This window comes from Brevibacillus brevis (assembly GCF_022026395.1).
Taxonomy (GTDB): domain Bacteria; phylum Bacillota; class Bacilli; order Brevibacillales; family Brevibacillaceae; genus Brevibacillus.
In genome coordinates, this window is record NZ_CP041767.1 from 3,239,541 (window position 1) to 3,297,211 (window position 57,671).

62 protein-coding genes and 3 riboswitches (2 of these 65 cut by a window edge) are annotated in these 57,671 nt (G+C 47.3%); of the genes, 17 read left to right on the plus strand and 45 right to left on the minus strand.

Features of this window, described 5'->3' with window-relative positions:
• The 9 genes from tenA to FO446_RS15490 all read right to left on the minus strand — a co-directional run.
• Positions 1–341 carry the 5' portion of a thiaminase II gene (gene tenA / locus FO446_RS15450; RefSeq protein ID WP_173607737.1) on the minus strand. 340 nt of this gene lie to the left of the window's left edge, so the window shows 341 of its 681 coding nt (coding positions 1–341); the start codon lies at positions 339–341; the stop codon falls past the left edge of the window.
• Between the two features lie 8 nt (positions 342–349).
• On the minus strand, positions 350–1,645 hold the full coding sequence (locus FO446_RS15455; RefSeq protein ID WP_173607738.1) for an acetylornithine deacetylase: 1,296 nt from the start codon (positions 1,643–1,645) through the stop codon (positions 350–352).
• On the minus strand, positions 1,638–2,411 hold the full coding sequence (locus FO446_RS15460; protein ID WP_173607739.1) for a thiazole synthase: 774 nt from the start codon (positions 2,409–2,411) through the stop codon (positions 1,638–1,640). Before FO446_RS15460 ends, FO446_RS15455 begins: the two co-directional genes overlap by 8 nt.
• Positions 2,412–2,416: 5 nt before the next feature.
• On the minus strand, positions 2,417–2,620 hold the full coding sequence (gene thiS / locus FO446_RS15465; protein ID WP_173607740.1) for a sulfur carrier protein ThiS: 204 nt from the start codon (positions 2,618–2,620) through the stop codon (positions 2,417–2,419).
• A gap of 199 nt (positions 2,621–2,819) precedes the next feature.
• Positions 2,820–2,930: riboswitch (TPP riboswitch) on the minus strand.
• Between the two features lie 41 nt (positions 2,931–2,971).
• On the minus strand, positions 2,972–3,355 hold the full coding sequence (locus tag FO446_RS15470) for a kinase-associated lipoprotein KapB (protein WP_173607741.1): 384 nt from the start codon (positions 3,353–3,355) through the stop codon (positions 2,972–2,974).
• Positions 3,356–3,388: 33 nt separating this feature from the next.
• Positions 3,389–4,600, minus strand: a complete 1,212-nt coding sequence (locus FO446_RS15475; RefSeq protein ID WP_237898447.1) for an alanyl-tRNA editing protein — start codon at positions 4,598–4,600, stop codon at positions 3,389–3,391.
• Between the two features lie 82 nt (positions 4,601–4,682).
• Positions 4,683–4,910, minus strand: coding sequence for a hypothetical protein (locus FO446_RS15480; RefSeq protein WP_232772963.1), 228 nt, complete (start codon positions 4,908–4,910; stop codon positions 4,683–4,685).
• A gap of 96 nt (positions 4,911–5,006) precedes the next feature.
• The gene (locus tag FO446_RS15485) at positions 5,007–6,290 is read right to left on the minus strand and encodes a glycoside hydrolase family 18 protein (protein WP_221868522.1); all 1,284 of its coding nucleotides are present in this window, start codon (positions 6,288–6,290) and stop codon (positions 5,007–5,009) included.
• Positions 6,291–6,354: 64 nt separating this feature from the next.
• Positions 6,355–6,663, minus strand: a complete 309-nt coding sequence (locus FO446_RS15490) for a thioredoxin family protein (protein ID WP_173607745.1) — start codon at positions 6,661–6,663, stop codon at positions 6,355–6,357.
• A gap of 416 nt (positions 6,664–7,079) precedes the next feature.
• Here FO446_RS15490 and FO446_RS15495 point away from each other — a divergent pair, with 416 nt between their 5' ends.
• The gene (locus tag FO446_RS15495; RefSeq protein ID WP_173607746.1) at positions 7,080–7,709 is read left to right on the plus strand and encodes a LysE family translocator; all 630 of its coding nucleotides are present in this window, start codon (positions 7,080–7,082) and stop codon (positions 7,707–7,709) included.
• A gap of 94 nt (positions 7,710–7,803) precedes the next feature.
• On the opposite strand, the gene FO446_RS15500 is transcribed toward FO446_RS15495, so the two are convergent.
• Positions 7,804–8,694, minus strand: a complete 891-nt coding sequence (locus tag FO446_RS15500; RefSeq protein WP_237898448.1) for an NAD(P)-dependent oxidoreductase — start codon at positions 8,692–8,694, stop codon at positions 7,804–7,806.
• Between the two features lie 26 nt (positions 8,695–8,720).
• The gene (locus FO446_RS15505; protein WP_173607748.1) at positions 8,721–10,172 is read right to left on the minus strand and encodes an aldehyde dehydrogenase family protein; all 1,452 of its coding nucleotides are present in this window, start codon (positions 10,170–10,172) and stop codon (positions 8,721–8,723) included.
• A gap of 306 nt (positions 10,173–10,478) precedes the next feature.
• Here FO446_RS15505 and FO446_RS15510 point away from each other — a divergent pair, with 306 nt between their 5' ends.
• Positions 10,479–12,419, plus strand: a complete 1,941-nt coding sequence (locus FO446_RS15510) for a helix-turn-helix domain-containing protein (RefSeq protein ID WP_237898450.1) — start codon at positions 10,479–10,481, stop codon at positions 12,417–12,419.
• Between the two features lie 167 nt (positions 12,420–12,586).
• Here FO446_RS15510 and FO446_RS15515 read toward each other — a convergent pair whose 3' ends face one another.
• The gene (locus tag FO446_RS15515; RefSeq protein WP_232772966.1) at positions 12,587–13,360 is read right to left on the minus strand and encodes an alpha/beta hydrolase; all 774 of its coding nucleotides are present in this window, start codon (positions 13,358–13,360) and stop codon (positions 12,587–12,589) included.
• A gap of 236 nt (positions 13,361–13,596) precedes the next feature.
• Complete coding sequence (locus tag FO446_RS15520) at positions 13,597–14,595, minus strand: phosphotransferase enzyme family protein (protein WP_221868526.1); 999 nt, start codon at positions 14,593–14,595, stop codon at positions 13,597–13,599.
• A 133-nt stretch (positions 14,596–14,728) separates the two neighbouring features.
• Between FO446_RS15520 and FO446_RS15525 the strand changes: the two genes are divergently transcribed.
• Entirely contained in the window at positions 14,729–15,466 is a 738-nt protein-coding gene (locus tag FO446_RS15525) for a MerR family transcriptional regulator (RefSeq protein WP_173607752.1), read from the plus strand.
• An 82-nt stretch (positions 15,467–15,548) separates the two neighbouring features.
• Here FO446_RS15525 and FO446_RS15530 read toward each other — a convergent pair whose 3' ends face one another.
• Positions 15,549–16,562 (minus strand): serine hydrolase domain-containing protein, encoded by a 1,014-nt coding sequence (locus tag FO446_RS15530; RefSeq protein WP_237898452.1) that lies wholly within the window; start codon positions 16,560–16,562, stop codon positions 15,549–15,551.
• A 12-nt stretch (positions 16,563–16,574) separates the two neighbouring features.
• Entirely contained in the window at positions 16,575–17,408 is an 834-nt protein-coding gene (locus tag FO446_RS15535; protein ID WP_237898454.1) for a MerR family transcriptional regulator, read from the minus strand.
• A gap of 283 nt (positions 17,409–17,691) precedes the next feature.
• Between FO446_RS15535 and FO446_RS15540 the strand changes: the two genes are divergently transcribed.
• The 3 genes from FO446_RS15540 to FO446_RS15550 all read left to right on the plus strand — a co-directional run bounded on the left by FO446_RS15540 (position 17,692) and on the right by FO446_RS15550 (position 20,458).
• Entirely contained in the window at positions 17,692–18,246 is a 555-nt protein-coding gene (locus FO446_RS15540) for a GNAT family N-acetyltransferase (RefSeq protein ID WP_237898456.1), read from the plus strand.
• 229 nt (positions 18,247–18,475) lie between these two features.
• Positions 18,476–19,987 (plus strand): MFS transporter, encoded by a 1,512-nt coding sequence (locus FO446_RS15545; protein WP_237898458.1) that lies wholly within the window; start codon positions 18,476–18,478, stop codon positions 19,985–19,987.
• A 105-nt stretch (positions 19,988–20,092) separates the two neighbouring features.
• Positions 20,093–20,458 (plus strand): winged helix-turn-helix transcriptional regulator, encoded by a 366-nt coding sequence (locus FO446_RS15550; RefSeq protein WP_173607757.1) that lies wholly within the window; start codon positions 20,093–20,095, stop codon positions 20,456–20,458.
• A 66-nt stretch (positions 20,459–20,524) separates the two neighbouring features.
• On the opposite strand, the gene FO446_RS15555 is transcribed toward FO446_RS15550, so the two are convergent.
• The 18 genes from FO446_RS15555 to nrdI all read right to left on the minus strand — a co-directional run bounded on the left by FO446_RS15555 (position 20,525) and on the right by nrdI (position 42,951).
• A complete protein-coding gene (locus FO446_RS15555; RefSeq protein ID WP_173607758.1) occupies positions 20,525–21,088 on the minus strand; it encodes an NAD(P)H-dependent oxidoreductase in 564 nt (187 codons plus the stop codon).
• A gap of 178 nt (positions 21,089–21,266) precedes the next feature.
• Positions 21,267–21,743: a GNAT family N-acetyltransferase gene (locus tag FO446_RS15560; RefSeq protein WP_229088075.1), complete on the minus strand. Its 477-nt coding sequence runs from the start codon at positions 21,741–21,743 to the stop codon at positions 21,267–21,269.
• 24 nt (positions 21,744–21,767) lie between these two features.
• Positions 21,768–23,276: a fatty acid--CoA ligase family protein gene (locus FO446_RS15565; protein WP_173608360.1), complete on the minus strand. Its 1,509-nt coding sequence runs from the start codon at positions 23,274–23,276 to the stop codon at positions 21,768–21,770.
• Between the two features lie 63 nt (positions 23,277–23,339).
• Positions 23,340–24,599 (minus strand): MFS transporter, encoded by a 1,260-nt coding sequence (locus tag FO446_RS15570; RefSeq protein WP_237898460.1) that lies wholly within the window; start codon positions 24,597–24,599, stop codon positions 23,340–23,342.
• Between the two features lie 46 nt (positions 24,600–24,645).
• A complete protein-coding gene (locus FO446_RS15575) occupies positions 24,646–25,947 on the minus strand; it encodes a CapA family protein (protein WP_237898462.1) in 1,302 nt (433 codons plus the stop codon).
• Between the two features lie 40 nt (positions 25,948–25,987).
• The gene (locus FO446_RS15580; RefSeq protein WP_173607762.1) at positions 25,988–26,875 is read right to left on the minus strand and encodes a MurR/RpiR family transcriptional regulator; all 888 of its coding nucleotides are present in this window, start codon (positions 26,873–26,875) and stop codon (positions 25,988–25,990) included.
• 159 nt (positions 26,876–27,034) lie between these two features.
• Positions 27,035–27,400, minus strand: a complete 366-nt coding sequence (locus FO446_RS15585; protein ID WP_173607763.1) for an SH3 domain-containing protein — start codon at positions 27,398–27,400, stop codon at positions 27,035–27,037.
• Positions 27,401–27,565: 165 nt separating this feature from the next.
• Complete coding sequence (locus FO446_RS15590; protein WP_237898464.1) at positions 27,566–29,074, minus strand: YcdB/YcdC domain-containing protein; 1,509 nt, start codon at positions 29,072–29,074, stop codon at positions 27,566–27,568.
• 79 nt (positions 29,075–29,153) lie between these two features.
• Positions 29,154–31,037 carry a sigma-54-dependent Fis family transcriptional regulator gene (locus FO446_RS15595; protein ID WP_232773073.1) on the minus strand — a complete coding sequence of 628 codons (1,884 nt, stop codon included), beginning with the start codon at positions 31,035–31,037 and terminating at the stop codon, positions 29,154–29,156.
• Positions 31,038–31,226: 189 nt separating this feature from the next.
• Positions 31,227–32,606 carry a dihydrolipoyl dehydrogenase gene (gene lpdA / locus FO446_RS15600; RefSeq protein WP_173607764.1) on the minus strand — a complete coding sequence of 460 codons (1,380 nt, stop codon included), beginning with the start codon at positions 32,604–32,606 and terminating at the stop codon, positions 31,227–31,229.
• 13 nt (positions 32,607–32,619) lie between these two features.
• Entirely contained in the window at positions 32,620–33,864 is a 1,245-nt protein-coding gene (locus tag FO446_RS15605; protein WP_237898466.1) for a dihydrolipoamide acetyltransferase family protein, read from the minus strand.
• Between the two features lie 43 nt (positions 33,865–33,907).
• A complete protein-coding gene (locus FO446_RS15610) occupies positions 33,908–34,942 on the minus strand; it encodes an alpha-ketoacid dehydrogenase subunit beta (RefSeq protein ID WP_237898467.1) in 1,035 nt (344 codons plus the stop codon).
• Between the two features lie 28 nt (positions 34,943–34,970).
• The gene (locus tag FO446_RS15615) at positions 34,971–35,969 is read right to left on the minus strand and encodes a thiamine pyrophosphate-dependent dehydrogenase E1 component subunit alpha (RefSeq protein ID WP_237898468.1); all 999 of its coding nucleotides are present in this window, start codon (positions 35,967–35,969) and stop codon (positions 34,971–34,973) included.
• A 323-nt stretch (positions 35,970–36,292) separates the two neighbouring features.
• Entirely contained in the window at positions 36,293–36,787 is a 495-nt protein-coding gene (locus FO446_RS15620; protein ID WP_237898469.1) for an acyl-CoA thioesterase, read from the minus strand.
• A 14-nt stretch (positions 36,788–36,801) separates the two neighbouring features.
• Positions 36,802–39,084, minus strand: a complete 2,283-nt coding sequence (gene metE / locus FO446_RS15625; protein WP_237898473.1) for a 5-methyltetrahydropteroyltriglutamate--homocysteine S-methyltransferase — start codon at positions 39,082–39,084, stop codon at positions 36,802–36,804.
• Between the two features lie 144 nt (positions 39,085–39,228).
• A riboswitch (cobalamin riboswitch) is annotated at positions 39,229–39,428 on the minus strand.
• 86 nt (positions 39,429–39,514) lie between these two features.
• The gene (gene nrdF / locus FO446_RS15630) at positions 39,515–40,465 is read right to left on the minus strand and encodes a class 1b ribonucleoside-diphosphate reductase subunit beta (protein ID WP_087350004.1); all 951 of its coding nucleotides are present in this window, start codon (positions 40,463–40,465) and stop codon (positions 39,515–39,517) included.
• A gap of 55 nt (positions 40,466–40,520) precedes the next feature.
• Positions 40,521–42,605, minus strand: a complete 2,085-nt coding sequence (gene nrdE, locus FO446_RS15635) for a class 1b ribonucleoside-diphosphate reductase subunit alpha (RefSeq protein WP_173607770.1) — start codon at positions 42,603–42,605, stop codon at positions 40,521–40,523.
• Complete coding sequence (gene nrdI / locus FO446_RS15640; RefSeq protein ID WP_173607771.1) at positions 42,592–42,951, minus strand: class Ib ribonucleoside-diphosphate reductase assembly flavoprotein NrdI; 360 nt, start codon at positions 42,949–42,951, stop codon at positions 42,592–42,594. Before nrdI ends, nrdE begins: the two co-directional genes overlap by 14 nt.
• 160 nt (positions 42,952–43,111) lie before the next feature.
• A riboswitch (cobalamin riboswitch) is annotated at positions 43,112–43,312 on the minus strand.
• Between the two features lie 170 nt (positions 43,313–43,482).
• Between nrdI and FO446_RS15645 the strand changes: the two genes are divergently transcribed.
• A complete protein-coding gene (locus FO446_RS15645) occupies positions 43,483–44,304 on the plus strand; it encodes an alpha/beta hydrolase (RefSeq protein WP_237898475.1) in 822 nt (273 codons plus the stop codon).
• A 31-nt stretch (positions 44,305–44,335) separates the two neighbouring features.
• Here FO446_RS15645 and FO446_RS15650 read toward each other — a convergent pair whose 3' ends face one another.
• The 4 genes from FO446_RS15650 to tlp all read right to left on the minus strand — a co-directional run bounded on the left by FO446_RS15650 (position 44,336) and on the right by tlp (position 46,715).
• Positions 44,336–44,848 (minus strand): ACT domain-containing protein, encoded by a 513-nt coding sequence (locus FO446_RS15650; RefSeq protein WP_173607773.1) that lies wholly within the window; start codon positions 44,846–44,848, stop codon positions 44,336–44,338.
• 39 nt (positions 44,849–44,887) lie between these two features.
• Positions 44,888–45,217 (minus strand): hypothetical protein, encoded by a 330-nt coding sequence (locus FO446_RS15655; protein WP_173607774.1) that lies wholly within the window; start codon positions 45,215–45,217, stop codon positions 44,888–44,890.
• 27 nt (positions 45,218–45,244) lie between these two features.
• A complete protein-coding gene (mnmA, locus tag FO446_RS15660; protein WP_173607775.1) occupies positions 45,245–46,357 on the minus strand; it encodes a tRNA 2-thiouridine(34) synthase MnmA in 1,113 nt (370 codons plus the stop codon).
• A gap of 139 nt (positions 46,358–46,496) precedes the next feature.
• On the minus strand, positions 46,497–46,715 hold the full coding sequence (gene tlp / locus FO446_RS15665; protein ID WP_173607776.1) for a small acid-soluble spore protein Tlp: 219 nt from the start codon (positions 46,713–46,715) through the stop codon (positions 46,497–46,499).
• 124 nt (positions 46,716–46,839) lie between these two features.
• On the opposite strand from tlp, the gene FO446_RS15670 reads away from it, so the two are divergent.
• Entirely contained in the window at positions 46,840–47,055 is a 216-nt protein-coding gene (locus tag FO446_RS15670) for a hypothetical protein (RefSeq protein ID WP_056487845.1), read from the plus strand.
• Positions 47,056–47,059: 4 nt separating this feature from the next.
• On the opposite strand, the gene FO446_RS15675 is transcribed toward FO446_RS15670, so the two are convergent.
• Positions 47,060–47,410 carry a DUF952 domain-containing protein gene (locus FO446_RS15675; RefSeq protein WP_173607777.1) on the minus strand — a complete coding sequence of 117 codons (351 nt, stop codon included), beginning with the start codon at positions 47,408–47,410 and terminating at the stop codon, positions 47,060–47,062.
• A 19-nt stretch (positions 47,411–47,429) separates the two neighbouring features.
• The gene (locus FO446_RS15680; RefSeq protein WP_221868543.1) at positions 47,430–47,675 is read right to left on the minus strand and encodes a hypothetical protein; all 246 of its coding nucleotides are present in this window, start codon (positions 47,673–47,675) and stop codon (positions 47,430–47,432) included.
• 171 nt (positions 47,676–47,846) lie between these two features.
• Here FO446_RS15680 and FO446_RS15685 point away from each other — a divergent pair, with 171 nt between their 5' ends.
• Both FO446_RS15685 and FO446_RS15690 read left to right on the plus strand, forming a co-directional pair.
• On the plus strand, positions 47,847–48,854 hold the full coding sequence (locus tag FO446_RS15685) for a glycerophosphodiester phosphodiesterase family protein (RefSeq protein WP_237898477.1): 1,008 nt from the start codon (positions 47,847–47,849) through the stop codon (positions 48,852–48,854).
• A 72-nt stretch (positions 48,855–48,926) separates the two neighbouring features.
• Entirely contained in the window at positions 48,927–49,112 is a 186-nt protein-coding gene (locus FO446_RS15690) for a hypothetical protein (RefSeq protein WP_083994995.1), read from the plus strand.
• 60 nt (positions 49,113–49,172) lie between these two features.
• Here the strand turns inward: FO446_RS15690 and FO446_RS15695 are convergent, their stop codons facing one another.
• Positions 49,173–49,730 (minus strand): GNAT family N-acetyltransferase, encoded by a 558-nt coding sequence (locus FO446_RS15695; RefSeq protein WP_237901069.1) that lies wholly within the window; start codon positions 49,728–49,730, stop codon positions 49,173–49,175.
• A gap of 178 nt (positions 49,731–49,908) precedes the next feature.
• On the opposite strand from FO446_RS15695, the gene FO446_RS15700 reads away from it, so the two are divergent.
• Positions 49,909–50,142, plus strand: a complete 234-nt coding sequence (locus FO446_RS15700) for a hypothetical protein (protein ID WP_173607780.1) — start codon at positions 49,909–49,911, stop codon at positions 50,140–50,142.
• A gap of 215 nt (positions 50,143–50,357) precedes the next feature.
• Here the strand turns inward: FO446_RS15700 and FO446_RS15705 are convergent, their stop codons facing one another.
• Entirely contained in the window at positions 50,358–50,609 is a 252-nt protein-coding gene (locus tag FO446_RS15705) for a YolD-like family protein (RefSeq protein ID WP_173607781.1), read from the minus strand.
• Between the two features lie 207 nt (positions 50,610–50,816).
• The gene (locus FO446_RS15710) at positions 50,817–51,791 is read right to left on the minus strand and encodes a bile acid:sodium symporter family protein (protein ID WP_237898479.1); all 975 of its coding nucleotides are present in this window, start codon (positions 51,789–51,791) and stop codon (positions 50,817–50,819) included.
• Between the two features lie 178 nt (positions 51,792–51,969).
• On the opposite strand from FO446_RS15710, the gene FO446_RS15715 reads away from it, so the two are divergent.
• The gene (locus FO446_RS15715; RefSeq protein WP_047067384.1) at positions 51,970–52,206 is read left to right on the plus strand and encodes a hypothetical protein; all 237 of its coding nucleotides are present in this window, start codon (positions 51,970–51,972) and stop codon (positions 52,204–52,206) included.
• Between the two features lie 136 nt (positions 52,207–52,342).
• Here the strand turns inward: FO446_RS15715 and FO446_RS15720 are convergent, their stop codons facing one another.
• Positions 52,343–52,816: a YhcN/YlaJ family sporulation lipoprotein gene (locus FO446_RS15720; RefSeq protein ID WP_237898481.1), complete on the minus strand. Its 474-nt coding sequence runs from the start codon at positions 52,814–52,816 to the stop codon at positions 52,343–52,345.
• Positions 52,817–53,432: 616 nt separating this feature from the next.
• On the opposite strand from FO446_RS15720, the gene FO446_RS15725 reads away from it, so the two are divergent.
• The 5 genes from FO446_RS15725 to FO446_RS15745 all read left to right on the plus strand — a co-directional run bounded on the left by FO446_RS15725 (position 53,433) and on the right by FO446_RS15745 (position 56,664).
• The gene (locus tag FO446_RS15725) at positions 53,433–54,107 is read left to right on the plus strand and encodes an O-methyltransferase (protein ID WP_237898483.1); all 675 of its coding nucleotides are present in this window, start codon (positions 53,433–53,435) and stop codon (positions 54,105–54,107) included.
• A gap of 172 nt (positions 54,108–54,279) precedes the next feature.
• On the plus strand, positions 54,280–54,771 hold the full coding sequence (locus FO446_RS15730; protein WP_237898484.1) for a GNAT family N-acetyltransferase: 492 nt from the start codon (positions 54,280–54,282) through the stop codon (positions 54,769–54,771).
• Positions 54,772–54,933: 162 nt separating this feature from the next.
• Positions 54,934–55,245 carry a GNAT family N-acetyltransferase gene (locus FO446_RS15735; protein ID WP_229088077.1) on the plus strand — a complete coding sequence of 104 codons (312 nt, stop codon included), beginning with the start codon at positions 54,934–54,936 and terminating at the stop codon, positions 55,243–55,245.
• A 198-nt stretch (positions 55,246–55,443) separates the two neighbouring features.
• Entirely contained in the window at positions 55,444–55,788 is a 345-nt protein-coding gene (locus tag FO446_RS15740) for a YkgJ family cysteine cluster protein (RefSeq protein ID WP_232772984.1), read from the plus strand.
• 177 nt (positions 55,789–55,965) lie between these two features.
• On the plus strand, positions 55,966–56,664 hold the full coding sequence (locus tag FO446_RS15745) for a DUF4386 domain-containing protein (protein ID WP_221868546.1): 699 nt from the start codon (positions 55,966–55,968) through the stop codon (positions 56,662–56,664).
• Positions 56,665–56,767: 103 nt separating this feature from the next.
• Here FO446_RS15745 and FO446_RS15750 read toward each other — a convergent pair whose 3' ends face one another.
• Both FO446_RS15750 and FO446_RS15755 read right to left on the minus strand, forming a co-directional pair.
• Entirely contained in the window at positions 56,768–57,025 is a 258-nt protein-coding gene (locus FO446_RS15750) for an HPr family phosphocarrier protein (RefSeq protein WP_173607789.1), read from the minus strand.
• A 33-nt stretch (positions 57,026–57,058) separates the two neighbouring features.
• On the minus strand, positions 57,059–57,671 hold the 3' portion of the coding sequence (locus tag FO446_RS15755; protein ID WP_173607790.1) for a KDGP aldolase. Its footprint extends 110 nt past the window's final position; only the last 613 of its 723 coding nucleotides appear in the window; its start codon lies beyond the right edge, outside the window — the gene reads right to left on this strand; it ends in the stop codon at positions 57,059–57,061.

The window sequence follows — 57,671 nt, forward strand, 5'->3', positions numbered from 1 at the left end:
GTGTACCCGAGCATCACAAAGGAAGGCTCTGTCGCTTCCAGCTCCGCGCGAGAGATGCCAAAGCGCTCGGCATACTGACGATGCAGCTCCATCTCTGTGTTCAGCGTCGATTCTTGCAAAGCAGCAAAGCGAGAGCTTGTTTCCAGATCGTACGCCTTCACACTGGCAATCGCGAACATTTTCGCGTAATCAATCAGATAGATGTAGTCTTGTTTCATGTAATATTTGAAGGCACCAATAGGCAGGCTGCCATCTCCAAGTCCGGTGACGAAAGGATGTTGATGAACACGCTCCCAGATTGGGGCTACACTTTTTCTCAAACGATCAGTAAAGGTTGTCATGCGGATACTCACTCCTTCGCTTCCTTTGGGGTATTGCACCAGGTGGCGATGAAACGGGTCATGATCTGGGCAAAATGAACGAGCTGGTCAGGATCAATGGATTCATCTACGGCATGTGCATGTGCGAGCTCACCCGGTCCGAATAGGACAGCCGGAATGCCTGCATGCGCAAACCAGCCTGCATCCGTCACCGTAGGCGACATGTTAACAATAGGCGTTTGATGCATGAGACTCTCATATGCGGATTGCAGTGTAGCCAACCCCGGATGCTTCGTATCCAACTCCAGTGATGGGAAGATTTCACCGCGCTCCTCAATCATCGAACGTCCACCCCAACGGAAGGTTGGAGGATTGTCTCTCAGCCAAAGATCAGCGGCTGCTGCACGCCCGACGTGATCCTCGATCTCTCGAATAATCTCTTCATAGGATTCGTTCGGATAAAAATGAACAGTAATCCAGAGAGCGCAACGGTCTGCGATGAACGCAGCGTGACGACCTCCCTCGATGACTGCGGGATTGATCGTATTGCTGCCTGCCGGGAAGCCGGGATAGGACTTCATGACTGCCCAGTCCCGCTCCAGCTCCTGTAGTGCGGTAATCACCTTCGTCATTTTTTCAATGGCAGAAGCTCCCCTGACGCGGCCGCCTGCATGAATCGTCTGTGCACGCATTCCGTCATGCAGCGTCGTCGGACTCTCAATCGTGATCCAGCCTGTAATGACCCCGCCCTGCCCTTGCATTTGGAGATTGCTCGTGTCCACTACAACGGCGTAGTCAGCCTGATAGCCACGCTCGATGGCGGCCAATGTCCCCGCTTCACCCGCTTCTTCACCGATGACGGATTGAAAGAGCAAATCGCCTTGGAGCTCGATTCCGTGTTCGCGAAGCATTTGGATCGCAAACAAGCTCGCTGCGAGTCCACCTTTCATATCCGCAACTCCACGACCGTACAGGCGTCCATCCTTGCCATATGTCAAAGCAAAAGGTGGATACGTCCACCCGATGTCATCTCCGACTTCAGCCACATCGATATGCCCGTTGATAATCAAGCTGTTTGCGTGAGTTGAGGCACTCCCTGATAACCGCCCGACGATATTGTCGTCTCCCGGATATACCGTCCAGCGATCCACTTCGAATCCCATCGCTTGCAGTCTGTTGGCGATTACTCCTTGTGCGACATCGCTGTTTCGTGCGGGAGGACTCACAGTCGGATGAGAAACGAGCTCTGCCAATAAGGCGAACAGCTCTTCTTTGCGGCTGGCAATCGATTCTACCGCTTCTGTCAGTCGATGCACGTTACTCAATCATCCCTTCGGTCGGGCTGCTCGCGGATGCGTAACGCTTTTTCGCGATACGGCCTGCCAGGAAGCCTTTGCGACCTGCTTCGACCCCTAGCTTCATCGCTTCTGCCATCAGGACAGGATTGTCAGCGAGAGCGACTGCTGTATTCAACAAGACACCGTCAGCCCCCAGCTCCATCGCTTTTGCGCAGTCTGCTGGCGAGCCAATCCCTGCATCTACGATAATCGGTACTTTCGCATCTTCGATGATAAAGCGGATATTGTTTTCGTTGACAATCCCTTGCCCGGAACCAATTGGAGACGCACCTGGCATAACCGCATGTACGCCAACCTCTTGCAGACGTCTGGCCAGAATCGGGTCATCATTGGTGTAGGTCAGCACGATAAAGCCTTCTTCCACCAAGATTTTCGAAGCCTCGAGCGTGCCAATCGGGTCAGGGAGAAGTGTTTTCGGGTCTCCAATGACTTCGACCTTGATCATGTCACACAGTCCAGATGCTTTAGCCAAACGGGCAATGCGCACTGCTTCCTCTGCTGTATAGGCACCTGCAGTATTTGGTAGCAGGGTGAATTTTTTCAAATCGAGTTGTTCCAAAAAGTTCGGTTCTTGCGGATTTTCCAAATTCAAGCGGCGAATCGCAAAGGTCAAAATTTCTGCTTCCGACACCTCTACTGCTTTCCCTTGTGTATCCAAATCAGCGAATTTACCTGTCCCTAGAAGTAAACGGGAGCGAAACTCGTAAGGTCCAATTTTCAATGTATCCATCATGCTGATCATCCTCCTCCGACAAAATGAACGATTTCTATGCGATCTCCGTCTGCAATCGGTGTTTGTTCGTACGCAGAGCGATTAATAATGTCACCATTTCGCTCAACGACGACAATTTTCTCTTGCAGGGAATAAGAAGCGAGCAAGGCCCGCACTGTCGTGATTTCTTCCGCCAACTCTACTTTTTTCCCATTCAGTTGAACAATCATTGATTACCTCCTTCTACTGGAAAAAAAACGGCTTCTCCCACCTGCCTGAGTCGATTCAGACAAACAGAAGAAGCCGTATACCCATCCCATCTCCCCGGACGAATGGCATAAAAAAACCATCCGCCTCGGATGGTTGAGTGTCATCTTATCATCCATGCTCGCAAACAAGCATAGTTCCGCTCGGATGCGACATGTGATCCTGATTCCAAATACCTCTTCCTCCGCTGGCATGACCCAGGTCAGGTTCAACGGTCAGTAACACACTCGTTACAATCTCAGCCAACGTTGCTTGGCCCCCGTTTGGTAGTAAAGCTATGCAATTATCGTACATTCGAGTTTTACAGTACCACTCTATTTCGTGTTTGTAAAGGCTTCCTTGTGCATCTTTTCGAGCTCAGCGAGACAGCGCTCTGCCCAAGCTGCCATTTTTGCAAGCTTTTCCATTTCTCTCTCCATCGCCTGACGCACAGATTCCTTGTAATCTGGAATCGCTCCATTGTAGCGAATGACCCCTTGGACAGGCGTCATGAATTTTTCCATGTAAGAGAGTGCTGGACGCTGGTGAAACAGCGGCACATCTACTTCGTAGGAAGAATGCAAATCGCCTTGGGTTGGGTATTTGGTTACTGCCAACACTTTTACCAGCAGCTTCGAGTCGTGGATTTCCAATACTTCTGCAATATATTCACCAGTCCGCTGCGAAACACGAACAATATCTCCCGGATTCCAGTTCATCGCGGTTTCCTCCTTTTCTTGAATCGAATGCATTTACATCAGCGAGGCTTCCAGCAGATTGCGTGCATGCAGCAATACTTCTTCCGCATCCACTACTGACTGCCCGCCACCCTGTGCCATGGCAGGATTTCCCCCGCCTTTTCCGTTAATGATCGGCAAGGTTTCTTTCAACACTTGATTGATGGCTATGTTGACTTCTTGTCCACGAGCAAACACGACTTGCATTTTGTCTTCGGCAGTAGCAGCCAAGAGGCAAATCGCATCTGGCGCCAGAGCAGTAGCCAGCTGTGCGAACTGCTGAAGCTGTTGAATGGTTTTGTCTGTGAAGGTGCGCATTATGAGGCGAGAATGACCGAGTTTGGTGGCAGCAGTCAATTGTTGATTGACTTCCACTTCCAAGAGCTGCTTATCCACTTCTGCCACTTTTGCCTTCAAGGTGTCGCGTTCTGCAAGGAGACGTTCCGTCTGTGCGATCAGTTCTCCTTCATTGGTAGCGAGCAACTTCGCCGTATCACGAACGACAGCTTGCTTTTGGTTATAGTCCCGCAAAGCTCGCCAGCCACAGATAAATTCCAAACGAATGTTTCCGCGATGCCGCTCCCAGCCCAAGATCTTGATCATCCCGACTTCGCCCGTCCGCGCTGGATGTGTTCCTCCACATGGATTGTAATCAAAATCAGGTATCATCACGACGCGAATATTTTCCGTAACAGTCGGTTGTTTTTTCAAGGGCAGCGTTGCCAATTCCTCGTCATCAACAAACCGTGCAATGATGGGGTGGTTTTCCAAAACAATCTGATTCGCTCGCTTTTCTACCTTCTCCCATACATCTGCAGTCAACTCATCCAGTCGTACATCAATGGTGACACGCTCTTTGCCCAGGTGAAAGGCGACGGTCTCCGCCTGCAAGATTTCCAGGAAAGACGCCGATAAAATGTGTTGACCAGCATGCTGCTGCATGTGATCGAAGCGGCGGTCCCAATCGATGTGCCCCGTTACTTCCGCTGTGCTTTCGGACAAAGGAGCCTCCAGTCGGTGACGAATTTCGCCATCTACCTCTTCCACATCTACCACACGAATCTCTTCCAATACGCCCAGGTCGGAAGGCTGTCCGCCTCCAGTAGGGTAAAAAGCCGTTTGATTCAGTACCACGTAAGGTGTCCCATCTTGCTCGACACCAGTCCTCGTCACCTGGGCCGAGAAGGTTCTTGTATAGGCATCCTGATAATAGAGTCTGTCGTCCATCGTTACTCCTCGCTGCATGGAACCATGGTTCCAGCCTGATTCTCCCACATGGGGGCAAAACGAAAAAACGTATGTATAAAGCTTAGCCAAACAACTGATCCATTTGTTTTTCGCGCTCTTGACGCTCCTCTGGGCTTGCCAGGTCATACTTTTTCAATAAATGAAACAGCTCGTTTAGACGCTCTTGGCTGAGTTCGCTATTCAACTGATTTTTGAATTGACTCACACGCAATTCCGACAGATGAGGCGCTTGTTCTGCCAGTTTCTTGAGTACGTCCTCATGGCTGTGATCCAATTTGCATTCTCCCATGATTTCTCCCCTTTTCCTTCCTGTCATCTTCATCATACCATGATTGTTCATTCGAAAAAAAGGCGTACAACCCGTGATGGAATGTACGCCAGATGACTATGCACGCTTGCGGACGCGAAAGTTCTCCTCGATCAACAGCCAATTTTGCGGAAATGGCAAACCGAGTTTCCAGTAGCTGACGCCTCGCAAACCAAGCTGTTTAACCAGATTGAACTTGGCTTGGATCGACCGTGCATCCTCAAACCACACCTGATGTTGCTTGCCTTGATTATCGGTGTACGTAAAAAACGGAGCCTGCGCCCGATAGTCATACCGGATGACGGCATTATGCTGGGAAGCCAGTGCAATCGCTGCCTGTGGACTCAATGCTCGCGCTGTCGTCCCTCGCTCGTACGGTAAGGTCCAGTCGTATCCGTACAGATTTTGGCCCATCAAAATTTTCTCGGCTGGTATTTCGGTAATGGCGTACTGTAAGACACGCCGCACCGGTCCGATCGGAGAAACCGCCATGGGAGGACCACCACTATAGCCCCATTCATACGTCATGATCACGACAAAATCGGCAAGCGCTCCTATCGCCTTGTAATCATGGGCGGAATACCATTTGCCTGCTTGCACAGCACTCGTCTTCGGCGCGAGCGCAACAGACATCATCAACCCCGCTGCATGTATACGATCCCTTGCTTTTCGCAAGAAGCTCGCGTACGCTTCTGCACCTGTTGTAGGCAAAGCCTCCAAATCAAAATGGATATCCCCCATTCCAAGCTCACGGGCGGTCGCGAGAATATTATCCAACAATTTGTTCTGGAACTCTTGATCGTTCAGGATGAGTGCGCCCAATTCCGTGCTGAACTGACCTTTTTCCAAATTCGTCACGACCATCATCAGTAGGGCCTGGTTTTCTTTTGCGATCGCCGGAAAATTGTTCAGATTTGGTCGTTGGAGAGTTCCATCCCGTTTGATACGAAAGCTGAACGGTGCCAAATACGTAAGATGAGGGGCAGCCGTCCGAACATCCGCTTCCATCGCGGGTGGGACTGTACGGCGCGGTTCCACATACGCATTGAAATCAGCCGCTCGTCTAGGGCGAGGCGGGATATATAGCTTTTGCCCGACTTGTAGCGGTTTATAGGGAGAAATCCCATTGACGCGAGCAAGCTCTGCTGCGCTGATCTGATTTCGCTGACTGATCGTATACAACGTATCTCCTCGTTTGACCCAATAGTAGCTTCCTACAATCGGGATCACCATCGCCTGTCCGGTTGCCAGTTTATCGGGGTCTGGCAATTCATTCGCCTTATTGATCGCTTCCGGGGTCGTTCCGTACGTCTCGGCGATGCTCGCTAAGGTTTGTCCTTCTTCCACCACGTGGATTTGCATACGCCCCCTCCTTCGCATTTCTTCTCTCTTTGTCATATTCATGGCGAAGGAAATAGGTGTATGTCTAGGCAAGAGGTTTCAATACATCGTATAAAAATCCAACGGACTGGATGGCATAATGGCGGTCTAACAATTGATTTTTATAAAAGATCAGCAAGGCGGGTACGCTGGTTACTTGCCATTGTTCTGCCAATATTGGTGCCGTATTAATGTTGATCTGATACAGAGGGACGGTAGGCAATGTTTCTTGCATGATGCTGAGCATACGTGCTGCAAGCTTGCAGGTCCCACACATCGGTGTATAGACAAAAAGAGCGACCGACTCCTTTTCTTGCAGGTATTGGTTCAGTTCTATGGAGGATAGTTCTTGCAAGTCGTTCACTCCTTTCTATCTCATCGGACATGATCATTCATGCTAGACCCACTGTTTGTGGATGTCAACAGCGTGATGCACAGGCTTCGTAAAAATTGATAGCCAATTGAATGTTTTCAGCTATTTGTTTCATGATCGAAAAGATAATGTCAGAGCGGTTCTTCTGTTTGCCTGTTTTTCTTGTTTTATTTATCGATGAATCCGCCTTTTCTCACTTATATGAATCAAAACATCCCCGTTCTTGCCCCAATCAGTCCTTTTTACGGCGTTCCGTTTACACTTAATCTGTTTAATTTCGACCCGACGATGTACTATAGCTATAGCAACCCGACAGTGATCCATCCGTTCGAAGCATTGTATGTGATTGAGCACTCTTGTGCAAAAATGAACAAAACCACGGAGAGGAGTTATGTAAATTGGTGAGCTTTGGTACTCTTATTGCCTTTCTATTTGTTTCGCTCGGCATGGTTTGTTCTCCGGGCCCTAACATGATTTACCTCATTTCTCGTACCATTTCTCAAGGTCGCAAAGCTGGAGTCATCTCACTTCTTGGTGTCATACTTGGATTCGTGATTTACATGATTGCAACCATGCTCGGCCTCTCTGCTCTTTTCATAACGGTTCCGTTTATTTACGAATCAGTCAAATGGGTCGGAGCTGTATACCTGCTTTGGCTCGCTTGGAATGCGGTCAAACCGGGTGCAGCTTCCATTCTCAAGCCTGATACTCTTTCGATTGAACCACCGAAAAAGTTATTTTTGATGGGATTCATGACAAATCTACTGAACCCCAAAATTGCTATTTTGTATGTTTCACTCTTGCCTCAGTTTGTAGATCCTGCGCGGGGATCGGTGCTCCTGCAAAGTGCTATTTTAGGCCTCACACAAATAGCCGTCAGCTTTACCGTTAACCTGCTTATTGTTCTGGTAGCAAGCAGAGTTGCTATGTGGTTTGGCACACGCCCAACATGGCTGCGCGTGCAGCGTTGGCTCATGGCAAGTGTCTTGACAGGTCTTGCTGCGAGTCTTGCTTTTGATCGTAGATAGTGCTCCATACTTTCATTCAATAAGAGCCTGCATAAAAAAGTAGACTACAGCAATAGTTGCCGTAGTCTACTTTCTCTTTCGTCGAACTTAACACTTAACGCGCAATCGTTGTATGAGCCAGCTCCTCGGTCACGGTACAAACCGCACTGGAATCCCAGCTCCCTTTGCCTTGTGCTTTGGCTGCCGCATACATTTGCGCAACCGTGCCTCCAACGAGAACAGGCACTTGATGTTCACGTGCGGTTTGTGCATATAGCTGTAAATCCTTGTGCATATGATCCAAGGAAAAGACGGTATTTTCATACGTACCGTACAAGATGTTCGGCCCAAAAACGGAGAGCACACGATTGTGGGCAGAGCCTTTGTCCATAACAGCTGCCAGCTTGTGTGGATCAACGCCAGCTTTTGCCCCGACACTGAACGCCTCGCCCAACGCTGCTGTAATGACTGCAACGACAGAGTTGTGACAAAGCTTCGCCACCTGTGCGGAGCCGGATTCCCCCAGATAAAAAATTTCCTTCCCAATCGCCCTGAGATAGTCCATGATTTCCGGAAGCTTTGCCTCATCACCGCCAACCATAATGGTCAACGTTCCGGCAGCAGAACCCGCGGGTCCTCCACTCACCGGACAATCATAGTAGTAGATCCCTTTACCTACGCCATGCTGATTCAGACGTTTTGCCGTGGCAGGATCGATCGTACTTGTATCAAATACGAAACTACCAGCCCCTAATGATAAGAAAAGTCCGTCCTCACCCAGCATGACTTCCTCAACAATCGCAGGACCTGGAAGCGAAGTGAAAACGACACGTGCTACGCTACCCACTGCCAGTGGAGACTCTACGACCGTCGCTCCTTTTTCCTTCGCCCAGGCTTTTGCTGCCGGACTTGGATCATAGGCATACACGTGGTAGCCTTTTTGCAGCAGATTGCAGACCATCCCTTTGCCCATTGCACCAATGCCGATAACGCCAATCGCTTCCATCTTCGCTCCTCCTGCTTTCCCTATACTTATGGCCGAATATAAACCGTTTTTGTCTCGACGTAAAAATCGAGCGCTGACTCCCCTTGCTCTCTCGGACCCAACCCAGATATTTTTTTGCCGCCAAACGGAAACTGTGATTCAAAATGAGTCGACGGCATATTGACATGCGTGACACCTGACTGAATGCCTTTGACAAATTGGAACGCTTTTTGCAAATCGTTCGTAAAAATCGTGGAGGACAAGCCGAATTCCACCTGGTTAGCCACTTGCATAGCATGTTCGAAAGAATCCACATCGATCACGGCGATCACAGGGCCAAAAATTTCTTCGTTGGCAATCGTCATCTCCTGCGTGATGCCGGTAAATACCGTCGGAGCAACGAAATAGCCCTGGGCGAGTTCACCTTCTACAAGGCGCTTACCCCCGCATTCCAGTACGCCGCCTTCTTCGATGCCCTTCTGTACATAATGAAGATACAAATTGAGCTGATGCTCGTCCACTACTGGACCGTTATGATTGTCTGGATCGAAACCATTCCCGATTTTCAAGCCCTTCGCCCGCTCGATCAGTTTTGCTTTTACTTGTTCGGCTACTTCGGGAACAACCAATACACGACTTGTCCCCGTACAGCGTTGGCCATTATCGAAGAATCCACTCAATACGATGGAATCGATAGCGAGGTCAATATCGGCGTCCGCGAGTATGATCGCCGGATTTTTCCCGCCCATCTCCGCCTGAATCTTGCCTCCTCTGGCTCCAACTGCCCTCCCCAAGGCAAGTCCCACTTCAGAAGAACCCGTAAATGAGATCCCTTTGACCAGTGGATGATTCGCTAATTCATCCCCGATTACCGCACCTGGTCCTGTTACCAAATTCACAACGCCACTGGGAACGCCGCTTTCAATCAGGAGCTGTACCAGCTTTACGCTAATCAAGGAGGTGTTGCTCGCTGGTTTGAATACAACCGTATTGCCCGCGAGGATGGCTGGGACGATCTTCCACAAGCCAATCCCCAGCGGAAAATTCCATGGGGCAATGATCGCGAAAACCCCGATTGGCTCTCGCACCGTGTAACCAATTACCCGTTCATCAAAGGAAGGCACCGTTTGACCCGTCAAGCGTGTGGCTTCCCCGGTCAACTGCTTCATGGAAGTGATTGTCTTGGCAACTTCGCCTCTCGCTTCGCGCAATGTTTTTCCTACTTCACGGGTGATCGTTTCTGCGAGCTCTTCTTTGTGTTTTTCCAATAAGTGAATGAGGGAAAACAAGAACTCTCCACGTGTGGGAGCCGATTTTTGCGACCATTCACCAAAAGCATTGGCAGCAGCTTCAATCGCAGAACGTGCATCCAGCCCGTCCGATTTTTGAAAATAACCGAGAATCTCATTCGTATTGGCAGGGTTCGTGCTAGGGAAAACCTGTCCAGTATGGCTCGTCACCCAAGCTCCAGCGATGTAGTTATTGTAGGTTGCTGTCAAATCGTCTCCCACCTTCCGCGTCTTATAGAAGTATTGTATATAGCAAAAATTATGAATACAATGTATATACAGACACTTATTTCCAACTATAAATGTGTATTTCTCTACATGGAGGACACGTGGATGAATTCTTTTTCGCTCCTGCTTAAAAAACTACATGAATGGTTTGGCGATCAGCCCTTTTCGATCTGGTTCCAATTTTCGCGTGATCGACATTTTCGGCTTGTTTTCTCCTCTTTTCATGAAAACGCCACCACGAATATTCCCCCTCTGACAGTACCTCCCTGTGACAACGATGCTGTCCACATGCGTTATACCTATGCCCAACAGAAATACCGTTTTTTCTACGAAAACGAGGGACAAGCCGTCATTTGCCTTGCACATACAACAAACGAACCCATCATTCTCACCGCTGACCAATGGGAACTATTGTGGTTCGGCATTCGCCTGTTGATGGCAGAAGAAAAAATGACAGCCAAAGCAAAGGAAAGCAAGAAGCTTTTTGAAGGAATTCGTTCCATATCTGCTACCCTCGACGTTCACCAAATCATCCGTGGCATCATTGGTAATGCACTGGCTGTTATTCCGGCTGCAGACGCAGGCCTCCTGCACTTGTACGATCCCACGATCGACCGATTGATTCCGAAAGAGGCCGTCGGTTTTCACGATACGGTGTTCAAGGATCTCAAAATGCGGGTGGGAGAATCCATCGCGGGCAAAGTGTTCGAAGACGGAATCCCACGCATGTACAGAACCAACCAAGAAACAGCCCATGCGATGAAGGATATCTCTGCTGACAACTTTCACTCTCTGAACCACGCCAAAGCATTGCGTGACTTGAATGGGTTGTTATGTGTTCCGATATCACGTGGAGAAAAGCGTATTGGTGTACTGGTCCTGCATCAGTTTCATCAGGAAAATGTGTTCACCGAGTACGACCTTGACCTCCTCCAAGGCTTCGCAGACCAAACTTCCATCGCCCTGCAAAATGCCGAGCTCTATGCTGAAGTCAAACAAGCGTATGACCACATGGCTGCCATGAGAGCTCAACTGCAAGCCAAGCACGATGATTTGATACAACGCAACCATATCCATGAATCTATCAAGCAGTTGTCCTTGCAAAATAAAGGGGCCGAAACAATCGTAAAAAACCTCAGCAAAATGACCGGACATTCCATCCATTTTGCCGACTGGCTTGAGCAAAAAATGTATCCTGAAAAGAGTATGATATTTTTTAGCTGGGATGAACTGTATACGTTGCTGAACAAAAGAAGACAGCCTGTTTCTGTCACCTTGTTCTCTCCCGCTTCGGGTGACGATCAACTATTTTGTTTGTATCCACTAATCAATGGGAGCATTTTTCTCGGATGTCTCATGATTCCCTTGGACGAACGCGGACTATCTGATCTCGCACGTATAACAGTCGAGCAAGGGAGTGCTGTGCTCATACTCGATTTGGTAAAAAAGCAATCGATCAGCTCCGTGCTGTACAAACGTGCACACGATCTTTTTCAAGAACTGATCGCAAGCAAAGGCAATGAACTGGTTGACCGCGCCCGTTCGATGGGGTTACAGCCGCAAGCAAAATACTACGTAGTTTATGCCCATCTGACGCAGTGCCAAGACCTGGCATTGCTAGAAGCAAACATTCACCGACTCATTACCCGTTGGAAATGGGAGTTTAGTAAAACACAGATGTTTGTCTATGGATTCCATAACCATGTCACCCTCCTCGTCCGGTCTTTCGGCTCTCGAGATGGAAAGGACATCCGGGAGAGGCTGCAACAAGCGTCCTATGAATGGGATCTTGGCAAAGAAGCATCGTTATCCATTGGTGTGGGAAGTTTGGCAAGCGGGATTGAGCAAATCAGCAAAAGCTACGAGGAAGCCAAGAAAGCCGCTCACTACCTGACCAACCGCAGCCGTTCTGGTGTGGTGCACTACAAAGACCTTGGTGTCAATCGCCTCATGCTGAACCAGAGTCAGGCCGATATTGATGCATTCATTCAAGATGTCTTTGCCCCTTTCTGGGAAGACCCGGAAAAATATGAGGAATGGGAACAGACAATCATAACGTATATGAAATGCAGTCAATCCCCTCAACTGACCGCCAAAGAGCTGCACATTCACGTCAATACGCTGTATCAGCGATTGCGCAAAGTTGAGGAGCTTCTTCATATTGATTTGCGAAATCCCGAAGACTTGCTGAAATTACAGCTCGCTTGTCATTTGCGACAGGAAGGATAAACTCAAATAGGCAGGAGTAGCTTCGGACGAGAAAAAGTCCTAGACTACCGCTGCCTTTTTTGTTAGCAAAGTCTGCTTACGTGTCCTTGAATATTTGTTTACCATAATTATCTTATGTAAATTTCTTTATTAAAGTGCCGAGGCTTTGATGAGAATAACACTTCAAATTATTTCAAAACTTTCTTTAATGCTTTTTGTAACGCTTCATTGAAAAAATACCAGTCATGATTGCCAGACCATTCTTCATATTCAATGTCAAAGTTAAGATTCCGCATTTCATTGCTGAATCTTACATTACTATCACGCAAAAAATCTTCAGTTCCACATGCGATATATATTTCAGGTCTGACTGACTGATCTTTGATCTTGTTAGCTAAGTCCAATATCTCATGCTCTTCACTCCACTCCAAGTCCCCTCCTAAAATCCCTTGAAAATCCTTGAGCATCTGTTCTCCATAAACCATTCTGAATTTTTCAATCTCTCCATGCTCATCTAAATCCTCCTTTAGAAACAAGCACGGTGATGAAAATGCACAACAATAACCATATTGCTCTGGTTTTGACAATGCACATTTCAAAGCTCCATATCCTCCCATTGAATCACCAATAATTATCGTATCCTCTCTTTCTGAAGATATGTTAAAGACACTTTTGCATATGATTGGCAATTCTTCGGAAATGTAACTAAAATATTTAAATCCAAATTTCATATCCGAACAAAAACTTCTGGAAATTTCCGGCATTACAAATATTGCATTATAGTCATTTGCGTAAACAGGCAACATCGTATAATTTGCCCAATCACCATTACTTCCGCAAAGACCGTGAAGCAGATATACCACTTGATAATTTTGCTCCATATTAAATTTGTTTGGAATAATAACCGTTATTCCGGTTTCCATTTCTAGCATACTAGAAAAAACACTACCCCTTACTATCATTTCTTTGCCTCCGTTTATTCTTCTGGATTACGATTTTTTACATTACTTTAAAAAATTCTTTACCAAAATTTATCCCCAAGCATTTTATCTGTCAACGCATCATTGTAATTATTTGTTTTTTTTCATAACTTTTAACTGTTTCCTATTAAATTTCTCAATTCCAACACATAAAACCATTTCAAATAGTGGCTTGATATTCGTGTAGTTATCCCGAATAGCTTCCGTCGCCTTTTTTGCTAGTGCGATGAAGGAAAAAGAAACGGCTTACCGTTCATATAGTTTTGGATGATCGGTATTGCATAGGGCTGTTCCTCTTTTAGCCCCTCGGTTTCCCTGGGGTCAGGAGCATGATGACTATAATTCTCGATCATGACCATCACCGTGAAGCTCTCGAGTGTAGGGAGCCAGTCGCCTTCTAGCTTCCGCAAACTCTCGTAGCCTTTTACGACTAGCTCTCTTTGGGCAGGATATAGACCCAAAATGGTATGGGCGATATCATAAAGATAGTATCCAAACCCACATCTTCCAAAATCAATCGGCCGAGGATCTCCGTTGTGAAAAACGATGTTACCTTGGTGCAAATCGCCATGAATCATTCCATAGTGGCTGCTATTTTTGTCCAATTTTCCAAGACAAGTGAGTACCTTATCCGCTGCCAATTGATATAGCTCGAATTCTTCATCTGTCAGAAACCGATGGTAATGCTCTGTCAAACGAGTCATAGCGTGCTTGAAGCTATCCACTCCCCAGATCGGACGAGCAAATTCAGGGGTCAATTGGAAATGCTGAGATACTGTATGAAGCTTTGCTAATAAGACACCCTCTTTGTAAACTTGTTCTTCGGTCAGTTCTTTATCTGTATGCTCCCCTTTGACCCAACGCATGACGGATACGAAGACACATTCACCATTTGCGAGCTTGATGCTCACAGTCTTGGAACCATTGCGGCCATCTATTCCCGTTGGAATCTCGACCTCTATTTTTTCATGCAAATAACTGAGCCAAGCAAGCTCGGAATCTATTTCCTTTCTGTTCGTGGTCCCGTGAATGCGGAGTAAATAATTCCCATCCTTCTCCGTTTCAATGACAAACGTGCAAGTGTCGGACAGTTGGTTGAATCGAATGTGTTGCCAATCCAAGTCGTATTCGTGCATCGCTTTTTGTGCGATTTGCTGTGACTGGGCCACTACCTTCTCGATGTCATTTTCAGAATCCAAGTGAAACAACTTCGTCATGCGAATCCCTCCACCCAATAAATGGATCATACGCTGACATTCGTTTGATTTTCGCCATCCTCCTCTTTTCATTTTTTCGCTTGACTCCAACCTAAGGTCAGACTGCAAACTCGATTTCAGGAGGTGAATCGCCATGTTGTATACCGTTAACGATGTAGCCAAACTGTCTGGTACCACAATCAAGACTCTGTATCACTATCAAAAGATTGGTTTGCTGATGCCAGAAACCGTTTCAGAAAATGGGTACCGCTATTACGGTGAGAATGAACTCAAGCGGTTACAACAAATCTTGTTTTATCGTGAGCTTGATTTTTCGTTGGACAGCATTAAAGCTGCACTTGATCACGAGCCAGACAGACTTCGGTGTTTATGTGAGCAGCAAACGCTGTTAAAGGCACGCCAGCTACGCTTGGAGCGCCTCTTGAATACTCTCGAAGAAACGATTCGACACGAAAGGAAGCGAGGAAATATGTCCACAGCGAACATGTTTGATGGATTGAATGAAGAAGAATGGAAGCAGGCATTCACTCAACAAAATGAGCATTTGCAGAAAGCGTACGATTTTCAATTGGATACAGAGAATCTCGACGTGGTTTCCCTGAATGAAAAAGCTGCAGAAGCGAAGGCTTTCATGACGTTTATGGCAGAGGCGTTGAAAAACAACAAAAGTGTCGACGACGAAGCTGTTGTTTCTGCGATCGAAAACCATCTTGCTTTTTTACAAAAAGACCATCCGATTGATGCGAGAGCATTTGCCGAGCAGGCAAGATTTTTCCTATCAGATGAGTTCCACCGCGCGATGTTGGAAGAACAGCAAACGGGATTAAGCTACTACATTTGCATTGCTGCCGAAAATTACGCTTCCAAGTAAAGTGTAGTTAAACGATCGTTTAACAGTGAAACCGGGTGAGCTGCAACTCCCCGGTTCATTGTTTCCATTCCTATCTGATGCCTTAGTTTACCGCCCAGCTAATATGCTCCTTGATCAGCGTCCATCGATCACGAGAATTCGGCATGAATGCTGAAGCAATGGCTACGACGAGGTTTTTTTCCGGGATACAGCAGATAACATTACCGCCATCGCCCAGTGCAGCATATGAAAAAACACCGTCCTCTTCACGCAACCACCATAAATAGCCGTATTGATTGGGATTCATTGCGGTTGATTCATCTATCCAAGCCTCTGGAATGATCTGATGATTGTCCCAACAGCCGCGATTCAGATAGAGCAAGCCAATACGTGCCATATCACGGGGAGTTAACGTGAGCCCCCATCCTCCTGTGGAGTTGTTGTCAGGATCCTTTACCCACCCTCTCACATCATTCCCGAATAAATCTTCAAACCCAAACGCTTTCATATCATAATCAGGGATTTCTTCTATACCGATGGGTTTAAACAAGTGTTCGTTGGCAAATTCTCTGGCACTTTTACCTGTGCTGCGTGTAAGGATGGCTGAAAGCAGATGCGCTCCAGCGGTCGAATACTTAAACGCTCCAATCTCTCCCTTTTGCCCGAGCATATCCAGGGTATATGTTACCCAATCGGACTGCATACACATCTTGTCCAGTGGTTCGTGCCAGTCCTCAAAAGGATAGGGGGCTGTCATCGTGAGAAGATGGCGAATGGAGATTGCTTGTGTATCCGTATGATCGGGTGCATAGTCTGGGAAAAAATCCAGCACCTTTTGGTCGACATTTTTGATAAACCGTTCCTCTATAGCAATACCAATGAGAGCGGATAGAATACTTTTCGTTACAGACGCTACATGGTGCCTATCTTTCGGTCCATAGCCATGAAAATAGCTTTCATAGACGAGATAACCATTTCTCACAACAACGATTCCGTTTATGTTGCTGTACGAGGCTTTAATGATAGGGTCTAGCTCTGCTAGTTTTTCAGCGTCTATGTTCAACACGGCCGGGTCTCCTGCTTGCCCCTCTGTAGTAGGCCAATCGCTTCTTTGCATGATAATTCCCTCCTATGCACGGAGAATGTCAATTTTTTCTTTTCTGACTGGAAAATACACTTCCGTAACAACACTGGGATGATCGGGTGCGGTTACATAGACTTCGTAAGGTGATCTCACCAATTCATATCCTTCATTTTCTACCCATTCCCTCAACCTGGCATATACCGATGTCAATTCTGAGTAAGGACCCTGACAGACAGACTTTGCACAAAGTCCCCCTGGAAAATCCCTTGTTCCCTTTACAGCCTCCGCGACCGGGAGCGCAAACTCTGTATCGTTTCCAGAGGGATTGTATTCAGGGCTGTGATAAATCGTCATTGGTGTACCGAGCAAGTTAAGCTTTTCAGTCGCAACCCTTTCATACAGCTTACCAAAGTACTTTCCATATCCTGTTGCATAATCAGCACTCGTCAGTATCTGGCGTAACGAGAGAATAGGGATTGGCTGGGTCTCCACAAGCTGTACTTCTATGTTGTCAGGGTATGCCATCATGGGGATCCCCTGCGCCATTTTCAAAAGATCATGGTTCAGTTGTTTTATGGTATAGTCCAAAGCGTTTCGTTTTTCATACATTTCCTTTTGTTTGCGAAGAAGCGCGGAGACAAGCTTTTCTTCCGATTGATCATCTTCCACTTCCAGAATGGCTTTGATTTCGTCCAGCGAAAAATGGTACGATTTCAAACGGTTGATGAAGAGCATCTTTGTCAGTTGCTTGATAGAATAATACCGATAGCCATTTTCAGGATTAATCTCGTCCGGGTTCATTAGTCCAATTTCGGCATAATAACGAAGCGTTTTCGTTGACACTCCGCATATCTTTGAGAACTCTCCGATTGCTAGCACAGGCTCACCTCCACTGCTCAATCTGTATCGATATTCTACTTATACCCCTTCCCCTTAGGGCAAAGTCAACTGCAAGAGCCGTTCTCCGGCAACCTGCTCGAATCTGACTTTGTTCTCAAACTGCTAGCACCTGCTAAGCAATGATTGTACAATGATCTAGTGAATCGTAAATGCTAAATAAAACCAGGAGGTTCTGAAAATGACGGAGCAATATGTATTCCGTTAAGTCCGTGGTCCCCCTAATATCTCTATTCTCACCCTATAAAAATAGAGGAGGACGAATATGGATATTTTCATTAGGGAACTGCGTGCTGGGGACGATGATTGTGGTTCAAACATTGATGGGAGCTTTATCGTAGACTCTACCCTTGTCTTACAACTTATGGGACAGCGAATCGGATATACGGTGAAGGAGGTCCCTCTTAGGAATAAAAGCTACGATGATGAACACCTTGAGGAAGATACTGTTGAGGATTATTCGAACTATATCGGCAATCCCCATCAAATCATTTATGTAGCGCTCGTGAATAATCAAGTTGTGGGTCAAATTGTTTTGAAAAGAAATTGGAACAAATTTGCCTATGTGGAAGATATTAAAGTTGATAAGCAATATAGAGGATACGGTCTCGGTAAAAAACTAATCGAACAGGCTATACGTTGGACGAAGGATGGCGGGATGACGGGAATCATGCTGGAGACACAAAGTAATAATGTCCGCGCATGTAAATTCTACGAAAGTTGTGGTTTTGTCATCGGAGGTTTCGATTCCTACGTCTACAGGGGGCTTGACAAAGATAGTGATGAGGTAGCAATTTACTGGTATCTCATGCTTGATTAAAAAGTAATCCTCCGCACTTTTCAACTATCGGAATGATCGTTCAATGAATCGCGGTAGACAAGGACTTTATTTCTGGTCCATGGCTACCGCTGTTTTGATTGGTAAGGGTAGATGGTAAGTTTGATTTGCAACTGTTCTTTCCCTATTTATTGGCAACGAATGCACAAATAATAGTCTTGTAGCGAAGTTTGCTAGATAAATAGAAAAAAGAGATAGGAGTTCGCTTTTTATGTCACGATCCGATACACGTAATCGCTTCATTATCATTGCAATGGCACTGGGCTTACTGATGTCTTCCCTCGACAATACCATCACTTCGGCGGCTATTAGTCACATTATTAAAGATATCGGTGGCTTTGAAAGCATGAGCTGGGTTTTCACCTCATACGTCTTAGCCGCGACCAGTACGATGCTCATCTTCGGGAAAATGTCCGATCTTTTTGGACGCAAGTTGTTTTACTTACTAGGGATTACGATTTTTCTCATTGGCTCGGCACTGTGTGGCGTTGCCCAAAGCATCGAACAGCTAATTGCTTTTCGTGCCCTTCAAGGAATTGGTTCAGGGGCGCTCTTTCCGATTACTTTCACAATCCTGTTTACGCTATCCTCTGATCCGAAATATACGGCACGAATCTCTGGCGTGTTTGCCGGAATCTTTGGGCTCTCCTCTATCGCCGGCCCTCAAGTCGGGACCTTGCTCTCTGATTACTTGGGGTGGCGTTGGTGCTTTTATGTCAATGTTCCGATCGGTTTGTTGTCTCTCTTAACGCTTCTGTTTTCCCTAAAAGAATCCCGTTCTCATACAAAGCCAACGATTGACTATTGGGGTACCGTTACATTAATCGTCGCTTGTGTAGCTGTCATGCTGGCGCTTGAATGGGGAGGAAAAGAATATGAGTGGTCTTCTTGGCAAATCATCTCACTGTTTGCACTGGCCGGAATAGTGGGGATCGCTTTTATTATGGTAGAACGTCATGTACAGGAACCGATCCTTCCTTTCCAGATTTTCCAAAACCGAATGGTGGTCGCGACTTGTATCGCCTGTCTTTCTCAAGGTGCCATCATGTTTGCTGCTATTACTTATTTGCCTATTTTCGCTGTGGCCGTACTTGGATATCCGAACTCCAATAGTGTTTTGACCCCGTTGATGCTCTCTTTGACGGGAGGTGCCGTGGTATTCGGAATGTTGCAAACAAAATTTTCCTTTCGATCTCTCATGGCGTTCTCTATGCTCGCTTGTGTAGTTAGTTCTATTTTTCTTATGTACGTTTCAACTGGCATTTCCTTCTTTTTCTTAACACTCTTGATGATTCTGTTCGGGTTTGCTGCAATCGGGCCGTTAATGAGCGTTGCACAAAACGCGATCGTGCATTCGGTTGATAAAAAATATATCGGTATTTCTTCCTCGATCGTTGGTTTTTGTCGAAACATGGGAGGCGTACTCGGCGCATCGATCACGGCTGCTGTTGTGAACCAAAATTATGCGAGTATCGTATCCACAGGGGCGTCATTACATGGCATTTCCTTGGAGAAAGTAGCTGATCTGCTTAATCCTGAAGTTCTCATGCGTGAGCCTTTAACAATTGAGCCGAGTGTTCATTCTTTTCTGAGTCACTCTCTAGGAAGCGCCATCAATCATGGTTATACCGTGGGATTGATTTTCGCCGTTATTGGTTTCTTTTCTGTACTATACGCAGGCCCTGGCAAGCTTGAGCGCCAGCAAAAGAGTGTCGAATCATAAAGATCCAAGGGTTTCTTGCTCGCATCGCTTTCCAAAAATGGCAGCATGATGTATGGTGGAGTATATGCATTTGCAAACTATACTTCCCAAAGGAGAGTGTACTTCGTGCGTGAAACCTGTGTTCCGACTGGTGTGGAGCTGAAAGACACTGGCTTTGGATATACATTGTCTCTAATAGGCGGTAAATATAAAATGATCATTTTGTATTGGCTAGCTGAAAAGAAGGTAATGCGGCATAATGAGCTAAAGCGAAGTATCGGTACCATTTCTTTTAAAACGCTAAGCTTGATGTTAAAAGAGCTGGAGGCAGATGACCTGATCATCCGCAAGGAATTCCCCCAAGTCCCTCCCAAAGTGGAATATTCCTTAACAGAACGTGGGCTTTCTCTGATTCCCTTATTAAATATGATGTGCGACTGGGGAGAGAAAAACAGCGTGCCCCCTCGGGAGGAAGTAAAGCAGCAAGCATAGATTGTTTCTAACAGGAAAAGAAGTATCTCCCGAACGAGGAAATACTTCTTTTTTCTTTCCGACTTCTTACAGGTTATCAATGAATTTCAAATAATCTTGCGCACTCTTATCCAATACGCTGCCGGTCGGTTCAAGCTCTTGACCAGGTACATTTTCCCCGGACTCCGTCTCCGTACCATAATACGCAAAGAATGAACGATAATCTGCGTGGCAGTAGCGGAAGGTTGTTTCAAAAGGGGTCAATATTTGCGCAAGTGTATACCGATACCTTCCCTCTTCCTGATAATCCTCTTTCCTTATTCCCGCAGATACGGCTAATGCAGCTTTGCGATTCTTTAATTTATCGCCTCCTTTTGAACCGTACGCCCACCCATATGCAAAAACATCGTCAAGCCATTTTTTCAGGAGAGGCGGACAATTAAACCAGTAAACCGGGAACTGTAAAACAAGATTCCCATGCGATTCAATCAATTGCTGTTCTTTTTCCACATCAATGTTTCCATCTGGGTATGCCTTATGCAATTCGTGTACGGTATACTTTTCTGGATATATTTTGAGTTCTTCTACCCATCGCTTGTTGATGACGGATGTTTCGATGCTTGGATGTGTGACAATTACAAGGGTTTTCAAAGTAAGTTCCTCCTTGAAGTTTGTTGTTTTATGAGTATAAAATGCTCTCTGCAAATTTGTAAGTATGCACATTTTGTTCAGTTACTTACATAAAGGTGAGTGTAAAGAACAGAAAAAAGCCTCCCCGCGACCTAATGCATCTAGGTTCGTATCGTTGGGAAGCCTCTTTGCCAATGTTTTATATGAGCTTTTTCTCCATATACAGCGTGCCTTCAATCGGATTGAAACGATAGGGCTCAATTGGATAGAATCCCAACGAGCGGTATAGCTGAATTGCTTGTTCCATCGTAGGAAGCGTATCTAAACGGATGAAGGAATAGCCTCGTAATTTCGCATCGTCCATGATCGCCAAGGCTAATTTTTTCCCAACGCCCCTTCCTTTCCATTCAGGTTTCACATACAACCTCTTCATTTCGCAAACTTGTTCATCTATTTTTCGTAAGGCAACACATCCTGCTGGCTGTTCATCATCTAACGCCAACAAAATACAACCGTCTGGGGGTGCGTATTCGCCCGGTATATTTTGCAATTCGGTCGCAATATTTTGAAAGCTCAAATCAACTCCTAATGAATCTACGTACTTCATGAAAAGTTCATGTGCTTGTTCGTATTGATTTCCTTCTGTTGCATGAATCAAACGCAGCAATCCAAACACCTCCACATCCCGTCATACGATCATTTAAGAGGTGCGCAACGAGCGACGCAAGATTTTCCCTGTAGTGTTTTTGGGAAGCTCTGCTACGAATTCGACCTGACGAGGAACTTTGTATTTCGCCAGCTTGTCACGACAAAATGCCATAATATCCTCTTGAGAAACCGCTATTTCCTTCAAAGCCACAAATGCCTTGACTGCTTCACCATGCACCTCGTCAGGAATCCCGATCACAGCCGCCTCGATAACCGCAGGGTGCTGATAAAGCACTTCTTCTACCTCACGCGGATACACGTTATAGCCGTCAACGAGAATCATGTCTTTTTTGCGGTCAACGATGTACACATATCCTTCTTCATCCATACGCGCCATGTCTCCCGTATACAACCAACCATCTCGAAGCGCCGCTGCCGTATCATCTGGCAAACCAAGGTACCCTATCATAACGTTCGGCCCTTGCACCACCAGCTCGCCCACTTCTCCACGTGCCACTTCGTTTCCTTCCGGATCGACGACCTTGTTCTTCACAAGCGGGATATCGACTCCTACCGATCCTGGCTTTCTGGTCCCGTGCAGTGGGTTAAATGTTGTAGCTGGTGCTGCCTCGGACAAACCGTAGCCCTCCAGTACCTTGGCATCGTATTTCGCTTCGAACTTGTGCAGGAGCTCTACGGGCATGGATGCACCTCCCGAACAGTATATCCGTATGGAGGAGACATCTTCTTTTGTCGCAGTCGGCACCTGTAGCAGATAGTTGTACATGGTCGGAACACCTGCAAAACATGTGGCCTTTTGCTCACGAATCGTTTGAAGGACGTCTACTGGATGAAATTTTGGCACGATAATGATGGCTGCTCCCGTGCGAATCGGGCCATTCATGCACACCGTCATGCAGAAGACATGAAACATCGGGAGTACCGCGACCATGCGATCTTCTGGCACCAACTCGAACAATATCCCCATCGCATCCGCATTCGATGCCATATTACGGTGGGAGAGCATCGCTCCTTTTGGCTGGCCAGTCGTGCCTGATGTATACAGAATTACAGCGAGGTCATCTTCGTTTCGTTCCGGCTCCACGTATCCTTCCTCTGACTCTTGCCCTTCCTGTACAAGCTGATCGATCGTTATTTCATTTTCAATAGATTCCGTGTAGATGAGAAGCTGCAAATCTTCTATTTGGTCCTTCATCGGGGTTAGTACCGGCTGCAATGTGGATAAGGCAATGGCTGCCTTTGCTTTACTATTTGATAGAATGAAGCTAATTTCGCGAGCCGTATAGATGGGGTTCATGGGAACAACAACAGCTCCTACGCGGAGTATCGCATAGTAAGCGCTAACAAAATGCGGCCGATTATCCATGAGCAGGGCGACAGCATCCCCTTTTCCAATCCCGTGCTGGGCAAGTCCTGCTGCGAGATGTTCGACCTGCTGATTGAATTGTGCATACGATGTCGTTTCTCCCATAAAGACAAAGGCTGGACGATCCGCAAACTGTTTCGCGCTCTGCATGAGACCTTCACTCAAATGATACATCACACACCTACCCCCTTTTCAGAAAATTTTAACATCTAGGACCAAGCCTATAAAGTATTACTTTTAGGAAACATGAGGGATTGGCGGTGCTGATTGATTGACTTGTTCATTGCGCTTCACAAAGAGCAGGAAAAGCACGCCGCAAATGATAAAGAGCAACCCGTTGACGATCATAGCGTTGCCAAAACCAGTGCCAATATCTCCAGCAGACTGAACGATAGAGCCTGTTACCAGCGGCGAGATGATCCCTGCCAACGTAACCAGGCTGGACAACACGCCTACCAAAAGTCCCGTGCGTTCTGGCAACAAGCTGCTGACAATGACTGAGGCAGCTGTTCCAACAGAAAAAGCAAACCCTTTTCCTAGGCACAGAAAGATCAAAACAAGTACCGTAGATTGAAAAAGAGTAACACTGTAAAAGCACAGTCCCCCTAAAATAATCGAAACACCTCCAACCAGAACGTATGATTTGCGATAGCTGCGATGCTTTTTAAAGAAACGATCACCAATGGAAGAAATCAGTATGGTCACCAGTCCAGCTAAAAGTCCCGTGCCAGCAATCGCATAGGCCATTTCCTGATTCGTAAACTGGAAGACCTTGACGAGATAGACAGGCTCCCATACGGCTGCGAAGGTCGTCCCCCATATTTGAGCAAAATAGATTAAAAAACAGAATAGAAACGTGGATGAGAGCAAGACACCGGATATATCCGACCATTTCGCTTTTGGCAAGGTCGGAGGTTCGACTTTTGCAGGTGCGACGCTGACAAGTGGTTTTTCTTTTCCGATCCACAGCCAGACCAAGAGCCACATCAGACTGAGTGCGCCCATAAACGCCCAGGAAAATCTCCATCCATAGCTATCAATCAGCGCGACGATCACCGGTGCGGAAGCAACCGCACCGACGAAAGCACCGAAGTTCACGGTGGAATAAACCAATCCACGCTTTTCTTCGGGAAACCATTTGTTTAAATGGCTGACAACTGTTGCCCAAAACGGCCCTTCGCCTATTCCAAGCAATACCCGCGCTACGACAAGCATCGGCAAACCCGCGATCGCATAAGCGCCGAATTGAATGACAGTCCAGGAAAGTGCCATGATCGCCAGCATTTTTTTCGTCCCGATGCGATCCGACAATGCCGCGCCTACAATCCCGGCTATGGAGAAAAACCAGAAGAAACTGCTTCCAACAAGTCCCCAGTCTTTTTCGTTCAATGAAAATTCAGTCATGATCGGCACGGCAGAATATCCCGCAATCGTTTTATCCGCATAATTGATCATGTATAGCAAAAACAACATAATCATTGTGATTCTGGCCATCATGTGAATCACTCCGTTTGTACAGGAAATAGACTACCGCTGTTTCCCGCTATTTTGTAAGTCTCACGCGCCCAATTCCATCCGTGATCTCAATCACTGTGCCATATGGTTCACTCAACGCTTTAAGCCCCTCTAAAATGGTGGTATCTCCGCTTAATTTCGGCCACCCCATACGATGTACAGGCAGATCAAAACCTAGTTCAATCGGATGCAGCTCCAGTTCGAGAAGTTCACCATCTTGCATTTTCCACAAGGGAATAACCGACTCCCACACTTCTTTGTGCACACAGAGTCCGCGTGTATAGTTGGCACTCATCGCTTCCAACGCATCTGCCACATTATGGGTGTGGTCTAAGCCATAGTGCTCGTAGAAATCTGCGGGCTGACTCGTAACGGCTTCTGTCTGAAAAATAAAATCTCCCAGGCTGTAAAAGATCGGTCGGTTGTTGTAGATTTCAATGCCTCGCAATAAATGGGGGCCATGTCCCACCACTGCGTGTGCACCCGCATCGATGCACGCTTTTGCGAATACAGGCAAGAAATCAGCCGCAACCTCTTTCGCTTCCCCCTTCATCTCATGAGCGTGAATACTCACGATGACGTAATCAGCCCGCCTGTTTGCCTGCTCAATCGTTTTGACGATTCGGTTCAGATCGCGCGGATGCGGCTGGGTAGTCGTCCCTTCTTCGTCGCTTACCATGAAACGTGCATTTCCGAAGAGAAAGATCTCCTTGCCCGGATCGTTCATGAAGCCTTCCTCGATGAGAAGCTTGTTGAAGGCGTTAATGTCCGTCGACTCCGCAATGGCTTGCAGATCAGCGAGCTTTTCTTCCGTAATGTGGTGAGTCATCACATAGCGCATCGGATTGATACCTGGCCTCCCGATACTATCCGAACGCTGATCTCCGGCCGCCCACCATGGATGAAAAGTCGATGTCGCAGCGATCAGGGCTACCCTGGCGCCTTCGCATTCAAGATAACGCGGAGCTCCCGCTTCAGCGAGATTTTTGCCTGCGCCAGCATGGACGAAGCCATACTCATTGAGATATCGTTCCGTTGCTTCTAGCCCCCCATACAAATAATCGAGCGTATGGTTATTCGCCCAGCCAATCATGTTAAAGCCATAATCTTTCATGACTTGCAAAACGGAAGGTGGTGACATTGCCCACGTGCCTCCACTTTGTGCGCTGGGATAGCCCTCATTATCGTGTACGGTCGTCTCCAGATTCGCAATACGTACGTCCGCACGGTGCAGCAAGCTGGCTATCTCTTCAAAAGCTTGGTCCCTGTATGGAAGATTGCGAGTAATGAAGCTGTCGCCAGTCGCTGTGAACCAAATCGGCTTGGTCATTGGCAGGATTCCCCTTTCCCTTTTCTCCTTTTTTCTGCTTTCAAAAGATCGAGAAGTCTTCCTCTTCCTCTCCGACAAACGAGTATAGTTTCGAACTGATTTCATCATAGTGGTGCAATCGTTTCTGGACATTTTCCGCGTCATGGAGCATGACGCCTTTGATTAGAACATTTAGCATGGAAAATAGTGTGGGCATACCGCTAGTGGCAACGGGTTGGGGTGTGGTGATTTTCAGAAGATAATCTGCGACTTGGCTAATGGGGGAGAACTCGCCTTCCGTAATCGCCAAAATCTTCGCTCCCAACTCTTTTGCTGAATGGACCATTGCGACCGTCTCGCCAGGATGACGAGGAAATGAAATCGCAATGACTAGCCATTCTTGATCCCGTTCGGTGAGAAAATAATCTGCGTTATCAACGGCTCCCGTATACAGATGTGTGTTTCCTTTGATCGCATTCAACGCCTGGAACAACCATTTTGCAGGAATATGGCACCAGCGAAACCCTACCACTACGATTCGGTTTGCCTGTACGATGCTTTTAACCACCTCTTGGAGCAACGTGTAATCAATTTGCTGCAAGCCTTGTTGGAGATACGCAATATCACTTTCCATCACTTGATGAGCGTAATTGCTCAGATCCAGCGTAACCTCCGTGTCTCGATATTTCTGAATCGGTCCCTTCCTTTGGTCTCCTATCAATAGAGACTTTTTGATTTCTTCCTGAAGCTCTGTGTATCCGGAGTAACCCAATGCATAACAAAAGCGAATGACGGTCGCTTCACTGGTATTCGTAAACTCCGCGATTTTTTTGGCGGTATGGATCGCAAGTAAGCTTGGCTTTTCAATCGCGATCTTACAGATGATTTTTTGGCTTGCTGTCAGCTTTCCATACTGCTTCCGAATCCGTTCTTTTACGAGTTGTGCCATGCCTGAAGCTCCTTTATCATGCTGATTTGTTTTAATTTTGAGAATAGTATATCTCTTGCAATAAATCACTTCAATACTTCTTGGAAAATGTAGTTTATGCTTCATTTTGGTGGATAACGAAAAGGAGCCTCCGTAGTCGGATGCCCCCTTCTCTTCTCTTTATCGTTCCGTACTGAGACATTCATTTGGAATCCATCCGCATTCCCCGGTGCTCTCTAATTCGCACCAGCTCCAGCCATTCAACTCATGCATAAAGACCACGCGATCACCAGCGTCCACATTTAGCTCTTTTGCCGTATAGGTGGTGGTCAAAATCCCAATCTCCCCATCTTTTTCAATGATTTGCTCAGGTACCCAGCCCTCCAGCTGCTGTTCATCCAAGGTGTAGCAATACCGCCAATTTTGCCAATTTTCCGGTCCATCATACAACTTGCCTATTCTAACTCTTTGCCCTTCTACAAGCGTGATCGGATTCGGATAATTGGAGCGATGATTTTTGATTACGACCTCATTTTTCTTCGTCACGTGAAACACCTCACAAGAATAGGAACGTATATTCTCATTATATCTGAACTCATGTCTCATGGATATTTTTTTGCGTGGTTGCCGACTTTCACCTTTGAGACGACGCCCAGTCTAGGCGCACCAAAAAAGCCGATAATGCTGCGAGAGCAAATCGGCTGTCGTCATTTATTGGCGGGACACCTTGACGAGCTCCCCTGTCGAAGCATCGATAAAGCTATAGCCATTCTTCCATTTGCGCTGGTAGACCAACTGCGGTTCGGGAGCTCTTTGACCATCATACTGCTCCCACACGTAGACCAGTTCCAGGTCAATTTCTTGTTGGATCGTTTCTTTTGCTTCTGCTGCACTTACAATCTTCTTGGAATCTGGAAGGGTAATGCCCGGGTTGAGAGGGTGGAGGTTTAACTTTGTAATCGTCCCCGTTGCCTTGTCTACCCTCACCATATAAGACTCGTCATATACTTCGATCCCGTTGCGTTTTCCGAGGAAAGTGAATGAATACGCTTTATCCTCTTCCTTATCCAGCTTGTTCTTGTCTACCCACTCCGGAATATCCTCTTCAGGAGTCTCTATGATAAGCGATAGCTCCGTTAACGCCGGGTCAAGATAAGGTACGAGTGCTGCGATCGCTTTTTTCTTCGCTTCCTCTACACTGATTTTCTGCTCTGTTTTTCGTTCGTCTGGCAAAATCAGATCGAAGTCGATGAGCCGATCACTCTGTTCATCTGTCGTGATGCTAACCAGCTCAAATGCAGGCGTACCTTTATTTGAATCGTTCATCCAACGATAGGATTCGATTGTCTGAAGTCCATCTAAAAGATTGTCCTTGTGATCATCGTATTCAAAGGTCGCACCAGACACATCAATACCAAACTGAGTTTTCAGCCATTTCTCTCCTTGTTCGCGGGAAGCTATTTTGATGCTTTTCCCTTCTCCTTTTACATGAACACTCTCTCCTGACATTTCGGTTTCTTCCCTTATGACTTTGCCGGTTAGAGCGTCGATCCAACCACTGGTATTCAATTGATAAATGAGCATCGGTTTCTTTTCTGCCGGCTTTCCATTTTTTGCATAGGAAATCGGCTGCTCCGATACGTATACCAGGTCCATCTTAAGCTTGTCCTTATAGATTTTGCTCGCTTCCTCAAGTGTTATCGCTTTTTTCGGATCAGGCCAGTTCACTTTGCTAGGATCGATGAAATCATACGCTTCATAGCGAATAATATGACCAGCATGATCAACGGATACAGAGAGAGAGTTGCTGGACAGAGGGAGGTTATTGATGAGAGAGTGATAGTCGACGGTGGTGTGAGCCCATTCCAGCTTGTTGCCTTTCCCGTCACCAGATCCTGCTTTTCCTCTGTCGAGATTTTGTTCGGCTTTCAGCTGTTTTGCTTCCGTACCGAATAAGTCCTCGATAAAAGTTGCAGCCTTGTCTCTGGCAAGCTTTTCTTCCGAGTAATCAGCTGAAGCCCATGCTGGATTTCGGATATTCATGAAAAGCAGTCGGCCCGTATGCGCATCCAGCTCAAGCCTAACGGATGAGTATGCGTCATACTCTTCTTTTTCAGCTGTTTTTGGCATGTTGGTGAAGTGCAAGCTCCAGATCGGTGCAGGATAACGGCGAAAGCTGTCTTCCTTATAATGTTTATTAATTAACCTATACCCTTTCAACTCGCTCGCGTACCTTCTCTTCCATTTTCTCAGTTGGCAGAGAGGAAGACTTATCCTGTAGTGCTCCCCTCTGACACCGTCAACTCCGAGGGGAATTTGTCGTTTCTTCAAACCGATGCATTCGTTTGTAGAATGTACTTCTGGGGATTCCCAGAAGTTTTGCCGCTTTCGACACATTCCCGTTCGTCTTTTGCAGCGCCTCGACCATTTGCTGCTGCAATATCTTATCGCGAAACGAAAGAGAAGCCCCATGTTCCTCCATCCTCTGCTCAGAAAAGCTAAGGCTGGAGGAGACGCTTTTGCTCAACTCTGCGTTTTGATAGAGCAAGGAATGCAGCAGATGCAAGAGGTCGTCGCAGCTGTTCATAGAGAGAATCCGCAATTTATCCAGTACATTCATAAGCTCGCGAATGTTTCCTGGCCAGGTGTAAGCCATCAGCGCGGCAAAGAATTCCGGAGGGAAAACAGCATCCCAGTCATGCTTTTCGCAGTAATGGTGAACGAGGTGCGGGATGTCTTCTGCCCTCTGCCTGAGTACCGGAACATGCACCGGATATACGTACAGACGATAAAAAAGGTCTTCTCGGAACTTACCTTCTTTGACCAGTTGATGGATATTGCGGTGCGTGGCCGCAATCACGCGAAAATCGACGGGTATCTCTTGACTGCCGCCTAGCGGAGTAATTTTCCGTTCCTGCAAGACACGGAGAAGCGCCACCTGCATGGAGTGGGGGATTTCCCCAATTTCGTCCAAGAAAATAGTTCCTTGGTGGGCAAGTTGGAATTTCCCCTTCGCTCCGGTTCGCTTCGCCCCGCTGAACGCCCCTTCCACATAGCCGAATAGTTCGCTTTCCAGCAGCTCTCTCGGGATCGCGCCGCAGTTTACCGCAACGTACGGCCCGCTTGCCCACTTGCTGTTTTCATGAATCGAACGTGCGATCACTTCTTTTCCGGTGCCTGTCTCGCCCAGGATAAAGACATTGATGTCCGTGGAAGCAACCCGTCCAAGCTCTTCCAGCATCTTTCGAAATACACGGCTTGTGCCAGCTTCGCCAAGGAACCGAAACGGCTTGGCGGAACCCTTGTCCTGATAGACGGCCTGCCTTACCTGTTGCTCCTCTGCATTCCGAAGGTAGATACATTTGCCGATGAAACCACCGTGCTCCGCAGAGCAAATCGGCACTTCCATCCGATTTTGGTACCCGCGTATGTATATTTCATCGGCACGCATCCCACTCCAGTTCGGAATGTTCTGACGAATCGACCTACTCGCCGCGACGACGTTTTGACGTGGGGTGCAAATAATGAGCGGCTGTTCCTTTTCCAGTACTTCCATCGATCCCTGAATCAATTCCATCTCATCGCGATGAGAGCGGATTTTCACTTCTTTTTCCAGCGTATAAGCGGCTTGGGTAACAATCCCCAGCATGTATGGATGCGCCCGGTCGACCGGGCACGAAACGTCGAGGATACCCAGGACCTCCCCGTCATCGCTGCGTATTGGAGCGGCAGCACAGCTCCAGCCATGGGAAGCTATGGAATAATGCTCCGAGCCGGTTACCATAATCGGCTGCCCCAGTGACAACGCCGTCCCAATTGCATTTGTCCCCATTTCGGCTTCGGTCCAGCGCACGCCCTCTACGAATCGTATTTTTTCGGCTACCTCCCGGACATTTTTGTTTCCCTTCATCCAGAGCACGTAGCCTTCCGGATCGATTAGAAGCGCGATCATTCCCATCTCGCTCGCGATTCGATCCATTTTTTCGAGAAAAGGGGCAGCGACGTCCATAAGCAAAGCATTCTTTTGCTGTTGGTGCCTAAGAGATTCCCCGCTCAGAATGTGCCTTCCCCGGTCCAAGTACGGGCTGACTTGGGCGTTCCGGGAGCGATACCAAGATTCGATGATGGATTGGTGAATCCGGGAAGAATCCAATACACCTTCCTGAACGAACCGCTTCCACATCTGCGAACTTAATGCGAATTCAAACAAGATACATTCCCTCCCTCAGTAACTCGCCTGAAGTAACTCCTGCCAGAATGTATGCAAGGTCGTCTCTCTTTGTCTAAATTCTAATCAATAATAGCAGCGCTTACAATGGTCCAAATCAAAATTCCCCCTGGGTTACAGGGGGCTTTTGATTGCACCGATGCTTCAGGCGTGCAAGGCATGACCGATGGCAGACAGCAGAGCTTCGTGAACAGCTTCAGACAACGTCGGGTGGGCAGAAATGAACGTTTCCATCATATCCGCCGTCATTTCCCCGTGGATCATGAGCGTTCCTTGCCCGATCAACTCCGTCGCACGCGGACCTACGATGGACACACCCAGTATTTCGTTGTATTCCGGTTCCGTGATGACCTTCACCTTTCCGATTGCTTCACCGAGAATCATTGCCTTGCCATTAATAGAAAACGAGAATTCTCCGATTCGCACGTCTCCATATTGCGACCTGGCTTGCTTCTCAGTGAGGCCGACACCAGCGATTTCCGGCGACGTGTAGATGCACCTCGGTACGGCCCGATAATTGGCTTTGGCGTCCAGACCGCACGCGTGCAAGGCTGCTACCGTTCCCTCATGAAAAGCGACATGGGCGAGCTGGATGCCTCCGACAACATCCCCGCATGCGTAAATATGTGGCACGTTCGTTTGCATATGCCCGTTTACGAAAATACCTTGCTTGCCGAATGCTACACCCGCCCGATCAAGTTGCAGTTCAGCCGTCCGTGGTATCCTTCCGACGGCAACCAGCACAATCTCTGCTGCGGCTTCCCCGCTACCATCCGGGTTCTTGAAACGAACGGTTTTCGTCTGCTGATCGACCGAGGTCAACGACGTGGAGGTCAAGATCTTCACCCCGGTTCGTTCCAGCTGATCATGCAGAACACCCGCAATATCCGCATCTTCGCCGGGGAGAAGCTGATCCGCCATTTCAATCACTGTCACGTCGCACCCCATGCGACTGTATATGCTAGCAAACTCGCATCCGATGACACCTCCGCCGATAATCAGCAATGTCTGGGGAACCGCTGAAAGCGACATCGCTTGTCCGCTGTGGATGATCCAGCGATCGTCAAACGGCGCAAACGGTAGCTCAATCGGCTCCGATCCCGAAGCGATGATGATTTTATCGGCTTCAACAATTTCTTCTCCCTGATCATTCTCTACCGCTATTTGGCGTTGGCTGACAAAACGAGCCTTGCCCGTCAGCACCTTGATTTTGTTTTTTCTCATGAGAAATCCGATTCCCATGACGAGTTGCTGTACGATGTTGTTTTTGTAGCTCTGCACTCCCGGCCAGTCAATCGATACTTCCCGCTCGGGCACGCGAATTCCGAAACGGTCGGCATGCTTTATTTTCTCGGCCATCTCCGCGGACTCCAGGAGCGATTTGGTTGGCATACATCCTTCGTTCAGACAGGTCCCACCCAACACCTGCTGCTCGATCAGGGTGACCTGTTTGCCCTTTTTTGCGGCGGCAATCGCTGCAACGTAGCCGGCAGGTCCCCCTCCGATCACTGCAATCGTACTCATCCCATCACGTCCTTCACAAGAGCATCCGGTACGGCTCTTCCAGGTATTTTCTCAGCGTGTATAAAAATTCGGCTGCCGGTGCTCCGTCCAGTACGCGATGGTCGAACGTCAGACTGAGTGGGAGAATGCTCCGCCGCTGCACTTCTTCATCGATGAAGACAGGCGTTTCCTGCACGGCCCCTACACCCAGAATGCCAGCCTCCGGTGGATTCAGCACCGGCGTAAAGAAATCAATTCCGTAAGCCCCAAGATTCGTAATGGAGAAGGTAGACCCTTGCATCTCTTCCATGCCAAGCGTCCCTTCCCGCGCCTGTGCAGCCAGCGCTTTGATCCGGCGGGAGAGGTCCAGCACCGATGTTGATTCCGCGTACCGAACGACCAGAACGACCAGCCCTTGTTCGAGCGCGACGGCTATTCCCAGGTGGACGTTCCCGTACCGATGAATCCGGTCATCGATATAGGCGCTGTTTACTTGCTTGTGCCTTTGGAGAGCGAGAACCGTCGCCCTCGCGATGAGATCGGTTAGGGTCAGCTTGATGTCGTGCTCTTTTTGAGTGACTTCGTTCATTTTCTTTTGCAAACCGATCAAGTCCGTGACATCAGCCCGTGTGGTGATCGTAAGCTGGGCGCTTTCCTGCAAACTGGCCATCATCCGGGAAGCGATCACTTTCCGCATTCCCGTGACAGGCAATTGCTCCGTCGTTTCCTCCACGACAACGGCAGGTGGTCTATCATCCTCCGCTGCTACAGCTTGCTTCGCCTCCCGGTCAGCGATCGCCTTTTCTACGTCTTCCTTTGTGATCCTGCCCACCGGTCCCGTGCCGATGAGAGATTCCAAGGGGAGACCGGCCGCCTCGGCCAACTTGCGCGCGACCGGGGAAATTTTCACTTCTTTCGCAGCCGCCGGACTTGCTGCTATTGTGGTCGACTTCGCCGCAACCTCTGGCTTCTCCGGCTTTTTCTCGGGAGCAACCGTTTCGAACGTCGCCGTTGCGGCCGTTTCCTCCGAGATTTGCTCGCTTGGATGACCGATATATCCAATGACCGTTCCAGGCGGCACACCCTCCCATTCCGAAACAGCGATTTTCAGCAAAACACCGTTCGCCGGTGCTTCCAAATCCGCCTCGATTTTTTCCGAGCTGATACTAGCGATCACTTCTCCTTTGGTTACCAGATCGCCGACTTGTTTGTTCCAATGGGAAACCGTTCCCTCTTTCATCGCCATTCCCATCTTCGGCATGAGCACCTCGACTGCCATCGGTTTTCCCTCCGTTTTCTTTCTTTCTTTCGTTCGTTCTGAATCAGACACTCAACAGCGATTTGTCGCCAAGCAATTCGGATACCACTTGAATCACCGTTTGTGGCGTCGGTAAGTACAGGTCCTCCAGCACTGGTGAGAACGGAACCGGGGTATGCGGTGCTGTAATCCGCTTGATCGGCGCATCCAGACTGTCGAAGCCTTTATCCGCGACCAAGGCCGCGATGTCAGTCGCAATGCTGCAGCGTGGATTTGCCTCGTCGATGACAATCAGCCGATTCGTCTTTTGAACGGACCCCAAGATCGCATCCTCATCGAGCGGCGACAGGCTGCGCGGATCGACGACCTCTGTTTCAATTCCTTTCCTGGCGAGCTGCTCCGCCGCCTCCAAGGCTGTATGCACCTGTTTACCAACCGCGACGATCGTCAAATCCGAACCGGCACGCTTGATGTCCGCCTTGCCGATCGGAATTGTGTAATAACCGTCTGGCACCTCCCCCGTCATGTTGTATAGCGTTTTATCCTCAAAGAAGATTACGGGGTCATTGTCCTCGATGGATGCCAGCAGCAGCCCTTTCGCGTCAGCAGGTGTGGACGGGACCACCACTTTAATGCCAGGAATGGCCGTGAACAGAGCATAAAGGCTTTGCGAATGCTGCGCCGCCGCCCGGAATCCGGCGCCGTGCGTCGTGCGGATCGTAACCGGCACCTGTGCTTTGCCGCCAAACATGTACCGGAACTTGGCCCCCTGGTTCAACACCTGATCCAGACAGCTCCCGATGAAATCGTTGAACATCAATTCCGCAATCGGGCGAAGACCAGTGGTCGCAGCAGCCATCGCCGCCCCGATATAGCCCGCTTCGGTAATCGGGGTATCCAGCACCCGCCCTCTTCCGAACTCCTGGACGAGGCCTTTCGTTACCCCGAGAACGCCTCCCCATGCCTCTTCATCCTGCAAATGGTCGACCTGTGCCCCGCCAGCTACATCCTCGCCCATCAAAATCACATTTTCGTCTCTGCGCATCGCGAGTTTCATCGCCTCGTTGATTGCCTGCGACATGCTCATTTTTTTGGTCATGTTCCCTTCCTCCTTTGCTATCGTTTTTTCAGTACGACACGTATACGTCTGTCAGCAGTTCGGACGGCTCCGGGTACGGACTGTTTTCCGAAAACGCGACTGCTTCCTCGACCGCCTTGTCAACCGCAGCTTCGATTTCATCCAACTCGTTTTCAGTAAACAGCTTTTCGGAGAGCAAATCGTTCCGGAATTTCCTGATCGCATCTATTTCCGACAAATGCGCCTTCTTGTCTTCTTCTTTTTTGTATTTCTGGGCGTCGCCCTCAAAGTGGCCGTAGTTGCGGTACGTCACGCACTCGATCAGAGTCGGCCCCTCTCCCCGGCGGGCACGCTCGATCGCTTCCTGTGCAGCCTGATAAACGGCCAGCACATCCTTGCCATCCACTCGGATGCCGGGAATATTGTAGGCGATCGCACGGTCCGCAATGGTTTTGCAGCTGGAGGCGTACGAAAACGGCGTGGCTTCCCCATATCCGTTGTTCTCTGCTACAAACACGGCTGGCAGCTTCCAAATGGCTGCCAGGTTGATCCCCTCATGGAACGTCCCCTGGTTGTTCGCTCCGTCACCAAAGAAACATACGCTTACAGCGCCTGTCTGCTTGTACTTGGCAGTCAAAGCGGCTCCGCAAGCAAGCGGATAGCCTCCACCGACAATGCCGTTCGCCCCGAGCATTCCTTTGTCCAAATCCGCAATGTGCATGGAGCCTCCCTTCCCTTTGCAAAGTCCCGTGGCTCTACCGTAAATCTCCGCCATCATTCCATTCAGATCGCACCCCTTTGCGATGCAGTGTCCGTGCCCGCGATGCGTGCTGGTAATGGTATCGCTGTCGTCCAGGTGCGCGCAAAGCCCGACCGCGATGGCCTCCTCCCCCGCGTATAAATGGACGAAACCAGGGATTTTCCCTTGGCCGAACAGGTCGTGCACCTTGTCCTCGAACTTCCGGATCTCCAGCATTTTTTGGTACATCCAAGCGGCCTTTTCGCGGGACAACGGAATCCCTTTGACTTGCTGATCCACTTTCGTCATTTACGTGTCTCCTCCTCGAACATGTTTTATTGAGATCCAGCCTTTGACTCAAGGGATATCGCAAAAAGTATGCCAACTGCCGAAGCAGGTCACATTGCGTTTTTTTGTAACCGCTTTACTTTTTGGGGGGAACAAAAGTGGACACCTGTCTCGTTTTGTCTCTTTTTGTACACTGGCTCACCGCATGCCTTTGGACGGATAAGGGGTACGGCGAGGGATGAATTTTTGGAAATGGGTAATGTTTGCGCACAAAATAAGGAAGCCTCCGGTAACCTGTCGCAAACAAGTTAACCGGAGGCTTCTCTGTAGCACGATGTTTCTCCTTACCTCTCTTCCTTCCGCTTCCTTCTCAATACATGGCGTTCCTTCGCTTTTTCATACTGTATCCGCTCTTCTTCTGTATCAGGAATGACACCAGGCACGCTCGTCGGCTTTCCTTGATCGTCGAGGGCAATCATCGTCAGATACGCACGGGCTGTCATCCGCTTTTCTCCGGTCAACAAGTTCTCCGCTTCCACTCTCACGAATACTTCCATCGATGTCTTATGGGTCCAGGTGACATATGCCTCCAGGTTGAGTGCTTCCCCCGTCTTGATTGGCGCTAGAAAATCAAAGGAATCGCTGGACGCAGTGACAACAGGCTTACGGCAATGCCGCATGGCTGCGATGCAGGCGATCTTGTCAACGTATGCCATGACTTTCCCGCCGAAAATGGTATGGTGGTGATTGGTATCCGGCGGCAAGACGAGATCAGTCAAAAAGGTTCTCGATTGTTGGATCGGTCGCGCTTCTGTCATCATTTGTGTGGCTCCTCTCATCGTGTGCACCTTCCCTACTGGGCTGTCAAACGACTCCGAATCGCTTTGGTTGCCGCAACCATGTTTCGCAATGACTGAACGGTTTCTTCTCTCCCTCTTGTCTTCAGCCCGCAATCCGGGTTAATCCAAAATTGATCAGGTGGAAGTACTTGTACACCTCGGGCTACCATATCTTCCATCTCAGAGACAGCTGGAACTCGGGGGCTATGGATATCGTATACGCCGAGCCCGATGCCTTTGTCATATGTACCTGTTTCGAACACTGACACGAGCTCTCCGTGGCTGCGGGAAGTCTCAATCGAAATCACATCGGCATCGAGCTCACTGATGACATCCATGAAATCATGGAATTCGCAGTAGCACATATGTGTATGAATCTGTGTGCTCGGCGCAACGGTAGAGGTCGCTAGACGAAACGCTCTGACTGCCCATTCGAGATAAGCGGCTTGCTCTTCTTTTTTGAGCGGAAGTCCTTCGCGCAGCGCTGGTTCATCGACTTGAATCATGAGAATCCCCGCTTCTTCCAAGGCTTCTACTTCCTTTCGCAATGCCAAGGCAATTTGTTCGCACACTTCTTCTCTGGAGACATCTACCCGAGCAAACGACCAGTTCAAAATGGTTGCTGGGCCCGTTAACATGCCCTTCATTGGTTTGTCGGTCAATGATTTTGCATACACACTTTCCTTGACCGTCATTGGTGCCACAAACTCTACATCTCCGTAAATAATAGGAGGCTTGACGCAGCGGGAGCCATATGATTGCACCCAGCCGTTTTTCGTGAACAAAAAGCCATCGAGCTTTTCGCCAAAATACTCAACCATATCTGTTCGTTCGAACTCACCATGGACCAGGACATCCAGTCCGAGCTCTTCTTGGATCTTGATCCATTCCTTGATTTGCGCCTGAATGAAAGCATCGTATTGCTCCACTGTCCAACTCCCTTTTTTAAACTGTTGTCGGGCTTGGCGAACCTCTGCCGTCTGCGGGAAGCTTCCGATTGTGGTAGTTGGCAGCAGTGGCAACTTCCACGTATTTTGTTGAATCTCTCGACGTTCGGGATAAGAAACACTTCTTTCAAGTTTTGCAGTAGCGATTTGACGTAAAGCATTCTTTACTTCTCCCCGATTCCTCGCTGGGGATAATGCTAGCTTCAGCAAGTCCGCTTCATTTTGGGCGATCTCTTTTGATATAACATATTTACCGTATCGGAATCCTTGGACTAAAAGCTGTACTTCCCCCAGTTTTTCGTCGGAAAACGCCAATGCAGGCATGACTTCCTCTGGCAAACCGCTCTCTGCCTCAACCGTTACCGGTACATGCAACAAACTACTGGACGGCTGCAGCCACAGCTTTTCGAGCGGAACAATCTCGGAAATTTCTTTGACCAGCTCCCATTTCTCCTCAATGGATGCACGCCATATGTTTCGACCGTCGATGATTCCCGCTGCGAGAATCTTTTCTGCTGGAAACCCGTGTTTTTTCAGATTGGTTAGATTTCGCTTCGATCCGTGTACAAAATCAAGACCGATTCCTTTTACCGGTAAGGAAACCAGCTCCTCATACCAATCCACTGCTTCAAAATAGGTTTGCAGCATGCACTGCAGATGTGGTAGAGCTTGACCCATTTGCGCATAGATACGCTTGATGAGGGCGCGTTCTTGCTCCGAAACATCCAGTACAAATGCAGGCTCATCGATTTGCACCCATTCCACACCGTGCAGCTCCAACTCCTGGAGAACGTCTATGTAGAGCGGTACGAGTTGATCCACGACGATCTCCAATTCGTTTTTCTCATATCCTTTGGACAATTTGACAAACGTATACGGGCCTACAATGACGGGCTTTCCGATGATGCCATACTTTTCTTTGGCCTCCAAATATGCCTGGAGAGGCTTGTTCTCGGTTATGGTTGGTTGTCGTTCCCCGAATTCCGGGACGATATAATGGTAGTTCGTGTTAAACCATTTCGTCATTTCGCTGGCGACAGCTTCTTTCGAACCGCGAGCCATGGCGAAGTATGTCGCTAATGAAACCGGGCCGCCCTCGTATTCATAGCGCTTGGGGACCAATCCAAACATCACAGCCATATCCAGCATGTGATCGTAGTACGTAAAGTCACCTACAGGGATCAGCTCGACCCCTTTTTCCTGCTGAACCAACAGGTTTTGGTGACGGATTTGCTCCATTTGCTGAACCAGGCTTGCCTCATCGAGGGTGCCAGCCCAAAATGCTTCCAATGCCTTTTTCCACTCGCGGTTCTTCCCGATCCGTGGATATCCCAAATTGCTGCTTTTCATGAGCTTCCTCTCCATTCTTCATTCGATCCTGACTTGAATCCGCCCAATAAAAAAGGCATCTCCAACGATCAAAAAGAACGTTAGAAATGCCAAATAAGCACTGAGATCACAGCATCCTAACACCTCCCTATCTCCCGTAGGTTAAGCAGTGTCGTCGAAACAGGCAGGTCTCCTGACTTTGGGATCATCATCTGCACATGCCTTCCCAATCCGTTTGGATCAGTGGCTGATAAATGTGCCGACTCCCCACATACAGTGGCGGGACCGTGTCGGATTCTCACCGACTTCCCTTTTCATCCTTGGTCGAGCTTGATAACCAAAGAACCTGTTCCCACTCTTATGAAATTGTCATGGTTCTGTGAAGTGCCCCCTTAAACGAGCAGGGCAGCATACTGTTCATACAGTAACACAGATTCCATTTTTTGTCATACTAAAATCTAAAATCATCGTCCGTCAATGGTTCTACGTTTAGCGTGCGGACATAACCATTTCCTTTTTTCGAGAAGAAGTCATGCTGCTTCGTCTGCGTACGAATTCCGTTCAGCACGATTGGGTTCACTTCTTCCTCCGGGAAAAGCGGGTCCAGCCCCAAATTCATCAATGCCTTGTTCGCGTTGTAGCGCACGTAGGCATGAACCTCGTCAGCCAATCCGATTTCCGTATACAACGAAGTCGTATAGGCCTCTTCATTTTCTTGCAGCTCATGCAAAAGGGCATACAGCTCCTCTTTTGCTGCGGTCTGCTCGACCACACTCAGACCTTGATAGACTTCTTGCGCGAGAACGCCGACATAGAGTCCATGGATGCTCTCGTCGCGAACAATCAAATCGATAATTTCCCCGCTGCTTGTCATCTTTCCTTGACCCGCCAAATAGAGCGGATAGAAGAAGCCGCTGTAAAACAGATAACTTTCCAGGAAGACGGACGCTACCATCGCCATATACAAATCTTTCGGTTTCTCAATTTCTTGATAGCGTTTCGAGATGAGGGCCGCTTTCTTTTGCAGATGTGGATTATTTTCTACCCACGAAAAAATACCGTCAATCTCTTCTGTCGATGCCAGCGTGGTAAAAATACTGCTGTACGATTTGGCATGGATTTGCTCCATCATGCCCATGAAGGCGAGAACCGCTTTTCTTTGCAGTCCATCGACATGCTCCATGATTTTCGGCATCCCTACTCCACCTTGAACCGTATCCAGCAAGGTGAGACCGCCCAATACTTTTTTATACGTGTCCCGTTCAGTTGCACTGAGCTCCATCCAGGCCATCTTGTCATCTGATAGCGGAATCTCATCATCCGTCCAGAACTGCATGATGTTTTGATTCCAAAACGTCATCGTAAAATCGTCGTCCGGCCTGTTCCAATTGACTGCTTTCATATGGCGTTCCTCTTCTCTTTTTGCTTGATGCTTTTCCTTTTATGAATCGCGTTCACTAAACCGCGCAGCTAATGCACTCTTCTACAGTCAAATGCTTCGTACGCGTATAGTAGAGTGACTTCAGACCTTTTTTCGCTGCGTAAATGTAATAGCGAGCCAGTTCTCTGGTTGAAATGTTGCTGTTCACGTGCAGCACAGTCGATATTCCTTGGTCGATGTGCTCTTGAATTTCGGCAATCAGATCAATTACTTTGAATTGATCGATCACATATGCCGATTTGTAGTAAAAATAGTTTTCCTGCGACAAGTACGGCATCGGGTAATACGTCGTAGAGTTGGCATACGTTCTCGTTTCGATATGCTCAACGATTGGCATCACGCTAGAAGTCGCATTCTGAATGTAGGAAATGCTCTGTGTCGGTGCAATCGCCAAACGATACGCATGGTAAACGCCATGCTTTTGCACCTTTTGCTGTAGCTCCGCCCAATCCTCTGGCGTCGGAATGTGCATTCCTTCAAAGAGAAGCTTTGCTTTTTCCGTCCGTGGGCTGTAGTCATTCGTCACGTACTTGTTAAAATAAGTGCCCTTTGCATATTCCGATTGTTCAAAGCCCAAGAAGGTCTTGCCTGTTTCCTTGGCAATTTCCATGCTTTTTTCCAAGGAGTAGAAGTTCATCATCATGAAAAACGTACGGGCGAAATCTCTCGCTTCTTCACTTTCGTAAGCGATTTTGTTCTTTGCCAGATAACCGTTCAGGTTCATCGCACCGAGACCTACTGAGTGCAGCTCGCGGTTAGCCTTTTGAACGCCTGGAGCGTTTTCTACACGCGTCATGTCACTTACGGCTGTAATGGCTTCGATTCCTTCGTGGACAGATTCACGGATCATTTTGCGTTCCATCACGTTGACAATATTGAGAGATGCCAGATTGCAGCTAATATCGCGACGGATGATGTCCATCTCGCCGTAATTGGTGATCGTCGAAGTCTCCTGCAGCTGGAAGATTTCCGTGCACAGGTTGGACATTTTCACCGAGCCGAGATCTTTCAGGGCATGATTGTTGTTCGCATTCGTTTTGTTCATGATGTACGGATAGCCTGATTCCATTTGGATCATCGCGATTTTGGTCAACATCTCGCGTGCGCTCATCACGGTCTTTTTCTTGATGCGATCGTTTGCCAGGAGCTCCTCGTACATGTCATCGAGGTCCATATCATCCAGATGCACGCCGTATTCTTTGTACACGGAGTACGGAGCAAACACAGTCAGTGGCTTGTTTTCCTCAGCCAGCTTGTAGAAAACGTTTGGTACGATCAGGCCGATGGACAACGTTTTGATGCGCGCTTTTTCATCTGCATTGATCTTTTTGCAATCGAGAAACTCGTTGATATCCCAGCCGAAAATGTTGTAATACGCTGCACCTGAGCCTTTGCGTTGGCCCATTTGATCCGCGTAGGAAAATGCATCTTCCAACAACTTGAGGACTGGCATGACACCTTTTGCCGCGCCCTCGACGCCTTTGATCGGCTCTCCTCGTCCGCGGAGCTTGGACAGGTTCACGGCTACCCCGCCGCCAATTTTGGATAACTGCATACAAGTGCCCAAAATAAAGTTGATAGAGTTCAGTGAATCATCCATTTCGAGCAAGAAGCAGGAGACCATTTCTCCGCGGCGGCTTTTGCCTGCGTTCAGGAAAGTTGGTGTCGCTGGTTGCAAACGTTGGTCCATCATGGATACTGTTAAACGCTTGGCGAGCTCAAAGTCACCTTGTCCAAGGGACAGTGCCACAACGGCCACCCGGTCTGGATACTGCTCCAAGTACATCGATTTATCGTTCGTTTTCAAGGCGTAATCTTTATAAAATTTGGAGATAGCCATATACGAAGCAAATTGAAAATCAGCGTCATAGGCCAAACGGAAAACTTCATCAACCTGCTCAACCGTGTATGTTTCATAGACGTTTTCATAGAAGTCATTCTCGATCAAATAGTCCATGCGTTCTTTGACACTGTTAAAAGTCATCGTGTTGGACTGCACTTCTTCCATGAAGACCGCAACCGCTTCCCGATCCTTTTCCAGTTGATAAAATCCGTCGTTGCCACGCTGCATCAGTTCGTTGTTCAGTTCAATATGCCGCAATTGCTGCCACCCCACTCGTAAATTGTTCCACGTCACGGCCGGTACCGGACAGTTCAAATTTAGAAATCACCGGAACGCCATATTGGCTCGCGATCGTATCCGCGCTTTTGGCAAAGCTGGTTCCCCAGTTGCGGTTGCCGCTGGCAGATACTCCGCGCAGATGGACATGATTTCGCTTCAGGAACGTCGCCACCTTCTCCGGCACTTGTCCGAATCCCGTCGTGTATGTGACCAAAATGAATGGCTCGTCCAGCACCATATCTTGATTAATTTCCACATGTGGCAAATTAATTTTGTTGACGAATCTTCGGACGTTTCCTGTTTTTGAATCATAAGCGATTAGCATGTCCCTCATCCTATCCTACTATTTTTACTCTGTATGTATGTTATTTAGCCAAAGTAAAAGCGCATCCGACGTTTACATGCCGAATGCGCGTGATGACTTCCATCTAGCAATTCGCCAATGCGAATTGAGCGCTCGAACACTTCCCTATCTCCCGTAGGGTAAACAGTGCAAGCGGTTAGGCAGGTCTCCTGGCTTTTGGATCATCGCTCCATTTACACCTTCCCGATCCTTCAGGATCAGTGGCATTTTTTCGCAAATGGAACTCTCTCATTACAGTGGCGGGACCGCGTCGGATTCTCACCGACTTCCCTATTAAGTCTACCAAATCTGGCTGGCAAACACCTTACCGCATCAATATGTAGTTGGTAAAACTTACTTTACCTCAATATATCGTAGGAGTCAAGCTCAGTATGGGCTCTTTTCGAAAACTAACTATTCTCCTTTTTCGGCTATTGCCAATCTCTGGTTCTCGTTCATATAATAGATTTTGTGCGTGCTGGTTAGCCTTGGGGAGATTGGAGAGTAGCCTTCATGAAAAGCACCGACTATCAACCTGTCGTCATTCCTCGTTCATACAGTAAAAACATGACCTATCAAGAGCGAGACTATCACATTTTCGTAAGTATACCTGCTGATCCCGCTCCGGAATCAGGTTTTCCCGTCATATATTTGCTAGACGGCAACTCTGTTTTTGCCACCATGACCGAAGCGATACGGATACAATCACGTGGCCCTGAACGAACTGGTGTGTATCCTGCTATCGTCGTCGGGATTGGCTATCCAACGGAGGGTCCGTACCATCCTGCCCGTTTCTTTGATTACACATATGAAGTTCCAGCCTCAGAGCTTCCTTGCAACCCAAGTGGTACAGAGTGGCCTCAGATGGGGGGAGCGGAGCAGTTCCTCACCTTTTTGGAGGAGGAGCTCAAGCCTAGCATTGAAAATGACTTCCCCATCGATCGGACGCAGCAAGCGATTATTGGACATTCGCTAGGTGGCTTGTTTGTTTTGCATGTACTTTTGACCAAACCACATGCTTTTCAACGTTATATAGCTGGCAGTCCCTCGATTCATTGGAATGAGAGCGTGCTGCTTGCGAAGGAGAGTCAATTACCGAAGCTGCTGACAGATGATCTCGACGTCCATGCGCTCCTCACCATTGGGGAGTTGGAAAACGATGGCCGGTTCTTGGTCAAAGAAAAATCCCTGGCGATGGTCGAACGATTATCCTCCATGGGTAAAGGTCAAATCAAGGCTTCCTTTAAAGAATTTGCTGACGAAAATCATTCGTCTGTTTTGCCAGTCCTCATTAGCTATGGACTCAAATTCGCTACGAAAAAAACTGCCCGCTAAAAACGGGCAGTTTTTGTTTATCATGATTTGCTTACTGTAGTGATAACACTCTGGTGATTTGGGGCAGCTCTTCGATGGCGGAAACAATCGTCGGTGTAATCTCTTCATCAGTCACAGAGACAAGCAGGGCATTCTTCCCTTTTTGCTCGCGCGATACATTCAACTTGGAAACATTGATTTCATACTCGGCCAGTTTTCGTGAGACATCATAAATCACGCCTGGATAATCGATATGGTGAACCAACAATCCATGGGCCCCTGGAGGTATGCGACACGCACAGTAGTTGATTTCACTGATGTACACTTCTCTCCAGTCTTGCGCAAAGGTGTACTTGTTCGCTCCAACACGCAAAATCGCCAAATGATTCGCATATTCGCCGGAGCTGTGTTGGACAGGAACCTTCATTCCGAGTCCTTCCACTAGCAGTGTTGCGATTTCCTCTTTATTCTCATGAGCAAGAATACTTAATTGTGCACCCGCTAACTCTGGCTCGAGTCTTCGAATCAGTTCAGCCAGCTCACGCAGTCCAGCATATTGGGTCATGTGATGCCTTCACTCTCCCAGTCAGGTTTATCCTTGTTATTACGGTAGAATCCATGCTTCCGGCTCTTTCTTGATGGAGGATTCGTTATCGGCACGATACCAAGCCGTCAACGTTTGCCCATCTTTCGTAAAGTGGATTCGGTAAATGGTATTGCCTTTTCCGCTGTTGGTAAAAGGACTTTCCTCCAGCGGAACCGCTGTCACTCCACCCGCGTTTACAACCCCGCCGTTCTCCTTGATGACGTTTTGGATCGTCGCCATATGCTCTTTACCCATGGAGGCCATCCCGAAATAAGAGATGATCGCCAAGAGAACTGCTCCCGCCAAAAATGAAACGATAATCACTTTTGATTTTTTCGTAGCATCCACCGAGTGCTTCCCCCGTCTATGTCTATCTTAGTTCTCTTTATCGACTAAGCGTACCTTGTCAATCGTCCCTCCACCCAAGCATACTTCTCCATCGTAGAAGACAACAGCCTGACCAGGTGTCACTGCTTTTTGCGGCTGATCAAATACAACTTCTACGTTGCCATCCTCCAGCAGGTGAACGGTTACTCCCTGATCTGGCTGACGATAACGGAATTTGGCTGTACAAGAAAACGTTTCGGAAGGCTTCTTATCACTGACCCAGCTCACGTTGGTCGCCAAGAGACTCTTCGAGTACAGGCGGATATGATCAGAGCCTTCACCAACGATCAGGACATTCCGTTCCAGATCTTTGTCTACAACAAACCAAGGCTGTCCGCTCGTGCCATGACCTCCGCCAATCCCTAAGCCTTGTCGTTGACCCAATGTATAGTACATCAGTCCGTCGTGCGTACCGATGACTGCTCCATCTACGGTCTCAATATTTCCTGGTTTGGCAGGTAAGTAGTTTTGCAGGAACTCGCGGAAGTTGCGCTCCCCAATAAAGCAGATCCCAGTACTGTCCTTCTTTTTCGCTGTATAAAGTCCTGCTTTCTCTGCAATCTCCCTTACTTGCGGTTTCGGAAGATGACCGATCGGGAACATCGTTTTGGAAAGCTGTTCTTGGCCCAGTACATTCAAGAAGTAAGTCTGATCCTTGTTGTTGTCAGCGCCGCGAATCAGCTTGTACTCGCCATCGATGTACTTGACCTGCGCGTAATGGCCGGTAGCAATATAATCCGCCCCCAGATCCATGACCTTGGCGAGAAGCTCACCGAACTTGATTTCACGGTTGCACATGACATCCGGATTCGGTGTACGTCCTCGTTTATATTCATCCAAGAAATACTGGAATACCTTGTCCATGTATTCTTTTTCAAAGTTTACCGTGTAATATGGAATGCCGATCTGTTCACAGACGCGCCGGACATCCTGGAAGTCTTCTTCCGCCGTGCAGTGGCCGAATTCATCGGTATCATCCCAGTTTTTCATGAAGATGCCGATGACGTCATATCCCTGTTGCTTAAGCAGGTAAGCCGTCACGGAGGAGTCGACTCCGCCGGACATGCCGACAACGACGCGTGTATCTTCTGGTCGCTTCATAAGTCTTTCTCCTCTTATTCAATTTGTCCCCTTACAGATTACCATGTTTCGCAAAACAAATCATGTTTTGTTGCACTTTTGCCCGATAGAATGAAAAAACGCCTGACGCATAGGTGGCGCCAGACGTTTGATAGCAAGGTTATGCCTGCGAAGATTCATCCTTGATTTCCGCGCGATATCCCTCGATGCTTTCTTCACGACGCTGATTTTTCGCTTCGAGGGTTGATTTTTCCTCTGCAGAAATCTCTCCAGCATGAGCCGTCAGGTAATCTTCGGACTCACGAATGTTCTCTTCCGTATTGGAAATCATCTGTTGAAGTTTTTCTGCGTTGTCAGAACGGTCATCCGGCTTCGCCATAATCGATACGCCTCCTACAAAGGGTTATATTCAACACCTTTACCATTGTGCGCCAATCATGGTTTCTTTATGTACCCGTGTTATAATAGAAGAAACGGATTAAACGAAAAAGAGGGTTTCACCTATGGCTTCCTTAGATTTGTTGGAAAGAAAGCTGCTTCGGATCATCTCTGATACAGATCCAGTCCGCCTGAAACGTCAATGGGTGAAGGGACAAAAGGTACCGGAATCCGAAGTGGAACAGCGCATGCGAATCGATCTTCTCTTGCGCAGACTCGACAAGCTCCCTGAGGCTAAGCGCCAAGAAGTGCTTGCGCTACTCAAGTGGTTTAGCTGGTAGAAGATTAGCGGATGGACGTTCCCAGACGCCACTGATCGTCTATCCGATTCATTTTCTTTATATCCACAATCGCATCATGATTCAGCGGTCCATAGATGTGTGGATACAGCAACCCGTCCTTCGCAGCCTCGTATTTGACTTCCGAAGTCGTTTTTGTTTCATCGACAACGAGTACATACAACTCCTCGTCAAACTGTGCATAGACGCGGTTTGCTACCTTTTCAAGCAGCTCGTCACCTTTCGTCGCGTGAATAAAGCCTTCCTGCTCGTAATCGCGCGGCAAGTAGTGATCCTTGTCCATCCACTTTTCCCAGTATGCTTTTGGCACCATGCAGTAAATAATATTGTCTTGCATGTTTCTCCTCCGGTTTCGATTATTTTTTTGGCATTGCTTTGTTTAGGTGACGCATAGCTTTATCATAGAACATCTGCTCCATTCGTCCCTGATCATATCGCCATTGAACGAAGTTACGCAGAGAGTGCAAATCCACCCAGGCATCCTTTGCTTGCGGATCGCGGTCAGGTACCTCACCCGTTATTTCACCATCGTAGACAAGCTTCGCCATCTCAGTTGGATGCATACCGATCTGATAAGCGATTTGGTGCAATGCTATTTTCATGGAATCTCCCCTTGCTGTTCAAGGATACATCTTCTCTTCCGTCTATTGTCTATTGTGCCAGTCTTTTCGAATGATGCCAAGCCCCTAGCCCTACTCCCAAAGGATGTACCTTCCTCCCTTGCGTTTTGCTACAATGAACAGAGAATTTTAAGGAAGGGGCGGTATTCCATCATGTCAAAGCAACGAAATCAACCACGAAAGAAATGGTTCCAGCGAAAACGCATCTGGATTCCCCTTCTTTTCATCGCTTTCCTCTTTCTAGGCAACAGCTCTTATCTTGCAAAAGAGCCAGAAGGCGAGCCTTTTTTACTTGCTCACCGCGGGATGGCACAAACCTTTCATATGGAGAACATCACCAATGAAACTTGTACGGCGGAACGGATTTATCCACCGGAGCATCCGTACCTGGAAAATACGATTCCGTCCATGCAGGCAGCTTTTGATGCAGGTGCGGACGTCGTCGAGCTGGATGTACAATGGACCAAAGACAATCGATTCGCCGTGTTTCATGACTGGACGCTCGACTGTCGGACAAATGGCACCGGTGTCACGAGAGATTATACCTTGGCCGAATTACAACAACTCGACATTGGCTACCATTATACTGCGGATGAAGGGAAAACCTTCCCCTTCCGTGGAAAAGGGATTGGCATGATGCCCTCTCTCGATGATGTGCTACAAACATTCCCTAATCGCTCACTGCTTATCCATATCAAAAGTAATGACCCACTCGAAGGGAAAGCGTTGGCGGATGTTTTGGCGGCATTGCCTGCAAAACGAGTGGCACAGCTCTCTGTTTATGGCGGTGACAAACCAATCGAGACATTGAAACAACAACTGCCCCAGCTGCGTGTGATGTCTATGGCGACAATGAAAAGCTGCCTGATCCCGTACATAGCAGCAGGTTGGTCCGGATATGTACCAGAAGCCTGTGCACAAACCCAATTGCATATTCCCGATCAGATTGCCCCATGGCTCTGGGGTTGGCCGAATCGGTTCATGGCAAGAATGGAAGCAAAAGACACACGCGTGATCCTAGTCGCAGGCAGTGGAGATGTGTCGCAAGGCTTTGATGTTCCGACTGATTTAAATCGGGTGCCAGAAAGCTTTACAGGTGGAATATGGACGAACCGGATCGATCTGATTGGTCCAGCTTTTCACGAAAACGTAGAAAAATAATGAAACGGTTCTCAGACATATTCGTATATACTTATACGGAATAGACTTCCAACCTAACTAGGAGTGATTGATATGCTTAAGAAGCTTTTGAAAAATTTACTCGGTAATCACTCATCTTCGCATAAGTACCGGAAATACAGCAGCAGCGATTACAAACACCGCAGAAAGTATAGCTCTAGCAATCGGTACGGACATTCCCATTACGGCAGCTCTCATTATAAAAGAAAGCACTCCAGCCGTAGCTTCTTCAGCAGTTAAACAACTGTTTCACCAATGATTAGACAGCAAAACTCCGCTTATGCTAGCGGAGTTTTTTCATTATGCTCTCATGTCGCCTTTGAATCTACCCATAATAATGGTGTTGTAGTAATTGCCATCAGAAAGGACCTTGTCGTTTTTGAGTACCCCTTCGATTTCAAAACCAAACCGTTTGTACAACTCAATTGCCTTCTCATTCGTTTCCATTACATTCAACGTCATTTTGGTAATGTGGTTGGCGTCTGCCCAGGCAACCGATTCTTGCAAGAGATTCTTCCCAATGCCATAACCCCAGAACTCTTGTAAAACACATACACCAAACTCTACTTTGTGGGCAAATCTGTTTAAGTAAACGCCTGCACATCTGGAAAACCCGACAATCCGATCTTGAGTAACAGCCACTAAAAACAAATTTCTTGCACTTTCTGCATCCGTTTTGATGATGTGTTCGAATCCTTGCACATCGATGAAAGCCTCCCCTCTTTCTCTGTCCAAATTTTCAGTCTCACCATCGATTTGCAGTCGCAGTTCCGACATTTGTTGTGCATCTGTCTCCATTGCAGAGCGAATCGTGTAGGATAACCCGTTCACAGAAAGTAGTTGTTGGCTGATGATCATCATTTTCTCCTATTGGTAAAATTTTGGTCTTTCATCTTATCACAGGTAGGGGTCTTTGTGAATCTTCTCTATTTCTAAGGATAAAGAAAAAATCATATTGTGTTTACATAATATTTATTATGTCCATTTATACGACATACTGAGGATATGCTACAATAAGGAAAAGGAGCGTGTTCGCATGAATTTTTCCAAGTCATTTTATTATACGGTCGACCATTCCAAGGTAGAGGAATATAAGAAGATGCTCGATCTCATGAAAATCCCCTACATCGTGGAAGCACCGATTGTCTTGCTGAATCAAGGAGCGAATGAATACTCCTTCGTTTTTCCTAACATGTCAGGTCGCCTTTATGGAATGGTGAGCAAGTTATTTCAAGCGGATGGAAAGCCGTATTTGAAGAATGAAACATAGGCAAAAAAAAGGACCCAATGATTGGGTCAAAATAGGAAGTGGAGAGAATGCATGCTATGTTATATATTCTAACATCAAAAATTCGAATGTCAACCAAACTTTCGAATTTTCTGCGTTTTCATGTTAGGTTTTGTGACACATTCTCTTCTTTGTGCAAAGAAAGGAAAGAAGCCTTACGATGAGTCGATTTTCATGTAAGGTTTCTATACGTTCCCTTATGCATGTACATTGATAATTTTCTCCATCTCGATCCATTGACTACCCGTTTGGTTTGCTAATTGAACACGTCTCGCCTTTGGGTCTACCCATTTGACCACACCCCACATGCTACAGGTATTCCCCCGCTCCCCCTCAAAGGACACACACCAGCTCACATTCAAGGGGTAATTCTCTCTTGCAGAATCTCGCAGCATGTACATAAATGCCTCTCTTTCTTCGTTCGTTACTTCAAGATTGCCGTTAGCCACACCTTTCCACCCGCCTACCTACGAACATTTGTAATCCAGATACCCATCCTCTGTGGGAAATTGTATTTACATTATAGGGAATACGAACATAAGTTCGCAACCCTTTTTTCAATATTGTCCTGCCAAGTCGCACAAATTGCTTTATTTAGGAAGAATCTGTAAGAAAAAAGCCGTTTTCCCATTGGTCTTGGAAAACGGCTCTTGCTTTTAGCTTGATAGTTCCTGTGGTTGATGCTGCGGTCTTTTCTCGACCAGCTCCAAAAACTTTCCGAAGGTAGAAGCGAGTATTTGCTGAAAAAGCATACCGAGAACAACAGGAAGAGCAACTGGCGCCGGAAAGTACGTGATTGCCATAACTGCCCCTGCACTAATGTTTCGCATTCCACTGTTGAAGGTTAACGTGACAATCACATCACGTTCCCATCCGAATAGCCTTGCGATCCCCCATCCCATTACATAACCTGAAATGGCTACTACGAGTACGAGGACCGCCATTCCTACCAGTTTAGCATCCATCATATGAAAGTAAGATGAGACCATCGAGCTGTTGATGGCGACGACAACACCCATACCCATCTTGGAAAATGGCGCTAATTTTGGTGCCAGCGTTTTTTTGACGTTCCCTTTTGACAAATGATTGAGCAGCATTCCCACAAGAGATGGCAACACGATCATATAAAATAAACCCTTCATCAGCTCTGCCAAATCCATCTCGACGGTAGCCCCCAAAAACAAGGACATCCCCAACGGAACAATCAGTGGGGAGAGCATCGTATCCAACAAAATAATGGATAGCGTCAGTGCGATATTCCCGAAATAAATCGATGACCACAAAAAGCTCGTGATCCCTGTGGGAATTAAGGCAGCCAACAAGAAGCCCGTGATGACATGGATATCATCTGGATAAAACAACCGCGCCATCGACCAAGCAACAAGCGGCATTAGTGCATGGAGAATCAACAAGTTGACGATTAAGGGGAGCGGTCTGGTCAGTACTTTTGCAAATTCTTTAAATCCTGAACCCAGACTGCCGGTAAATGTCATGAAGGCAAACACCCAAGGAGACAAAAAAGCAAACGGTTGCAAATGTGTCCCGGCTATTACACCAATAGCAACACTACTCGGCGTTAGTATGGGCATGATTTTCTCAAGCAATCGATTCAGTTTGGCTAACCCGTTCATTTGATACACCTCAAGTCTCGTCCTTTGATGCTAGTGATGTGAGGTATGTTATCATGAACAGATTATTGTTACAAGACCAAAGTTCATTATTAGATTGCATACGCATCATTTATTCGCAATTTCACCTTGCATACTTTCGAGCATGGGAGTAAAGCCTATGACGGAAAGGAGGTATTTTATGAACGGAATGGATTGGGTAGAATTTATCCGAAAAACCGAAGATAAGATGTATCACCTCCATCGAGCAATAGATGGAATCTGCAATGATCCCGACTATAAGGAATCCGTTACGACCTTGACGGAAGTGGTAAGAGATTATCAAGTCCTTGTGGAAAAAGCCAAGGGTGAATTACGCGGCATCGACCTCCATCGAGATCGAGAACGCGCTCATCATTACGATCATGATCACCACTAGCTGATATAGACTCCCAGCCAGGGAGTCCTTCTTCGTTCGTTAATCACAGAATTTTCATTTCGTTTTAATCATTCCGTCAAAACAATCAACAAAAACCTCACTCTACCCATGCAGTGTGTGAGGTTTGGGAAATTGGCTAGCCCTTCATTTTCTTTTCCAATTCTTTTAAGGATTTCTTCTTCTGGCATGCCTCTTTTACATCGGTTGGCCACCGTTCGTCACTCAGCCTTTGCAAATCTTTTAATAATCGCTTGTCAGCTGTCACATGAATATTGGCATCTGGGAAGGCCTCTTTTAATTTCTTTCCGACTTCTTTTTGAATCGATTCCAGCTTGAACCGATTAAAATTCGTTACTTGAATAGCCACATCGAGCTCTTTATCGATTTGCACAACCACGATTTTGTCTATACCCTTCACGCTAGCCGTAATCGATCTCGCTCGCTCTTCCCATTGATAATGTCTGACGGGAACAGGCATGCACAACGGCTCCGCTTCCGCTTTTTGCTTCGTTTCTGTACCAGATTTCTTCGTTTCAGTACCAGATTGCTTCGTACATCCCGTTACGGTTAAAGCAAAAGCCAGTGTCAGCACCACGAAAGTTGCCCGCACACAAAACACCTCCTGACCAAAATCAACTGTTACTAGCTTGACCTTGAACGGAGGAAGTATGTAAAGAAAAAAAGCGGTGACTCCTCTGCATAATTTGAGTCACCGCGGACCCCAAGAACATTGCAAGTCCTATTTACAAGGATATTAAAAATCGCATCGAAACGCGATAGGAGATAACTGGATATAACACAGAACAAAAAAAAAATCCCAACCAACAAAAAGTGGTTGGGGCGTACGGGGTAGTACGCGTATGTCATACGTGAATGATATAATCATATAGGACTTGTTTTCTGTTGACAACGAGCAATAATAGGTACATTTACCTATAGATGGAATAAAAAAATGGCGCCGACTTAGACTGCCTCAATTAGTCGGACGCGTAGAATAGAATCCCCAAGGTTGGATTATACTAGCTAGCTTGGATTACTTTTCTATTATCATGAAAATTCAGCGTTCACGCTATGCGAAAATAATGGTAACAGGTGAAAATCTTACCTATAAAGCTTGATCGACCATAGAATCTCTCCGCTGAAATGTGTTCATTGTTACAAAAAAACCAACCAGATGTTGCTAATCGTGTTATGATATCCCTGTAAATTCTTGAGGAGTTGAGATCATGAATAAAGAGCAATGGACAGCGGTCGATCACTATTTTACGGATAAATTACTGGAAGCCGATTCCGTTCTAGACACAGTTCTTCAAGAGAACGCAGCTGCAGGCCTTCCAGCTATTGATGTGGCACCCAATCAAGGTAAATTCCTTCATCTGTTAGCACGGATTCAAAGCGCTCGTTCGATCTTGGAAATTGGCACTCTCGGTGGATACAGTACCATCTGGCTAGCCCGCGCACTCCCCGCTGATGGTCGTCTCATTACTCTTGAATATGATCCAAAGCATGCAGAAGTTGCACAAGCGAATATTACCCGCGCAGGACTGGATCAGATCGTAGAAGTGAAGGTCGGACTTGCCCTTGATTCTCTCATCCAACTGCACAAAGAAAATCAGGGCCCGTTTGATTTTATTTTTATCGATGCAGATAAAAAAGGAAACCCCGACTATTTCCAATGGGCATTAAAGCTCTCTCGCAAAGGTACTGTGATTATCACGGATAACGTTGTACGAAGTGGTCAAGTCGTGGACGAAACAAGCACGGATCCCAATATTGTCGGCGTGCGTCAATTCACCGATTTGGTAGCTGAAGAGCAGAGTGTCAGTGGAACCGTTGTACAGACAGTTGGCAGCAAGGGCTATGATGGATTTGCGATCATGCTTGTCACTGAAGAGAACTAGTCTTTTTCACTTTCAAAGGTTGTAACGAGTAGGAGTGTGTACATCTTGTTTAGGTTGGGTTTACCTAGCTTTATGCTCATTGCTAATGTCATTTTGGTTCTCACGGTACTGTCGTTGATTATCAAAGTGTTGGTGAAGAGAGAGTAGCTGATGTTTTTGGAGGTGCTTTTCCTTGGAGCCATTACATGATCAGTCCCTTACTTTACGAGAAGTAACAGAGGCAGATCTCCCTATATTTTTCACCCAGCAATTGGACAAATCTGCTCATGAGATGGCCGCCTTTACTGTCAAGGACCCGGAAGATAGAGACGGATTCACCGCTCATTGGACAAGGATTTTGAACAATGATTCGATTGTGAAAAAAGCCATTGTCATGAATGGGCAGATTGTCGGAAATGTTTCGTGCTTTGAACTGTTTGGCTTGCCTACGATTGGATACTGGATAGACAAAAGCTTTTGGGGCAAAGGAGTCGCGACAAATGCACTTACTCTCTTTTTAGAGGAACTCCGAACACGTCCTGTATATGCGCGTGTCGCCCATGACAACATCGCGTCCATTCGTGTGTTGGAAAAAAACGGTTTTCAGCCTTTCGGTGTAGATCGGGCATTTTCGGAAGCACGAGGCGTAGAAGTGGAAGAACTTATTCTGATTAAACACACATGAGGTCTGAAGCGCTTACCGTGAGCGCTTCTCCTCTTTTTATCCAACGATCATTTCTAAATCGAAAGGGAACATCCTATATGCAATCAACGATCTCTACCATGCACTTAGAAACCGAACGCCTCATCATCCGTCCTTACGCAGAAGTTGATTTGATGGAATCTTTTGAACTCATGCAAAACCCAAAGTTGTTTACCTGGCGTTCTCGATTTTCTGACTCCAGAAAAAGAGCTCTATGATTTAATCGGACGGGATTATTGGGGGAACGGCTACGCTTTTGAAGCTGCCTCCGCTCTTACTGCGTACGCATTTGATGTAATCGGATTGGATCGGTTGTACGCAAAAGCACACCCAGACAATAAAGCATCGCGGCGCATCATTGAGAAACTCGGCTTCTCGTTTGAACGCGTTTTGGATGGCCTGACCGGGGACGACGAGGACTGCAACGGTGAGTGGTTGTATGTTTTGACGAAATAAACAAGCCATTCATTCAAAAGCTTCGTCAAAATCTTCCTACATGTGTTATAATAAAAGAACAGTATTCTCTTCTAACGGAATTTCTGAATAACCCACACAATTACATGCGGTAGTTCTAAAGATGATCCCCTGAATCAACGAGGATCATCTTTTTTGTTCTTTCTAGTAATTATCACATGACGAAAGGTTGTAGATGATATGGAAGCATTGCCTTGCCAAGGCTGTAAAGGATTGTGCTGTGGTCCTGTTCCCATTACAGAGAAGGAATTTAAAATGATATACAAGAAATTGAAAGCGTTTCCAAAAAAGCTCCGTGACGACCTGGAAAATCAACCGAGACTGTTTGGGACTTGTATCTTCTACGACATGCAAAAAGATCAGTGTGGCATTCATAGCGTTCGACCGGAAGTGTGTCGCGCTTTTGGATATCACAGAGACCTTGTCTGTTTTCGTAAACCAGAATTGGCAACGAAAGAAACGCTGACCTTCAAGGAGAAAGCGATTGGGTATTTGAGTATTGATATTACTTGGAAGCATTTTTAAAGAAAGGAGCTATAAGATGTGCGGTTTTGGTTTGAAAATTAGTTCCAGACTCAACGTCAGCATGAAGCAAAACATGGATCTCAACTGAATAGTAATGTTATAGACAGCCTCATTGAACTATACTCGTCTTCACCCTCTAGACTTGATACGCGATAAAAATGCCGAAGGAGGCAATTTATGTTGAGGAAGAGTACAAATGCAGGTAGAAGATCTGCAATTATGACTGGGGTGTTATTAATAGCCGGATTGATTACAGGTTTATTTAGTGTTGTTCCTGTAATTGATGGAGCAGACTACCTTGTCATGGCTTCTTCAAATGAGAATCAGGTACTACTAGGCGCATTTTTTCAATTGTTGATGATTGTTGCCTATGTGGGTATTCCTATTTTGATGTATCCGTTGTTAAGTAAGCATCATAAAAGTTTAGCTCTCGGATCTGTTGCTTTTGGCATCATTGCGGGCGTGTTCATTATTCTTGGTGTAATCATTCTTCTGTTGCTATTGTCAGCAAGCCAAGAGTTTGCAAAAGTTGGAACTTTGTATGCAATGTATTTTCAGACACTGGGTGAATTGTTGCGGGAAGGACGTGATTTGGTAAACCATGTGGCAACGACACTGGCATTTGTTCTGGCTATGTTCTTGTTCAACTACATATTTTACCGAACTACATTAGTTCCACGTTGGTTGTCAGTCTGGGGTCTAATTGGGTCAACATCGTCCATATTGGCTAGCTTATTATTTATGATTCGCTTCATCGGGCTGGATACAACCTACATGATGTTGAACATTCCAATAGCCTTTCAACAATTGGTTTTGGCTATATGGCTAATCATTAGAGGTTTCAACCCCACGGAACAGGATTCTGTAACCAATTAAAATACGTGTTTTAGTGCTAAAGAGCGAAACAATGGAGAAAGGGATATCTCAAAGCTTTCACTTGAGACATCCCTTTTTCTTTTACACGCATTCACGCATCCCTTTACTCCACACTTGCCAACACGCGCTCCAATGCATCCAGCGCCTGCTCCGCATCGGCACCATCCGCAGTCAAGACGACCGATTGTCCTTTCGACACCGCGAGGGACATGACGCCGATAATACTCTTCGCATTCACCTTCTTCTCATCCTTGTTCAATCCGATTTCACTGGAAAAGGAAGCTGCCACTTTCACAAACAAAGAAGCCGGACGCGCGTGTAATCCCTGTGCCAACTGGACGATGACCTGTCTCTCTCTCATTCGATTCACTCCTATCCCTTTCTCATTAAATTGCTATAGGCCTTCTATAGCCGTCAGCAGTTCTTCTACTTGATCCAAACGAGTCAATCCCGTTTCCTTGTCCACGATGGATGTATAAATATGCGGTATGACCTGCTTTGCACCTGCTTCGAGGCATACCTCCACAATCGGCCGAATCGAAGCAGCATCGATCCCGCCAGTCGGCTCAAAAACGGGAATCCCGTAACGTACGGCTGCTTCTGCCATCGCCTTGATTTCATTCAGCCTTTCCAGTCCGTCAACTGGATAAAATTTGACCGAGTGTACACCAATCTCCGCCAGCATCGCGGCGGCTGCATCGCAAGACAGCCATTCTGTAACTTTGTTGCTCATTGGTCCCGTGGTGACGTGAACCTTTCCTGGTTGACCACCAGGGGCAATCAATGCATTCACGATCGTATGTGAGTTGCCGACTGCCTGTAGCCCGCCGAGCGTATAGCCTGCTGCCGGAAATACCTGATTGACGTGATCCGGTTGGGTCTGCACCGCGACTTCTGCGACCTTTTTCCATTGCGTAGGATCACCTGCGCCCAGCCCTACAGACACGGGTACACCTGCTTGCTGGTATTGTTCAACAGCCTTTATTGCTGCTTCTACGGACGCAAAT

Coding starts and splice junctions, on each gene's coding strand:
- FO446_RS15460 (WP_173607739.1), bottom strand. CDS start 2,411: ATGATGGATACATTGAAAATTGGACCTTACGAGTTTCGCTCCCGTTTA.
- thiS (WP_173607740.1), bottom strand. CDS start 2,620: ATGATTGTTCAACTGAATGGGAAAAAAGTAGAGTTGGCGGAAGAAATC.
- FO446_RS15470 (WP_173607741.1), bottom strand. CDS start 3,355: ATGAACTGGAATCCGGGAGATATTGTTCGTGTTTCGCAGCGGACTGGT.
- FO446_RS15475 (WP_237898447.1), bottom strand. CDS start 4,600: ATGGACGACAGACTCTATTATCAGGATGCCTATACAAGAACCTTCTCG.
- FO446_RS15480 (WP_232772963.1), bottom strand. CDS start 4,910: ATGGGAGAATGCAAATTGGATCACAGCCATGAGGACGTACTCAAGAAA.
- FO446_RS15485 (WP_221868522.1), bottom strand. CDS start 6,290: ATGCAAATCCACGTGGTGGAAGAAGGACAAACCTTAGCGAGCATCGCC.
- FO446_RS15500 (WP_237898448.1), bottom strand. CDS start 8,694: ATGGAAGCGATTGGCGTTATCGGCATTGGTGCAATGGGCAAAGGGATG.
- FO446_RS15510 (WP_237898450.1), top strand. CDS start 10,479: ATGCGTTATACCTATGCCCAACAGAAATACCGTTTTTTCTACGAAAAC.
- FO446_RS15515 (WP_232772966.1), bottom strand. CDS start 13,360: ATGATAGTAAGGGGTAGTGTTTTTTCTAGTATGCTAGAAATGGAAACC.
- FO446_RS15520 (WP_221868526.1), bottom strand. CDS start 14,595: ATGACGAAGTTGTTTCACTTGGATTCTGAAAATGACATCGAGAAGGTA.
- FO446_RS15525 (WP_173607752.1), top strand. CDS start 14,729: ATGTTGTATACCGTTAACGATGTAGCCAAACTGTCTGGTACCACAATC.
- FO446_RS15530 (WP_237898452.1), bottom strand. CDS start 16,562: ATGCAAAGAAGCGATTGGCCTACTACAGAGGGGCAAGCAGGAGACCCG.
- FO446_RS15540 (WP_237898456.1), top strand. CDS start 17,692: ATGGATATTTTCATTAGGGAACTGCGTGCTGGGGACGATGATTGTGGT.
- FO446_RS15545 (WP_237898458.1), top strand. CDS start 18,476: ATGTCACGATCCGATACACGTAATCGCTTCATTATCATTGCAATGGCA.
- FO446_RS15565 (WP_173608360.1), bottom strand. CDS start 23,276: ATGTATCATTTGAGTGAAGGTCTCATGCAGAGCGCGAAACAGTTTGCG.
- FO446_RS15570 (WP_237898460.1), bottom strand. CDS start 24,599: ATGATGGCCAGAATCACAATGATTATGTTGTTTTTGCTATACATGATC.
- FO446_RS15575 (WP_237898462.1), bottom strand. CDS start 25,947: ATGACCAAGCCGATTTGGTTCACAGCGACTGGCGACAGCTTCATTACT.
- FO446_RS15580 (WP_173607762.1), bottom strand. CDS start 26,875: ATGGCACAACTCGTAAAAGAACGGATTCGGAAGCAGTATGGAAAGCTG.
- FO446_RS15595 (WP_232773073.1), bottom strand. CDS start 31,037: ATGTGGAAGCGGTTCGTTCAGGAAGGTGTATTGGATTCTTCCCGGATT.
- lpdA (WP_173607764.1), bottom strand. CDS start 32,606: ATGAGTACGATTGCAGTGATCGGAGGGGGACCTGCCGGCTACGTTGCA.
- FO446_RS15605 (WP_237898466.1), bottom strand. CDS start 33,864: ATGGCAGTCGAGGTGCTCATGCCGAAGATGGGAATGGCGATGAAAGAG.
- FO446_RS15610 (WP_237898467.1), bottom strand. CDS start 34,942: ATGACCAAAAAAATGAGCATGTCGCAGGCAATCAACGAGGCGATGAAA.
- FO446_RS15615 (WP_237898468.1), bottom strand. CDS start 35,969: ATGACGAAAGTGGATCAGCAAGTCAAAGGGATTCCGTTGTCCCGCGAA.
- FO446_RS15620 (WP_237898469.1), bottom strand. CDS start 36,787: ATGAGAGGAGCCACACAAATGATGACAGAAGCGCGACCGATCCAACAA.
- metE (WP_237898473.1), bottom strand. CDS start 39,084: ATGAAAAGCAGCAATTTGGGATATCCACGGATCGGGAAGAACCGCGAG.
- nrdF (WP_087350004.1), bottom strand. CDS start 40,465: ATGAAAGCAGTCAATTGGAACAGGCCGGACGACGATTTTACGATGACG.
- nrdI (WP_173607771.1), bottom strand. CDS start 42,951: ATGCTAATCGCTTATGATTCAAAAACAGGAAACGTCCGAAGATTCGTC.
- FO446_RS15645 (WP_237898475.1), top strand. CDS start 43,483: ATGAAAAGCACCGACTATCAACCTGTCGTCATTCCTCGTTCATACAGT.
- FO446_RS15650 (WP_173607773.1), bottom strand. CDS start 44,848: ATGACCCAATATGCTGGACTGCGTGAGCTGGCTGAACTGATTCGAAGA.
- mnmA (WP_173607775.1), bottom strand. CDS start 46,357: ATGAAGCGACCAGAAGATACACGCGTCGTTGTCGGCATGTCCGGCGGA.
- tlp (WP_173607776.1), bottom strand. CDS start 46,715: ATGGCGAAGCCGGATGACCGTTCTGACAACGCAGAAAAACTTCAACAG.
- FO446_RS15670 (WP_056487845.1), top strand. CDS start 46,840: ATGGCTTCCTTAGATTTGTTGGAAAGAAAGCTGCTTCGGATCATCTCT.
- FO446_RS15675 (WP_173607777.1), bottom strand. CDS start 47,410: ATGCAAGACAATATTATTTACTGCATGGTGCCAAAAGCATACTGGGAA.
- FO446_RS15680 (WP_221868543.1), bottom strand. CDS start 47,675: ATGAAAATAGCATTGCACCAAATCGCTTATCAGATCGGTATGCATCCA.
- FO446_RS15685 (WP_237898477.1), top strand. CDS start 47,847: ATGTCAAAGCAACGAAATCAACCACGAAAGAAATGGTTCCAGCGAAAA.
- FO446_RS15690 (WP_083994995.1), top strand. CDS start 48,927: ATGCTTAAGAAGCTTTTGAAAAATTTACTCGGTAATCACTCATCTTCG.
- FO446_RS15695 (WP_237901069.1), bottom strand. CDS start 49,730: ATGATCATCAGCCAACAACTACTTTCTGTGAACGGGTTATCCTACACG.
- FO446_RS15700 (WP_173607780.1), top strand. CDS start 49,909: ATGAATTTTTCCAAGTCATTTTATTATACGGTCGACCATTCCAAGGTA.
- FO446_RS15710 (WP_237898479.1), bottom strand. CDS start 51,791: ATGAACGGGTTAGCCAAACTGAATCGATTGCTTGAGAAAATCATGCCC.
- FO446_RS15715 (WP_047067384.1), top strand. CDS start 51,970: ATGAACGGAATGGATTGGGTAGAATTTATCCGAAAAACCGAAGATAAG.
- FO446_RS15725 (WP_237898483.1), top strand. CDS start 53,433: ATGAATAAAGAGCAATGGACAGCGGTCGATCACTATTTTACGGATAAA.
- FO446_RS15740 (WP_232772984.1), top strand. CDS start 55,444: ATGGAAGCATTGCCTTGCCAAGGCTGTAAAGGATTGTGCTGTGGTCCT.
- FO446_RS15745 (WP_221868546.1), top strand. CDS start 55,966: ATGTTGAGGAAGAGTACAAATGCAGGTAGAAGATCTGCAATTATGACT.
- FO446_RS15750 (WP_173607789.1), bottom strand. CDS start 57,025: ATGAGAGAGAGACAGGTCATCGTCCAGTTGGCACAGGGATTACACGCG.